The organism is Paenibacillus apis (genome assembly GCF_018333295.1).
In the GTDB taxonomy this organism is placed as follows: domain Bacteria; phylum Bacillota; class Bacilli; order Paenibacillales; family Paenibacillaceae; genus Fontibacillus; species Fontibacillus antibioticophila.
Window position 1 is genome coordinate 230,687 of sequence record NZ_BORS01000004.1, and the last position, 57,671, is coordinate 288,357.

The 57,671-nt window shown below is 48.5% G+C and carries 59 protein-coding genes (1 of these 59 cut by a window edge); all 59 read left to right on the top strand.

All coding sequences use genetic code 11. The features are described from left to right. The first annotated feature begins 246 nt into the window (after nucleotides 1-246). Nucleotides 247-654 (top strand): flagellar basal body rod protein FlgB, encoded by a 408-nt coding sequence (gene flgB, locus KI362_RS07880; RefSeq protein ID WP_044478345.1) that lies wholly within the window; start codon nucleotides 247-249, stop codon nucleotides 652-654. Nucleotides 655-660: 6 nt separating this feature from the next. Further along, on the top strand, nucleotides 661-1,116 hold the full coding sequence (flgC, locus tag KI362_RS07885) for a flagellar basal body rod protein FlgC (protein ID WP_044478346.1): 456 nt from the start codon (nucleotides 661-663) through the stop codon (nucleotides 1,114-1,116). Nucleotides 1,117-1,154: 38 nt separating this feature from the next. Then, nucleotides 1,155-1,466: a flagellar hook-basal body complex protein FliE gene (fliE, locus tag KI362_RS07890; protein WP_374705633.1), complete on the top strand. Its 312-nt coding sequence runs from the start codon at nucleotides 1,155-1,157 to the stop codon at nucleotides 1,464-1,466. 34 nt (nucleotides 1,467-1,500) lie between these two features. Then, nucleotides 1,501-3,096: a flagellar basal-body MS-ring/collar protein FliF gene (gene fliF / locus KI362_RS07895; protein ID WP_301626205.1), complete on the top strand. Its 1,596-nt coding sequence runs from the start codon at nucleotides 1,501-1,503 to the stop codon at nucleotides 3,094-3,096. Nucleotides 3,097-3,128: 32 nt separating this feature from the next. Then, a complete protein-coding gene (fliG, locus tag KI362_RS07900) occupies nucleotides 3,129-4,124 on the top strand; it encodes a flagellar motor switch protein FliG (protein WP_101781124.1) in 996 nt (331 codons plus the stop codon). Then, complete coding sequence (locus KI362_RS07905) at nucleotides 4,117-4,983, top strand: FliH/SctL family protein (protein ID WP_301626206.1); 867 nt, start codon at nucleotides 4,117-4,119, stop codon at nucleotides 4,981-4,983. Before fliG ends, KI362_RS07905 begins: the two co-directional genes overlap by 8 nt. Next, complete coding sequence (fliI, locus tag KI362_RS07910; RefSeq protein ID WP_301626207.1) at nucleotides 4,961-6,283, top strand: flagellar protein export ATPase FliI; 1,323 nt, start codon at nucleotides 4,961-4,963, stop codon at nucleotides 6,281-6,283. Before KI362_RS07905 ends, fliI begins: the two co-directional genes overlap by 23 nt. Before the next feature lie 10 nt (nucleotides 6,284-6,293). Next, on the top strand, nucleotides 6,294-6,737 hold the full coding sequence (gene fliJ, locus KI362_RS07915; protein WP_044478352.1) for a flagellar export protein FliJ: 444 nt from the start codon (nucleotides 6,294-6,296) through the stop codon (nucleotides 6,735-6,737). Nucleotides 6,738-6,782: 45 nt separating this feature from the next. Continuing rightward, nucleotides 6,783-7,739, top strand: a complete 957-nt coding sequence (locus tag KI362_RS07920) for a MotE family protein (RefSeq protein ID WP_301626208.1) — start codon at nucleotides 6,783-6,785, stop codon at nucleotides 7,737-7,739. 33 nt (nucleotides 7,740-7,772) lie between these two features. Beyond that, nucleotides 7,773-9,188 carry a flagellar hook-length control protein FliK gene (locus KI362_RS07925; protein ID WP_301626209.1) on the top strand — a complete coding sequence of 472 codons (1,416 nt, stop codon included), beginning with the start codon at nucleotides 7,773-7,775 and terminating at the stop codon, nucleotides 9,186-9,188. A gap of 16 nt (nucleotides 9,189-9,204) precedes the next feature. Further along, nucleotides 9,205-9,714 carry a flagellar hook assembly protein FlgD gene (locus KI362_RS07930; protein ID WP_301626210.1) on the top strand — a complete coding sequence of 170 codons (510 nt, stop codon included), beginning with the start codon at nucleotides 9,205-9,207 and terminating at the stop codon, nucleotides 9,712-9,714. Between the two features lie 5 nt (nucleotides 9,715-9,719). Continuing rightward, nucleotides 9,720-10,115, top strand: coding sequence for a TIGR02530 family flagellar biosynthesis protein (locus KI362_RS07935; protein ID WP_301626211.1), 396 nt, complete (start codon nucleotides 9,720-9,722; stop codon nucleotides 10,113-10,115). Between the two features lie 90 nt (nucleotides 10,116-10,205). After that, nucleotides 10,206-11,027, top strand: a complete 822-nt coding sequence (flgG, locus tag KI362_RS07940) for a flagellar basal body rod protein FlgG (protein ID WP_044478356.1) — start codon at nucleotides 10,206-10,208, stop codon at nucleotides 11,025-11,027. A gap of 58 nt (nucleotides 11,028-11,085) precedes the next feature. Continuing rightward, entirely contained in the window at nucleotides 11,086-11,310 is a 225-nt protein-coding gene (locus KI362_RS07945) for a flagellar FlbD family protein (protein WP_044478357.1), read from the top strand. Then, a complete protein-coding gene (locus KI362_RS07950; protein ID WP_044478358.1) occupies nucleotides 11,307-11,780 on the top strand; it encodes a flagellar basal body-associated FliL family protein in 474 nt (157 codons plus the stop codon). Before KI362_RS07945 ends, KI362_RS07950 begins: the two co-directional genes overlap by 4 nt. 41 nt (nucleotides 11,781-11,821) lie before the next feature. Next, nucleotides 11,822-12,820, top strand: a complete 999-nt coding sequence (fliM, locus tag KI362_RS07955) for a flagellar motor switch protein FliM (protein WP_044478359.1) — start codon at nucleotides 11,822-11,824, stop codon at nucleotides 12,818-12,820. Beyond that, complete coding sequence (gene fliY / locus KI362_RS07960; RefSeq protein ID WP_301626213.1) at nucleotides 12,810-14,042, top strand: flagellar motor switch phosphatase FliY; 1,233 nt, start codon at nucleotides 12,810-12,812, stop codon at nucleotides 14,040-14,042. The genes fliM and fliY overlap by 11 nt, the downstream gene beginning before the upstream one ends. A gap of 26 nt (nucleotides 14,043-14,068) precedes the next feature. Next, entirely contained in the window at nucleotides 14,069-14,434 is a 366-nt protein-coding gene (locus tag KI362_RS07965) for a response regulator (protein ID WP_044478361.1), read from the top strand. Between the two features lie 8 nt (nucleotides 14,435-14,442). After that, entirely contained in the window at nucleotides 14,443-14,985 is a 543-nt protein-coding gene (locus KI362_RS07970) for a flagellar biosynthetic protein FliO (protein WP_049894849.1), read from the top strand. After that, nucleotides 14,982-15,746 (top strand): flagellar type III secretion system pore protein FliP, encoded by a 765-nt coding sequence (gene fliP / locus KI362_RS07975; protein ID WP_044478362.1) that lies wholly within the window; start codon nucleotides 14,982-14,984, stop codon nucleotides 15,744-15,746. The genes KI362_RS07970 and fliP overlap by 4 nt, the downstream gene beginning before the upstream one ends. A 36-nt stretch (nucleotides 15,747-15,782) precedes the next feature. Then, a complete protein-coding gene (gene fliQ, locus KI362_RS07980; protein WP_044478363.1) occupies nucleotides 15,783-16,052 on the top strand; it encodes a flagellar biosynthesis protein FliQ in 270 nt (89 codons plus the stop codon). Nucleotides 16,053-16,061: 9 nt separating this feature from the next. Continuing rightward, nucleotides 16,062-16,856, top strand: coding sequence for a flagellar biosynthetic protein FliR (gene fliR, locus KI362_RS07985; RefSeq protein ID WP_301626215.1), 795 nt, complete (start codon nucleotides 16,062-16,064; stop codon nucleotides 16,854-16,856). Between the two features lie 46 nt (nucleotides 16,857-16,902). Continuing rightward, complete coding sequence (flhB, locus tag KI362_RS07990) at nucleotides 16,903-17,961, top strand: flagellar biosynthesis protein FlhB (RefSeq protein WP_044479878.1); 1,059 nt, start codon at nucleotides 16,903-16,905, stop codon at nucleotides 17,959-17,961. A gap of 22 nt (nucleotides 17,962-17,983) precedes the next feature. Continuing rightward, a complete protein-coding gene (flhA, locus tag KI362_RS07995; protein WP_301626218.1) occupies nucleotides 17,984-20,020 on the top strand; it encodes a flagellar biosynthesis protein FlhA in 2,037 nt (678 codons plus the stop codon). Then, nucleotides 20,017-21,384, top strand: a complete 1,368-nt coding sequence (gene flhF, locus KI362_RS08000) for a flagellar biosynthesis protein FlhF (protein WP_301626220.1) — start codon at nucleotides 20,017-20,019, stop codon at nucleotides 21,382-21,384. The genes flhA and flhF overlap by 4 nt, the downstream gene beginning before the upstream one ends. Beyond that, nucleotides 21,381-22,271 carry a MinD/ParA family protein gene (locus KI362_RS08005; protein WP_301626222.1) on the top strand — a complete coding sequence of 297 codons (891 nt, stop codon included), beginning with the start codon at nucleotides 21,381-21,383 and terminating at the stop codon, nucleotides 22,269-22,271. The genes flhF and KI362_RS08005 overlap by 4 nt, the downstream gene beginning before the upstream one ends. A gap of 27 nt (nucleotides 22,272-22,298) precedes the next feature. After that, complete coding sequence (locus tag KI362_RS08010) at nucleotides 22,299-23,702, top strand: protein-glutamate methylesterase/protein-glutamine glutaminase (RefSeq protein ID WP_301626224.1); 1,404 nt, start codon at nucleotides 22,299-22,301, stop codon at nucleotides 23,700-23,702. A gap of 29 nt (nucleotides 23,703-23,731) precedes the next feature. After that, on the top strand, nucleotides 23,732-25,798 hold the full coding sequence (locus KI362_RS08015) for a chemotaxis protein CheA (protein WP_301626226.1): 2,067 nt from the start codon (nucleotides 23,732-23,734) through the stop codon (nucleotides 25,796-25,798). Between the two features lie 46 nt (nucleotides 25,799-25,844). After that, nucleotides 25,845-26,306, top strand: coding sequence for a chemotaxis protein CheW (locus tag KI362_RS08020; protein ID WP_044478370.1), 462 nt, complete (start codon nucleotides 25,845-25,847; stop codon nucleotides 26,304-26,306). 3 nt (nucleotides 26,307-26,309) lie between these two features. Further along, nucleotides 26,310-26,936: a chemotaxis protein CheC gene (locus tag KI362_RS08025; protein ID WP_301626228.1), complete on the top strand. Its 627-nt coding sequence runs from the start codon at nucleotides 26,310-26,312 to the stop codon at nucleotides 26,934-26,936. Further along, nucleotides 26,929-27,426, top strand: coding sequence for a chemotaxis protein CheD (locus KI362_RS08030; protein WP_044478373.1), 498 nt, complete (start codon nucleotides 26,929-26,931; stop codon nucleotides 27,424-27,426). Before KI362_RS08025 ends, KI362_RS08030 begins: the two co-directional genes overlap by 8 nt. A 2-nt stretch (nucleotides 27,427-27,428) precedes the next feature. After that, entirely contained in the window at nucleotides 27,429-27,848 is a 420-nt protein-coding gene (locus tag KI362_RS08035; protein WP_301626230.1) for a hypothetical protein, read from the top strand. Between the two features lie 15 nt (nucleotides 27,849-27,863). Next, the gene (locus KI362_RS08040) at nucleotides 27,864-28,652 is read left to right on the top strand and encodes a FliA/WhiG family RNA polymerase sigma factor (RefSeq protein WP_301626232.1); all 789 of its coding nucleotides are present in this window, start codon (nucleotides 27,864-27,866) and stop codon (nucleotides 28,650-28,652) included. 43 nt (nucleotides 28,653-28,695) lie between these two features. Further along, a complete protein-coding gene (locus tag KI362_RS08045; protein WP_044478378.1) occupies nucleotides 28,696-30,105 on the top strand; it encodes a DUF342 domain-containing protein in 1,410 nt (469 codons plus the stop codon). Between the two features lie 32 nt (nucleotides 30,106-30,137). After that, entirely contained in the window at nucleotides 30,138-30,461 is a 324-nt protein-coding gene (locus tag KI362_RS08050) for a hypothetical protein (protein WP_301626234.1), read from the top strand. Between the two features lie 45 nt (nucleotides 30,462-30,506). Next, nucleotides 30,507-31,151, top strand: a complete 645-nt coding sequence (locus KI362_RS08055) for a hypothetical protein (RefSeq protein ID WP_301626235.1) — start codon at nucleotides 30,507-30,509, stop codon at nucleotides 31,149-31,151. Then, nucleotides 31,148-31,744, top strand: a complete 597-nt coding sequence (locus KI362_RS08060) for a hypothetical protein (protein WP_301626236.1) — start codon at nucleotides 31,148-31,150, stop codon at nucleotides 31,742-31,744. Before KI362_RS08055 ends, KI362_RS08060 begins: the two co-directional genes overlap by 4 nt. Nucleotides 31,745-31,965: 221 nt before the next feature. After that, a complete protein-coding gene (gene rpsB, locus KI362_RS08065; protein ID WP_044478382.1) occupies nucleotides 31,966-32,664 on the top strand; it encodes a 30S ribosomal protein S2 in 699 nt (232 codons plus the stop codon). A 119-nt stretch (nucleotides 32,665-32,783) separates the two neighbouring features. Continuing rightward, complete coding sequence (tsf, locus tag KI362_RS08070; RefSeq protein WP_044478384.1) at nucleotides 32,784-33,434, top strand: translation elongation factor Ts; 651 nt, start codon at nucleotides 32,784-32,786, stop codon at nucleotides 33,432-33,434. Nucleotides 33,435-33,558: 124 nt separating this feature from the next. Further along, nucleotides 33,559-34,287 carry a UMP kinase gene (gene pyrH / locus KI362_RS08075; RefSeq protein WP_044478385.1) on the top strand — a complete coding sequence of 243 codons (729 nt, stop codon included), beginning with the start codon at nucleotides 33,559-33,561 and terminating at the stop codon, nucleotides 34,285-34,287. Further along, nucleotides 34,288-34,842, top strand: a complete 555-nt coding sequence (gene frr / locus KI362_RS08080) for a ribosome recycling factor (RefSeq protein ID WP_044478386.1) — start codon at nucleotides 34,288-34,290, stop codon at nucleotides 34,840-34,842. A 72-nt stretch (nucleotides 34,843-34,914) separates the two neighbouring features. Continuing rightward, entirely contained in the window at nucleotides 34,915-35,682 is a 768-nt protein-coding gene (locus KI362_RS08085; protein WP_301626237.1) for an isoprenyl transferase, read from the top strand. 20 nt (nucleotides 35,683-35,702) lie between these two features. Next, nucleotides 35,703-36,506, top strand: coding sequence for a phosphatidate cytidylyltransferase (locus KI362_RS08090; RefSeq protein WP_301626239.1), 804 nt, complete (start codon nucleotides 35,703-35,705; stop codon nucleotides 36,504-36,506). A 21-nt stretch (nucleotides 36,507-36,527) separates the two neighbouring features. Next, nucleotides 36,528-37,667: a 1-deoxy-D-xylulose-5-phosphate reductoisomerase gene (locus KI362_RS08095; RefSeq protein ID WP_216479601.1), complete on the top strand. Its 1,140-nt coding sequence runs from the start codon at nucleotides 36,528-36,530 to the stop codon at nucleotides 37,665-37,667. A 168-nt stretch (nucleotides 37,668-37,835) separates the two neighbouring features. Next, entirely contained in the window at nucleotides 37,836-39,110 is a 1,275-nt protein-coding gene (gene rseP, locus KI362_RS08100) for an RIP metalloprotease RseP (RefSeq protein ID WP_301626241.1), read from the top strand. Nucleotides 39,111-39,155: 45 nt separating this feature from the next. Continuing rightward, the gene (gene proS / locus KI362_RS08105) at nucleotides 39,156-40,607 is read left to right on the top strand and encodes a proline--tRNA ligase (protein WP_044478392.1); all 1,452 of its coding nucleotides are present in this window, start codon (nucleotides 39,156-39,158) and stop codon (nucleotides 40,605-40,607) included. 129 nt (nucleotides 40,608-40,736) lie between these two features. Then, nucleotides 40,737-45,062: a PolC-type DNA polymerase III gene (locus KI362_RS08110; RefSeq protein WP_301626242.1), complete on the top strand. Its 4,326-nt coding sequence runs from the start codon at nucleotides 40,737-40,739 to the stop codon at nucleotides 45,060-45,062. A gap of 152 nt (nucleotides 45,063-45,214) precedes the next feature. Then, the gene (gene rimP / locus KI362_RS08115) at nucleotides 45,215-45,676 is read left to right on the top strand and encodes a ribosome maturation factor RimP (protein WP_044478395.1); all 462 of its coding nucleotides are present in this window, start codon (nucleotides 45,215-45,217) and stop codon (nucleotides 45,674-45,676) included. Nucleotides 45,677-45,770: 94 nt separating this feature from the next. After that, nucleotides 45,771-46,868 (top strand): transcription termination factor NusA, encoded by a 1,098-nt coding sequence (gene nusA / locus KI362_RS08120; RefSeq protein ID WP_301626245.1) that lies wholly within the window; start codon nucleotides 45,771-45,773, stop codon nucleotides 46,866-46,868. Between the two features lie 54 nt (nucleotides 46,869-46,922). After that, nucleotides 46,923-47,240, top strand: a complete 318-nt coding sequence (rnpM, locus tag KI362_RS08125; RefSeq protein WP_301626246.1) for an RNase P modulator RnpM — start codon at nucleotides 46,923-46,925, stop codon at nucleotides 47,238-47,240. After that, the gene (locus tag KI362_RS08130) at nucleotides 47,233-47,556 is read left to right on the top strand and encodes a L7Ae/L30e/S12e/Gadd45 family ribosomal protein (RefSeq protein WP_301626248.1); all 324 of its coding nucleotides are present in this window, start codon (nucleotides 47,233-47,235) and stop codon (nucleotides 47,554-47,556) included. Before rnpM ends, KI362_RS08130 begins: the two co-directional genes overlap by 8 nt. Further along, nucleotides 47,549-50,203 (top strand): translation initiation factor IF-2, encoded by a 2,655-nt coding sequence (gene infB / locus KI362_RS08135; protein WP_301626249.1) that lies wholly within the window; start codon nucleotides 47,549-47,551, stop codon nucleotides 50,201-50,203. The genes KI362_RS08130 and infB overlap by 8 nt, the downstream gene beginning before the upstream one ends. Before the next feature lie 15 nt (nucleotides 50,204-50,218). Beyond that, complete coding sequence (gene rbfA, locus KI362_RS08140; protein ID WP_212938483.1) at nucleotides 50,219-50,572, top strand: 30S ribosome-binding factor RbfA; 354 nt, start codon at nucleotides 50,219-50,221, stop codon at nucleotides 50,570-50,572. 18 nt (nucleotides 50,573-50,590) lie between these two features. Continuing rightward, nucleotides 50,591-51,568: a DHH family phosphoesterase gene (locus KI362_RS08145; RefSeq protein WP_301626252.1), complete on the top strand. Its 978-nt coding sequence runs from the start codon at nucleotides 50,591-50,593 to the stop codon at nucleotides 51,566-51,568. Beyond that, nucleotides 51,565-52,485, top strand: coding sequence for a tRNA pseudouridine(55) synthase TruB (truB, locus tag KI362_RS08150; RefSeq protein WP_301626254.1), 921 nt, complete (start codon nucleotides 51,565-51,567; stop codon nucleotides 52,483-52,485). Before KI362_RS08145 ends, truB begins: the two co-directional genes overlap by 4 nt. Before the next feature lie 364 nt (nucleotides 52,486-52,849). Continuing rightward, nucleotides 52,850-53,800: a bifunctional riboflavin kinase/FAD synthetase gene (locus KI362_RS08155; protein ID WP_301626255.1), complete on the top strand. Its 951-nt coding sequence runs from the start codon at nucleotides 52,850-52,852 to the stop codon at nucleotides 53,798-53,800. A gap of 155 nt (nucleotides 53,801-53,955) precedes the next feature. Continuing rightward, entirely contained in the window at nucleotides 53,956-54,225 is a 270-nt protein-coding gene (rpsO, locus tag KI362_RS08160) for a 30S ribosomal protein S15 (RefSeq protein WP_044478403.1), read from the top strand. A gap of 269 nt (nucleotides 54,226-54,494) precedes the next feature. Beyond that, the gene (gene pnp / locus KI362_RS08165; RefSeq protein WP_044478404.1) at nucleotides 54,495-56,600 is read left to right on the top strand and encodes a polyribonucleotide nucleotidyltransferase; all 2,106 of its coding nucleotides are present in this window, start codon (nucleotides 54,495-54,497) and stop codon (nucleotides 56,598-56,600) included. A gap of 147 nt (nucleotides 56,601-56,747) precedes the next feature. Further along, nucleotides 56,748-57,671, top strand: partial view of a polysaccharide deacetylase family protein gene (locus KI362_RS08170; protein ID WP_301626259.1) — the 5' portion only. Its footprint extends 66 nt past the window's final position; the window shows 924 of its 990 coding nt (coding positions 1-924); its start codon is at nucleotides 56,748-56,750; the stop codon falls past the right edge of the window.

A 57,671-nucleotide genomic window follows, 5' to 3' on the forward strand; every position in this document is an offset into this window, starting at 1 on the left:
TTGTGCCTATTTTATCATCAAAATCATGAAAGATAGGGCTTTTTTCATATTGTAAATATGTCGATTCTACACGAAACTTAGGATATATGACATTCTCCTAGTTTTTTCAAAAGTAGGACATTCGAAAGACGAAGTTGTTGTAATTATTTGTCGAAAAAAAGAGGGATTTGTGAAGCTTTGTGGAAGTTAGAGCAAGGAAGATTTTCAGAAAAAAGTGGAAGTTAGTAGTTTCGAGGAGGCAGCAGCATGCAACTGTTAAACGGCATCGGGTTCCAAAAGCTTGAAACCGCGCTGCAGGCGGCTAATCTCAGACAAGAGGTGCTCGTCGGCAACATAGCGAATGGGGATACGCCATATTACAAACGGTCAAGCGTATCATTTGAAAATTTACTGAAATCGGAAATGGACAGCATGACTCCCTCATTAGTCGGGCGCCGTACAAACGAAAAACACATGGAAATAGGAAAATCGACCCAAAATGTTAGACCGACAGTCACAATCGACCAATCAACTTCGATGAATAATAACTTAAATAATGTGGACATCGACAGTGAAATGACCCAACTCGCGGAAAACCAGTTGCGTTATAACGCGTATGTGGAACAGGTCAATTACCAGATTAAAATGAAACGAGTCGCAGTGGAAGGGAGATAGTGAGACATGAATATCAGCAACAGTTTTAGTATAAGTGCCTCAGCGCTTACTGCCCAAAGGCTCCGCATGGACGTAGTATCCTCCAATATTGCCAATGCCGAGACAACCAGAGCAGCAGTGGTGGACGGCAAAGCAGTACCCTACCGACGGAAGGTAGTAGTGATGTCCCCATTGAACACCGGCAGCTTTAGTGAAACCCTGAATCAAGCGATTGGAAGCAGCCAGACATCAAGCCGCGGAGTCAAGGTCACTGCCATTAAAGAGGACGCATCTGACTTCAAACCGGTTTATAACCCTACGCATCCGGATGCGGACAGTGAAGGGTATGTATACATGCCTAATGTTGATATTTTGAAGGAAATGGTAGATGTCATTTCAGCTTCCAGGTCTTATGAAGCTAACGTCACAGCGCTAAATGCCAGTAAGGCTATGATCACCAAAGCATTACAGATTGGCAAGTAATGGTTAATCGAAACCTATAGAGACGGGAGTGGTGTAAGTTGATTCAAGGGATTGACTTAAATGCTTTAAATAGTGTGAGTCCGGTTGGAAGCACCTCAGGAAAGACGGTATCTCAGACTCCAGCAGAAAGCATGAGAAACTTCGGAGCTTATCTGTCAGATGCATTGGATAGTGTCGCAGCACAGGAAAAAAATGTACAGGTAATGAACAATAAGTTCTTACTTGGACAGGTCAGTGCTGATGAAGTCATGATTGCTTCAGAACAAGCAATGTTAAGTTTGCAGTTGACTACGCAAGTGAGAAATAAGGTCATAGAGGCTTATCAAGAAATAATGCGTACGCAAATTTAACGAATTTTCAGGACGCTTGTGATGGGGTGACATTGTGAATGAAAGAATAGCCCAGTATCGGACGAAAGTTACCGAATTCTGGAACCGATTCAGTAATAAACAGAAAATTATGCTGTTTTCCACAGTTGGAATCATTTTGCTGGCGATCATACTGCTTACCATCCAATTCTCGAAGACGGAGTATGAGGTAGCCTTTACCAATCTCGATTCAACGGATGCTGCCGGGATTATTGAATATCTTGAAAGCGGCGGGATCCCATTTCAACTGGGCACTGACGGAACTAGCATATCAGTACCTAGTAAAGATGCTTCCAGGGTGAAGATTGGGGTAGGCTCTCAAGGGATTGTTCAGAACGGCTCGATTGGTTGGGAAGCCTTTAATGAAGGATCTTCGCTGATTGGCATGACGGATAATGAGTTTAACGTCAAATATAAAAGTGCTTTAAACGGTGAAATTGAGCAATTGCTTAAACGAATGCAAGGCATCCAGGACGCCAAAGTATTAATTAATCTTCCGGCAGAAAATGTATTTGCCAGTCTTAATGAAAAGGAAAAGGCTACAGCATCAGTAGTAGTAACCTTCAAATCCGGCTATCGTCCGGATCAGGAAGCGGTGGACGGATACTTCAACTTAGTTAAGACCTCTGTACCCAATCTGCCGATTGAAAATATTTCGCTTTCCTCTAGTGATGACTCTATCTTGTTGCCGACAGGAGAGGGTAAGGGGCAAATTGGCTCATTGACCTCGGCAGTGCAAGAAAACCTGACGCTGCAGAAGAAGTTCGAGAGCGATGTGAGGCAGAGCGTCAAACAGTTTCTGTCCCGGTTGATGGGTCAGGAAAAAGTCGAGGTTCTCGTTAATTCCAAGCTGAATTTTGATCAAATTAGTCAAAGGGAAAACCTAGTAACCCCGGTGGACACGGAAAACATGAGGGGGATCGAAATCAGCGCTGAACGAATTCAAAAGAGCTATACCGGTCAAGGCACACCAAACAGCGGCGTAGCCGGAACGGGCGAAACGGATGTAGCTAATTATCCGGCCGCTGACAATAACGGTGCCACAACTTCATCAGAGGAATCCTCCTCCATAATTAACTACGATGTCAATAGAATCACCAAGGATATCGTCGCAAGTCCATACGTCATTAAAGATTTAACCATAAATGTTGCTGTTGAACCACCAAACGGACAAGAAACTTTAGATCCTACTACAAAAGCGGATATCGAAAATGTGCTGGCTAATATTGTTGGTTCCTACTTAGCGGATTCTGGTAGTACTTATACAGACGATGAACTGCTTAAAAAAGTTTCGGTGTTGTCCCAAGCTTTTTATAAGGATGAGGCGGGATCTTCCGGACTTAGTCTTTCAAGCCCGCTTGTATGGGGAGCTCTTGCGGCGGCTTTGCTTGCCATTGCCGGAGTTGTGTTCGTACTGGTACGCCGCGGACGCAAACAGCAGCCCGAAGAGATTGAAGAGGAAATTCCTGTGCCGCTTACTCCGGAATTCCCGTCGATTAATCTGGATACTGTTACAAACGAAAATCAGGTGCGCAAACAGCTAGAGACGCTGGCCAAGAAAAAGCCGGACGAATTCGTCAATTTGCTTCGTACCTGGCTGGCTGACGAATAGAGGTGAACGCATTGTCAAAACCAACGACTCCCATGTTATCAGGCAAGCAAAAAGCGGCGATTTTACTTATTACGCTTGGTCCTGAAGTATCGGCACAGATATTTAAGCATTTGCGTGAGGATGAGATTGAGCAGCTAACTTTAGAAATCGCCAATGTACGTAAGGTGGATAACGCAGAAAAAGACATGATCATGTCGGAATTCCATCAGATTTGTCTGGCTCAGGAATTTATTACCCAAGGGGGGATCAATTATGCCAAGGAGATTCTGGAGAAGGCGCTTGGTCAATCCAAAGCAATTGATATCATTAACCGCCTTACTGCGACGCTTCAAGTTCGACCATTTGACTTTGCCCGCAAGGCAGATCCAAACCAGATTCTGAATTTTATTCAGAATGAGAATGAACAGACGATTGCTTTAGTCTTGTCCTATCTGCAATTCGAGCAAGCAGCTGCGATTCTGTCTTCGCTCCCTCAGGAAAAACAAGCTGAGGTAGCAAGAAGGATCGCCATGATGGACAGCACATCTCCGGAAGTGATTTCTCAGGTCGAGCGTGTGCTGGAGCAAAAGCTCTCGGCAACGGTTACTCAGGATTACACCACTGCTGGCGGGCTCGAGGCGATTGTTCAAATCCTCAACGGCGTCGACCGGGGAACAGAGCGTACTATTCTCGATTCACTGGAGATTCAGGATCCGGAATTGGCCGAAGAGATCAAGAAGCGGATGTTCGTTTTCGAAGATATTGTCAATATCGACAACCGCTCGATCCAGCGCATTATTCGCGACGTGGAGAATGCCGATTTGCAGCTTGCGCTTAAAGTGGCAAGCGACGAGGTCCGAGATGCCGTATTCCGCAATATGTCCAAGCGGATGTCGGATACCTTCAAGGAAGAAATGGAATTTATGGGGCCTGTGCGGCTGCGTGATGTGGAGGAAGCTCAGACCCGGATTGTGGCTACGATCCGCAGACTGGAAGATTCCGGTGAGATAATCATTGCCCGTGGCGGAGGAGATGACATCATTGTCTAATTTGATCAAAGTATCCCAGTATGTGCCGGTTGAGGTTCTCAAGCAACTGAATTTGGCAAGGACATATGATGTCCCTGAGGAGCAGCGATCAGATGAGGAAGAGCACCAAGCTGTAGAAGTTGAAGACCAGCCTTCGGCCCAGGACTTAGCCGCTGAGGAAGCAAGAAATCAAATGTTGTCTGATGCCAAGGATTTTGCCGAAACCCAGATTAGAGTCGCGTCGGAGCAGGCAGAGCGTATGCTGGAAGAGGCGAAGGCAGAGATAGAGCGTTGGTGGAATGAACGCCGGGAGCAGGATGAGCATTTAATTGAAGCCGTTAAATCCGAAGCCTTCAATGAAGGCTATGAAGAAGGAAAACAGCGTGCGCTGGAGGATCTGCAGGATGAGATCTCCGGAAAAATGGCTGAAGCTTCTGCAGTACTCCAGCAGGCCTATGTGGAGAAGGATCAGATTATTCAAGAAGCTGAGCCGTTCCTGGTCGAACTTAGCTGTGCGATTGCCGAAAAGGTAATCGACAAGCAACTGGAGATGAATCCGGATTACACCATTGATTTGATCAAAAAAAGCTTGTCCCGTAAAAAAGAACAAGGCATATTGACGCTTTGTGTATCTCCAGCTCAGTTTTCATTCGTGCAGGCAGCCAGAGAAGAATTAAGCCTGGTGATCGATTCACAGGCAGAACTGCAAATTCTTCCCGATCCTGCCGTGCACGATAAGGGCTGTGTAATCCGTTCTTCATTCGGCAGCGTAGATGCTAAAGTTGATACCCAGCTTAAGGAAATCAAGAAGGAGCTTCTGCGAATATCCAGACAAAGTGATGAATGGAGCAGCGGAGATGGCGAATATGAAGGCAGATAGATACATTGAGCATCTAAGACAAGTGGACCCGGTGCGAATTAACGGAAAAGTAACCCAGGTAATTGGGCTCATGGTTGAATCTGAAGGGCCGGATGCAAGTATCGGTGACGTCTGTTATATCTATCCGGGAAAATCCACCCAACCGCTGCAGGCGGAGGTCGTGGGCTTTCGTGATAATAAGGTGCTGCTGATGCCCTTAGGCGAGCTAACCTCTATCGGTCCAGGCTGTGATGTGGTTGGAACCGGGAAGCCTTTAACTGTGCAGGTTGGTTCTGAATTGCTCGGCAAGGTGCTCGATGGATTGGGACAACCCTTGGACGGTTCCTTGCTGCCTTCACGAATGGGGCACTACTCGACTTCAAATAAACCAATGAATCCTTTGACACGACCGCGAGTAGCGGAGCCGATCAGTATCGGGGTTCGGGCTATTGACGGATTGCTTACGATCGGCAAAGGTCAACGCGTGGGGATATTTGCCGGTTCGGGTGTCGGGAAGAGTACCCTGATGGGAATGATCGCCCGGAATACCGCAGCTGATGTCAACGTCATTGCTTTGGTCGGTGAACGGGGGAGAGAGGTGCTCGACTTTATCGAGCGGGATTTGGGACCGGAGGGTCTTGAACGTTCTGTCGTAATCGTAGCAACCTCTGATCAGCCAGCGCTTATTCGAATGAAGGGGGCGCTCATCGCTACTTCAATTGCTGAGTATTTCCGCGATCGCGGGCTGGATGTCATGCTGATGATGGATTCGGTCACTCGCTATGCGATGGCGCTTCGCGAAGTTGGGCTTGCCGTTGGCGAACCGCCTGCGATGAGAGGGTATACGCCTTCTGTATTTGCGGCTTTGCCTAAATTGATGGAACGAGCGGGCACGGGCCCGACGGGCTCAATTACGGCCTTCTATACCGTACTCGTCGACGGGGACGACATGAACGAGCCGATCGCCGATGCAGTGCGTGGCATTCTGGACGGGCACATCGTGCTGAACCGGAATATAGCGAACAAGGGACACTTTCCGGCGATTGATATCTTGGCCAGCATCAGCCGGGTGATGAAGGATATCGTAGCTGACGATCAGAATGCTGCGGCGGAGAATTATAAGCGTCTGCTTGCCGTCTATAAGGAATCAGAGGATTTGATCAACATCGGAGCCTATCAGCATGGCTCGAATGCGGCTATTGATGAGGCCATCGATGCAATTCAGAGCATTAATAGCTTTTCCAAACAGAAAGTGAATGAGAAGGTTACTCTTGAGGAATCTCGAGTACGCTTGATATCAGAATTTTCGGGTGGGAGCTGAGCAGTAGAGCATGAAATTCCGTTACGTCTATCAAAAGGTCGTCGATTTAAAAACCAATGAAAAGACGCAGGCTGAGTGGATGTTGTCTGCGGCAGTTGGAGAACTGCAAATGGAACAGTACTCACTGGAGCAGCTGAACGAGGAGCGGAAGCGCATCTATTTTACTCTTCAGGACGAAATGGAAAACAGCGCTTCGATGATCAAGCTGCAAGAGCTTCAACGCTATCTCGAGCATCTGAACGATTGTATTCTCCGTAAAGCCGGAGATGTACAGCGTGCAGAACAAAAGGTAGAGCAAAAAAAGACAGTATTGACCGGGAAAATGCTGGACGAAAAGGTATGGCTCAAGGCGAAAGAAAAGGCCAAGGATAAATTTCAGCATGAGAGCCTTCTTCGGGAACAGAACGAACTGGATGAAATGGCTACGGTCCGCTTTGCCATGAGAGGCCGGTAATCGGAGACAGTGCCAATGCATTAGGTTTGCGAAGGAGGAATCAAGATGGCTCAAAATGATTTTGAAGAAGAAATTGAGGAATCGGTAGGCGGATTTTCGCGATTCTTGTTTTTTATGACACCGATTCTCTTTACTGTAGTGCTGCTTGGCGTACTGCTGGCTTTATTCAATATGAATTTTCGTGCAACGCTGATGGATATCGGGGAGAGAATTCCGATCATAAGAAATTGGATTCCTGATTCTGCTTCTAAGGATGCTTCAGCCGAAAGTGATGATACTGAAGTCAATGCGGAAGAGGAAGAGCGAAAGCAGCGGGAAAGCACTGAAGCAACATTGAAGCAGCTGAAAGAACAGGTGGCAGAGCAGGAAGCTCAGCTTGCGGAAGCCAACAAGCAGGCTGCCGAGCAGGCCACTAAAGCTCAAGAGCTGGAACAACAGCTGGAAGCTGAAAAGGAACAGCAGACGGCTGCTGAACAGAGCGAAGCTCAAGCGGCTTATCAAAAGGAAGTAAAAAAATTGGCTCAGCTCTATGCGGGAATGAGTCCAAGCAAAGCTGCGGCGATCTTTGACAAGCTGACCACCGAGGAAGCCATTCAAATGCTGAGCGTGATGAACAATGAGAGCAAGGCAGCTATTCTTGAGAAAATGGATGCCCAGAAAGCTGCTGATATTTCAATCATGCTTAAGGATGCAAATATTTCTGAGGATTTGGCGATTGCAGCATTGCAGTCCAGACTCAAAAAAGAGGCCGCTGAAGAAGCAGGAGCTTCACAGGCAGCATCAGCTGGCCTAACGGATACTCAGTTGAGTCAAACCTTCTCATCACTACCGGCTGAATCAGCTGCCAAACTGATTGTCCAGACTTACAAAATCAGCCCTGACAAAGCATTAAGAATTCTTAAGGCAGTTGGGGATTCAACAAGATCAAGTATTTTAGAAGAGATGATGAAGGCGGATGAACAGCTGTCCGTGAAGATTATGAATCAACTGGTAACTAAATAAGGCATTGAAGACCTATGAAAGGAGGTGAAAAAAATGAGTCAATCTGTATCGAATGTATCTTCTAATTCCGCGCTAGGAGGCTTGTGGACCGGCTCGGCAACCAAAAGCTCGGGCGCACAAGGAAGTGATTCTGCCTTCGGTTTGGCGTTATTAACGATGATTGGCGGAGAAGCGGCAACTCAAGATGGCGGCTTGGCAGCACAGCTGACCTTGTTGTCCCTGGCTAATTCAGCCGAGAATGCTGAGGGGAATGCCGAGGCCGATGTGGCGGGATTGCTTGATGGACTGGTTGCACAGCTGGAACAAGCTGACAAGGAGTCTTCCTATAATCAGGAGCTATTGGACATGCTTCAAGGCTGGTTGCAAAGTGCGATTTCTTTCCTTAATAATGCATCCAATCAAAAGGCAGAACAGAATGCTTCTAATGAAGCATGGCTGACTTTGGCGGAACAGCCGCAAACCATCCGTTTTGCGCTACAAGACGTAATGATGCAACTTGCGCAAAAAAGCAGCGCAAATCAGTCAGAGCTTACAAATGTGACCTCAGGACAAGCAACATCGATTCTGGAGTCCCTTCAAGCGATTTTGACGAATGCGGGATTGTCTGCGGAGAAAGCCTCAGCAAATCGCAGCAGCCAAACTACTGGCAGTGAATTTGCAGGAAAGCTGGCCGGCCAGCTGGGATTAGCGAATCAGGATGCAAAGCAGCCTCAAACCACCGGAGCAGCCAACCAGCGATTTGATGCGGAGCCTCTGAAGAATGTCACGGACACGGCACCGCTCCAGGTAGTGCAGCAGCAAGCTAAAGAATCGGATCCGACGGCCGGCAGCAAACAGGTTGCAGCCGATAGTTCCCTGGCTGAAACCGATGGTTGGATTCAGTCTGGAACGATCGTAACCGCTGGTCAGCTTGCACTTCGTGATCATCCAGTGGCAGCATTGAAGATTCCTGCAAACCAGGTTCCTGTGGAAAAGTTCAGTGACGAGGTCGGCAAGTTCATCGTGAACAAGCTGGAGATTATAAAGGCTGGCGGTGTTTCCGAAGCAAGAATCTCCCTCTATCCTGAGCACCTTGGTCAAGTGGACGTAAAGATCACAATGCAAAATGGCCATATGGTTGCCCAGTTTGTGACCGAGCATCTATTTGCGAAGGAATCTCTCGAAGGCCAAATGGCCCAACTGCGCTCTGCGCTTCAGACTCAGGGGCTGCAGGTGAACAAGCTGGAAGTAACACAAAATGCCGGCCTCTCCTCCCATTTGTATCAGGATGGCCGTCAACAAGGAAGTTCGTCCAACTTGAATCAACAGCATAGCGACAGACACCGCAACGAAGTTCGAGAAGAAGATTTTCTAGCCGTACAGGATTTGAATGAAGAATGGACGGAGTGGATGACTGAGGTTCGGACACGTGAAGCCGGATTGGGCAGTTCCTTTGTCGCACGAGTCTAATGAAAGGAGGTAAAATATGGCTTCTTATATTAATGGAGTCCCTCTGTGGTCGAACTATTCAAGTACAAATGCTTCTACGAAGACTGATAATGAACTGGGGAAGGATTCGTTTCTCAAGCTGATGCTCACGCAGATGCAGAATCAGGATCCTTTATCGCCGATGGATAACAAGGATATGATCGCACAAATGGCGCAATTCACATCGGTGGAGCAGCTAGTTAACATTTCTTCTCAATTATCAGCAATGAGTCAATCGCTTGGTAATAACTCGGGATTGATCGGTAAAGTTGTGAGCTGGCAAGGAGAGACAAAAACAGGGAATTACGATATATCTACCGGGAAATCTGAAGTTATTACAAACTATGAGAGCGGCCTGGTGGATTCAATTATTGTTCGTGACGGCGTGCATTATGTAAAGGTTGGAAGCAAGGAAATCGAAATCTCGGACATTCAGCGAGTTGAAGACGCACCTGACCAGGAAGAAGGCGCAGTCGACGATCTCTCCGGCAGCGATCAAGGGGAGTGATACAGATGAACGAACCGATTCGTATCGGTGCCCTGTATCCGGGCAGGATACAACCTGGCATTGGCATATCTACAGCAGCCAAGCGATCGGGTAACCAGGCAGCATCCCCCTCAGTAGAATTTAAGGATGTACTTCAGAGCCAACTGCTTCATTTCAGTAATCATGCTGTCAAGCGCTTAGAGCAGAGAGGGATTGAACTGAAGCCTGAACAGATCCAGAAAATTGAATCTGCGATTGAGCAAGCTGCTGCCAAGGGGGCTAAGGACTCACTTATTTTACTTCAAGATATGGCGCTAATTGTGAATGTAAGTAATCGAACCGTAGTGACTGCGATGGATGGGAGCAGCATGAAAGACAATGTATTCACGCAAATCGATAGCGCCGTCATCATCTCATCATGATTATGGCTGGCCCGGTATCGGAAGCCAATGAGGACGCGGATCGACTGATGCGGCCTCAACTTCAAATTTAATTTTGGGAGGAATTACAAGATGCTTAGATCCATGTATTCGGGCGTTTCAGGGATGCGCGGTTTTCAGACCAAGCTGGATGTAATCGGGAATAACATCGCGAACGTGAACACTGTTGGCTTTAAGGCTGGACGCGTTATGTTTAAAGATATTATGAGCCAGACAGTATCCGGTGTAACTGCACCTGAAGATGGCGAGAGCGGCGGTATTAACGCTAGACAAATCGGCCTTGGCGTATCTATCGGATCCATTGATACACTCCATACTGCGGGTAGCGCAATGACAACAAATAACCCGCTTGATTTGCGGATTGACGGAGACGGATTCTTCCTGGTCAAGCTGTCTCCCGATCAGGAAGATCCTTTTCTAACCCGTGCGGGTGACTTTCACTTGGATGCCGCCAGACAGCTGGTTACTTCGGATGGATTTCTTGTTTGCGACATTGACGGGGAGCCTCTTGAGCCGCTTGATGAAGAGGTGACTGCTTTCTCAATCTCCGCCAACGGTACCATTGTCCAAAAGATGAGTGACGGTACAACTGAAGAAGGAGCTCAAATCGGTGTGGGCAAGGTCTCCAATCCAGAGGGCTTGGAGAAAATCGGAGGCAATCTATATCGAATGACTCTTAACGCCCATGCGGATGGTGAGCTTATTACTACAGCAGCGAACAGCATCGAAGATGGCACAGGAGCAATCGTGCCAGGTCAGCTTGAAATGTCCAACGTAGACCTGACAGGTGAATTTACAGAGATGATCGTTGCTCAACGTGGTTTCCAGGCAAATTCGCGTATTATCACTACTTCAGATGAAGTTCTTCAGGAAGTCGTTAACCTGAAGCGATAGGATGAACGGGGACAGGGAGGGATAAGCTTCCTTCCCTGGCCCGATTGGAGGGAGAGCATTGATTTCTGTAACAAGGTTGAACGGTTCGCCGATGTGGCTTAATGCACTTATGATCGAAACAGTCGAAGAGACTCCGGATACATACGTAACGCTGATCACCGGCAAGCGTATCATCGTTCTGGAAAAAGCAGCTGAGGTTATAGCGATGGTCAAGGAGTACTATAGCGAGATCGGTATCCACGCTGCAACCATTAAAGTGCAACAAACGGAGGAATTGTCATGAAAAAAATGGTGCCATGGCTAATTACGATTTTACTTGCCATCACGCTGATTGTACTCGCCGCTTTTCTATTAATGAACCAAATGACACGTCCCGAAGCGGGAACAGAAGTAAGTGCTTCGGTTGCCGAGGTAGGTTCGCCTCCAAGGCTGCCAGCTGAAGAATTGGTGAAGGTAACGGCAACGATGGATCAGATCAAAACAAATTTGTCAGATCCGAATTATGTTGTAGTTATCAATTTTGCCTTCCAGCTGGACAAGGAGAGCTCCAAGGCTTCCTTTGATCAGATCAAGGATTTCAAAGTAAAGTCAATTATAATTAAGACTCTTGCGGACACAAAGCCGGAAGAATTGACCGGATCTGTAGGCAAAGACAATCTAAGCTCAAAGCTGCTGAACCTGATCAACCAATCACTTCCGGAAGGAAGAGTGGTGCAGATCGATATTAATGACTTCATCATGACAACAATTTAAAGCTATCGGTCTATTCCATTTCTGCTAAGGAGGTGAGTTGTTTGGTAGATGTATTATCACAAAATGAGATTGACGCGCTTTTGGCCGCACTTTCCTCCGGTGAAATGGATGCCGAGGAATTAAAGAAGGAAGAGACGCAGAAAAAAATCAGATCTTATGATTTCAAGAGAGCGGTCCGCTTCTCAAAGGACCATATTCGAAGCCTGACGCGAATCCATGAAAACTTTGCCAGGTTTCTCACCACTTATTTCTCGGCACAGCTTCGGACATTCGTGCAGATCAATGTAGTGCAAGTCGAACAGCTTCCATATGATGAGTTTATCCGCTCTATCCCGAAAATGACCATTCTTAATATCTTTGAAGCTGAGCCTCTTGAAGGCAGAATGGTACTGGAGGTACATCCCAATGTCGCGTTTGCCATGTTGGACAGACTTCTTGGGGGAGTGGGGGCTGCCCCTTCCAAAATCGGCTCTTTAACGGAAATCGAGACCATTATTATGGAACGGATATTCAGCAGAGCATTTGAAAGCCTGCAGGAAGCCTGGAAAACGATTATCGATATTAATCCGCGGATGGAAGGCTTGGAGACAAATCCTCAGTTTATGCAGATTGTCTCGCCGAATGAGACGATTGCGCTGATTTCGCTGAGCACAAAGATCGGGGACACCTCAGGGATGATCAATCTTTGTATCCCTCATGTCGTCATCGAGCCGATTATGCCTAAACTGTCAGTGCACCACTGGTTTGTATCCCAGAAAAAAAATCGCGCTCCCGAAGAAATCGACGCCTTGCAGCATCGTGTCAATCGAGCTAAATTGCCGATTGTTGCGGAGCTTGGCGAGTCTCAGATCTCTGTGAAGGAATTTCTGGGACTGCAAATTGGCGATGTGATTTCACTGAACAAGCAGGTTGAAGATGGTCTTGCCATCAGGGTAGGGAACCGGCTTAAATATATCGGAAGTCCAGGGATGACAAGAGACAGGGTTGCCGTTCAAATTGATGAAATTGTCAGCGAAGGAGTTGAGGAACTTGACGAGTAAAGATTATTTATCACAGGAAGAGATCGACGCGTTGCTCAAGCAGTCCATGTCCGATCCTGCACCTGCTGAAAAGACGGTATCAGATTATCTTACGCCGCTTGAACAAGATGCTTTGGGGGAGATTGGCAACATCACCTTCGGAAGCGCGGCCACAGCGTTGTCCACGCTGTTGAATAAAAAGGTAGACATTACTACTCCTAAAGTTTCTATTATTACCCGTGGTCAATTCGAGACGGAGTTTCCTAAACCGCATGTAGCCATTCATGTTCAGTATGTAGACGGGTTTGAAGGAGTCAACTCCTTGGTCATCAAGACACGTGATGCTCAGGTGATTGCGGATTTGATGCTCGGCGGGGAAGGAAATCCTGCAGAGGAAGAGCTTAACGAGATTCATATCAGTGCGGTTCAAGAAGCGATGAACCAAATGATGGGATCGTCGGCAACCTCCATGTCTACAATTTTCAATCGGTTTGTAAACATTTCTCCACCCGGAATCGATATTCTTGACATGTCCGATGGCTCGGGCGCGAACAGTCTCCCGCCTGATGAGACGTTGATTAAAATATCATTCCGCTTGACGATTGGGGAACTCATCGATTCCACGATTATGCAGCTATTAACGGTGAAATTCGCAAAAGAAATGGTGGACAGTTTGATCGGCGGTTCAGCGGACAGCCAGCCACAGAGTGCGGCGGAAGAGGCAGCTGCGGCAGCTTCGGTCTACGAGGCGCCTGCGCCGACCTTCCAGTCACCTAATGAGTCCACGCAGCAGCAGGCTTATCAGCAACCGCCGCATCAGCAGCCTTATCAGCCGCAAATGCAGCAGCCGGGATACTATTATCCCCCGCAGGAACGGCCATATAATGAGCCTCAGCATTATGGAAATGGCGGTGGGCGCGGGATTAATGTACAGCCTGTTCAGTTTGCGAATTTGGGGAATCCGGCTTTCGGTCAAACTGACGCAAATAATTTAAACTTATTGATGGACATTCCCCTCAAAGTCACCGTAGAATTAGGAAGGACCCAAAAGCAGATCAAAGATATTCTGGAATTGTCCCAAGGTTCGATTATCGAATTGGACAAGCTGGCCGGGGAGCCGGTTGACATATTGGTAAACAATAAGTTGATCGCTAAGGGTGAGGTTGTCGTTATCGATGAGAACTTTGGTGTTCGAGTTACAGATATAGTGAGCCAATGGGACCGCATTCAAAAATTACAATAGAGATTCTTAGGGAGGATTTTTAATCAATGGCTAACCGAATTCTTATCGTGGACGATGCAGCATTTATGAGAATGATGATCCGTGATATTTTGACAAAAAACGGATTTGAAGTTGTTGGTGAAGCACAAGATGGTGCGCAAGCAGTGGAGAAGTTTAAAGAATTGCGTCCGGATCTAGTTACAATGGATATTACGATGCCAGAGATGGATGGAATTGCAGCATTGAAGGAAATTAAGAACATGGACGCAAATGCCAGAGTCATTATGTGCTCTGCGATGGGCCAACAAGCTATGGTTATTGATGCGATTCAAGCAGGTGCGAAAGATTTCATTGTGAAGCCGTTCCAGGCTGACCGGGTTATTGAAGCGATTAACAAAACCTTGGGAATGTAGGGAACGCTATGCTTCTTCTACAGCAGGATGAACCAGTATATCCAAGCGGTGATGTGAATATTTGGGGCAACCTGATTTCTGTCATTTTCGCACTTGTTATAATCATCGCTTTGATAGTTCTACTAATCAAATTCTTGGGCAAGAGAAACCGGATGCTGACGCAAGGCGGGGCCATCCGTACCCTTGGTGCGGTTGGAGTAGGGCAGAACAAGTCACTTCAGGTCGTAGAGATCGGTGACAGAATCTATTTGGTAGGCGTGGGTGAAAATATCACCTTGCTTGATAAAATCACCGATTCAGATGAGATATTGGCTGTTCAGCAGGCTTTTGAGAGGGAAGGGAGCGAGTTTGCGGGACTATCCACGTTTTTCAGTAGTCTCGTATCCCGTATCCGCAAGGAGCCTGCTTCAGAGTCGGAAGAGCTTGATGAAACGGCCTTTCACGAGGTATTTCACTCTCAGTTGCAAAAAATGCCTAACCGCAAGTCTCAGATGGAGGCGCTGCTGAAGGATGAGGAACAACAATCTACAGATCGGTTGAGGGATTCATGAAGAAAAAGAGCCTTGCTATTACTCTGCTTTTTGCATTATGGAGTGTTTTCGTTGCAGCTACTGCATCGGCTGCCCCAGTAGACCCTATTCCGGGGATAGATATCTCAATTGGCGGCGGATCGGGCTCCGAGGCGGGAACGAGCTCCCTGTCCTTGATCCTGATCATTACAGTATTGAGTGTAGCGCCGGCTATTCTGGTGCTTATGACAAGCTTTACCCGGATTGTGATCGTACTGGGTTTTGTGCGGAGTTCGCTTGGAACGCAATCCATGCCTCCGAACCAAGTATTAATTGGTCTGGCTTTGTTCTTAACGTTATTTGTCATGAGTCCTACATTATCAACTGTTAATGAAGTTGCTCTGCAACCTTATATTAAGGGCGAAATTTCGCAGACAGAGGCTTTGGACAAAGCGGCGGTTCCGATGAAGAAGTTTATGTATTCCCATACGCGCCCTAAAGACCTGCAGTTGTTTATGAGCTATACCAAGACGGAAAAGCCTGAGAGCTACGAAGATATTCCGTTAACGGTTATGGTTCCCGCTTATGCAATCAGTGAGCTTAAAACGGCTTTTCAAATGGGGTTTATGATTTTTATTCCCTTTTTGATCATCGATATTGTAGTTGCGAGTGTGCTTATGTCCATGGGGATGATGATGCTGCCGCCGGTAATGATCTCATTACCGTTTAAGATTCTACTGTTTGTTCTGGTGGACGGCTGGTATCTGGTTGTGAAGTCATTGTTGGCAAGCTTTATCACGTAAATATTTGAGATCATATTATTAAAGGGGATGACGGTGATGAGTTCGGAATTTGTTATTGCATTGGCCGGACAAGCCGTTTATACCGTATTGAAGGCGAGTGCCCCGATGCTGGTAATCGCATTGGTTGTGGGCTTGATCATCAGTATCTTTCAGGCTACAACGCAGATTCAGGAGCAGACGCTTGCCTTTGTCCCAAAGATTATTGCTGTACTGATTGCTTTGCTGATGTTCGGACCTTGGATTTTATCCACGCTGGTTGATTTTACTTATGGCATTTTAAATAACCTGGCCAACTATATCGGATAGGCTGATTATATGATAACAGAGCTGATTGTTCAGGGAATCTCAGTCTTTATGCTTATCTTTTGTCGAATGACAGCATTTTTTGTTGTTGCTCCTGTCTTTTCATCGCGAAGCGTGCCGGCATCCTTTAAGATCGGTATTTCCGGGATCATTTCTTTATTCATCTTATTGATCCAGGGGGTAAATCAGCCTGTGCCAGCGGATTTGGAGTATATTCTCTTGATCCTGCGCGAGGTCTTGATCGGATTGTTAATAGGCTTTGCAGCCTTCCTGATATTTGCGGTTATACAAACGGCAGGTTCTTTCATCGATATTCAAATCGGCTTCGGGATCGCTAATGTGATTGATCCGATGACAGGGACCTCAGCGCCGGTAATCGGTAATTTCAAGTATATTTTTGCTACTTTGATTTTTTTTAGTATCAATGGTCATCACTATTTGCTTGATGCGGTTATCCGCAGCTATAACTGGATCCCATTAAACAATGATGTGTTTCTGAGGATGGCCTCCGGAAATGTGACGGAGTTCCTGGTTAGCGCATTTGGACAGTCCTTTGTTCTTGCTTTCCAGATGGCTGCTCCGCTTGTTGCAGCTCTTTTTCTGACGGATGTTGCTCTAGGATTTCTGGCCCGTACAGCTCCTCAATTCAATGTATTTGTTATCGGCATCCCTTTGAAGATTATTGTGGGCCTTGCCATGCTGATGTTGTTGGTTTCCGGTTTTATTTATGCTTTTGAGCATTTATTCGAAGTGATGTTCCGTGCGCTTCATAATTTGTTCGGCATCCTTGGATATCAACCGTCATAGGTCGGGAGGATTGTTCGTGACGTATCGGTATAAGCTTGATTTGCAAATGTTCGCCGGAGAGAAAACCGAGAAAGCGACCCCGAAGAAACGACAGGATGCTAGAAAAAAGGGACAAATCGCCAAAAGCCAGGAGATTCCGGGAGCTGTCGTATTGATTAGCGGATTTTTAAGTCTCCTCATGTTCGGCAGCTACCTCAAGGAAAGACTGATCTCTCTATACAGTGATATTTTCTTGAATCGCCTTACGATGGATGTAACTTCAGAAAATGTCATGATGATGTTCGGTGAATATGGAATTCAAATCTTATTGCTGCTTGCCCCGTTATTTTTGACTATATTTGTAATGGCGATTGTTGCCAACTATGTCCAGGCAGGCTTTTTGTTTACGGGGGAGTTGCTGAAACCCAAATTCAGCAAGCTTGATCCCATTAAAGGCATGAAGCGGATTTTTTCAATGCGCTCTCTGATGGAATTTTTCAAATCTATTATGAAGCTTATCATCATTGGATACCTCGTTTATTCAACGTTATGGGGAGAGAAGGACCAGCTAGCTGGCTTAAGCCGCATTTCCGTAGAGGAGGCTTTTTATTTCACCGCTGATATTACTATGAACCTTGGTATTAAAATTGCTGCGGCACTTTTGGTGCTGGCGGTGTTGGACTTCTTATACCAGAGGTACGAGCATGAGAAAAATCTGAAGATGTCGAAGCAGGATATTAAGGATGAGTATAAAAAAATTGAAGGTGACCCGCTCATCAAAGGGAAAATTCGTGAAAGACAGCGCAGAATGGCGCTGCAAAGAATGATGCAGGAAGTTCCCAAAGCGGATGTCATTATTACGAACCCGACCCACTTTGCCATTGCACTGAAATATGACGGTTCTGAAATGGACGCTCCTCAAGTCGTGGCAAAAGGGCAGGACTTTGTTGCTCTCCGGATTAAGGAGATTGCGAAGGAGCATGGCGTTATTACTATTGAAAACAAGCCGCTGGCCAGGGCGTTATTCCAGAGAACGGAGATTGGGGATAGTATTCCCGGAGATTTGTTCCAGGCAGTCGCCGAAGTGCTGGCCTATGTATATAAGCTTCAAGGAAAAGTGAGATAGTTAAGGGATCGGAGGAGAAACGGTGAAGAGATTTAAAGATGTGTTCATCCTGGTTGGCATAATCGGCATCGTTCTGATTATGATTGTTCCGATCCCGACCTGGCTGCTGGATGTCCTGTTAATACTTAACATTTCTATTGCACTTATGATTTTGCTCGTCGCAATGAATACGAAAGAAGCGCTCCAGTTTTCGATTTTCCCTGCATTGCTCCTGATTACAACATTATTTCGGGTGGCACTGAACCTGTCGACAACAAAACTGATTTTGGGCCAGGCCAATGCCGGTGATGTTGTTGCAACTTTCGGCTCATGGATTTCAGGAGGCCAACCGGTCATTGGCTTTGTTGTCTTTCTTATTCTGATTGTCGTACAGTTCATTGTCATTACGAAGGGTTCAGAGCGCGTGGCAGAGGTTGCAGCACGCTTTACGCTCGATGCGATGCCAGGCAAGCAAATGAGTATTGATGCGGACCTGAATGCAGGCTTAATCAATGAACAACAGGCAAAAGAGCGCCGTAGCAAAATTGAGCGCGAGGCTGATTTCTACGGCGCGATGGACGGTGCGAGCAAGTTCGTAAAAGGGGATGCTATTGCAAGTATTGTTATCCTGTTGATCAATTTGATTGGCGGCTTCATCATCGGGATGACGATTCACGGGATGACCTTTCCGGATGCGCTCTCTACATACTCCATCCTGACGATTGGTGACGGGTTGGTAAGCCAGATTCCGGCGCTGTTGATTTCAACGGCTGCAGGCCTGATCGTAACGCGGGCCTCATCGGAAGGTAATTTGGCAGACGATATTACAGGTCAGTTATTTTCATATCCTAAACTGCTTTACATAGTAGCTGGAACCATTACTGTACTTGGATTGTTCACTCCGATTGGTCCATGGACGACACTGCCATTCGCAGGTCTGTTGGTCTTTGCGGCAATTCGTATGAAAAAGAATTTGGATAAAAAGCAGATAGAGCAAGAGGTTCAAGAGGAGGAACAACAAATCGAGGAGGTACGCAGTCCGGAAAGTGTAATCAATTTACTGCATATTGATCCGATTGAATTTGAATTCGGCTATGGTTTGATTCCGCTTGCGGACACTGGCCAAGGCGGGGACTTGCTTGACCGGATTATTATGATCCGGAGGCAGTGTGCTCTTGAATTGGGACTTGTTGTTCCGGTTATCCGTATCCGCGACAATATTCAACTAAAACCGAACGAATACGTCATAAAAATTAAAGGAAATATCGTTGGCGGCGGTGAATTATTACTTAATCACTATTTGGCGATGAGTCCTGGGTTTGATGACGATTCCATTTCGGGTATTGAGACTCAAGAACCGGCGTTTGGCTTGCCGGCGTTATGGGTAGATGAGGCTACGAAGGATCGTGCAGAACTGTCAGGATACACCGTTGTGGATCCCCCATCTGTTGTGGCAACGCATTTGACGGAATTAATTAAGAAGCACGCCCATGAACTGCTTGGACGTCAAGAGACTAAGACATTAATTGACAATCTCAAAGAGAACTATGCTGTGCTAGTTGATGAGCTGATACCGTCGGTGCTTACAGTGGGCGATGTTCAGAAGGTGCTTGCCAAGCTGCTTCGGGAAAAAATCTCGATTCGAGATATGGTTACAATTTTCGAGACATTGGCTGATTACGGATCCTATACCAAAGATCCTGACGTATTAACGGAATACGTGAGACAAGCACTGTCGAGACAAATCACCCAGCAGTTTACGCAACAAGGAGAGACAATGCGGGTAATTACCGTAGGGCCTTCTCTGGAAAAGAAAATTTCCGAAAGTGTGCAGCAGACCGAGCAAGGCAGCTATTTGGCTCTGGATCCTGTATCTACACAGACTCTATTCCAAAAGCTGTCGGAGCAAATTAACCGTCTGCTTCAATCGGGGCAGCAGCCAATCGTGCTGACCTCTCCAACGATCCGAATGTATTTGCGTCAGGTCATCGAGCGCAGCATGCAGGATATTCCGGTTCTATCCTACAGCGAGCTTGAGCCAACAGTTGAAATTCAAAGTGTCGGAGTGGTGAATCTATGAGAGTAAAACGCTATATCGTCGACACGATGCCGGACGCCATGGAAAAAATTCGCAGCGAGCTGGGTGCAGATGCTGTCATTCTTAGCACTAAGGATTTAAAGGTCGGCGGTTTTTTAGGAATGTTCAGCAAGCGAAAGATCGAAGTCATTGCAGCCTCGGAGGAAAATGAGAAGAATGCTTCTAAAGCCAGCTTGGGCAGCAGGGCTTCGGGAATGAAGCCCCCGTCATCTGCACCTGTTATCCGGCCCGCTGTTCCGGATGCCTACCGCAAATCAGCGCAAATGTTTGCTGCCGCTGCTTCTGAAGCGTTGAAGAACCCGGCTCCAGCTTCATCCTCTCTGGATGCGGATAGAGAAGAGGTTCTTGCTGCCGCTGCTTCGGTTAAGAGCCAAGATCTGGAGAGACAGCCGACGAAGATTGTCACTCAGCATACGCCTGCGGCGCCTCTCGTAGGAGGCAGAGCGGAAGATGGCAAGCGTGCTGCAGCAGAGGAACGGTTACTGGATGAATTCCGAGAAATGAAGCTATGGATCGGGCAATTAGCCAAGCAACAGAATCGAAGCCGCGAGATGCCTGAGTTGTTGCATCGGACTCGTAATCTACTGATCGAGCAGGACCTGGATGAGGAGTTGATTGATAATTGGATTGAGTCCGCCTATCAGGATTGGCTTGATTCCGGGAAGACGGCCAATGATGAGCAATTAAGGACTGTACTTCGTAAAACGGTGAGTTCCTTCTTGGGGGATAGAATCGGGGATGGGATTCGAAGCGATACAAAAATAGTATACATTGCAGGTCCGACTGGAGTAGGAAAGACAACGACGATTGCTAAGCTTGCCGCCGATCAAATTTTTCGGGCTCGTAAGAAAGTTGGCTTTATTACAGCTGACACCTACCGGATATCAGCGATTGAGCAGCTTCGCACTTACTCTTCCATATTGAATGTTCCGCTTGAGGTGGTCCAATCACCGGGAGATGTGCAGCGGGCGTTGCAGCGCTTATCGGATTGCGATCTGATTCTGATGGATACAGCAGGAAGAAATTACTTGAACGAGCTGCATGTCGCCGAGCTTCACAGCCTTCTTAATTATGAGAAGCAGAGCGAAACCTATCTCGTACTCAGCCTGACATCCAAGTCGCAGGATATGATTAAAATTACGGAGCACTTCAGCAAATACGGGCTGGATAAAGTGATCTTTACAAAATTGGATGAAACGGCAAGTGTCGGGCCGATGTACAATTTACTTCAACGGTATCCGCTCAAGGCATCTTATATCGCCAACGGACAAAACGTACCGGATGATCTTCTTCCAGTAACTCATGAGCTGATGCTTGATATGATTCTTGGGGCTGAATCATCATGAACGATCAGGCACAGGCGCTTAGACAACTAGTATCAAGGCGAACCGGCACAGAGGGAGCGCCCCCTGGCAAGCCAGCTTCAGCTCGAATCATTACGGTTACCAGCGGGAAAGGAGGCGTGGGAAAATCCAACTTTACCTTGAATTTTGCACTGGCATTGAAGTCATTGGGTTGTAAGGTGCTCGTCTTTGATGCTGATATCGGAATGGCCAATATCGATGTTCTAATGGGGGTCAGACCAAGGTACAGCTTGTACCATTTGTTAAAAGGTGAACGTAATATTCAGGAAATTGTAGAGTTAGGAACCAACGGACTTCCCTTTATTGCCGGTGGTTCCGGGATGGCGGATTTATTTACTTTATCCGAATCTGATTTGAATTTTTTCACAGCTCAAATAGAGCGCATCGCTGGAGAGATGGACTTTATTATTTTTGATACAGGTGCTGGTCTATCTAAGGAAACCCTCAAGTTTATCACTGCTGCGGACGAGTGTCTGGTTGTCACCACTCCAGAGCCAACTTCCATTACGGATGCTTATGCATTAATCAAAGTGGTTCGTGGCCAGGAAGAAGACGTATCCTTCCGGCTGGTCATTAATCGCGTGACAGATGAAGCGGAAGCGCGGCAGGTTGCTGAGAAAATTTCGCTTGTTGCACAACAATTTTTGAAGATGGAGATACCCACTCTTGGGCATATGAGTGATGACTCGCATGTCATGCAAGCAGTCAAGAGGCAGATTCCCTTTTCTGCTGCGTATCCCGGATGCGTTGCCGCCAAAGATATTCAGAGCCTGGCTATGAAATTCTTGAACGTTCCACCAAAACACTCAAAGGATACTTTGTCAGGAATCAGAGGATTTATGCACAAATGGCTAAGACTTGCGAAATGATTCTGAATAAAGAAATGGAGTGGAACAATGATGCCTTATAAGGTGATTGTTGTTGACGATTCGGCCTTTATGAGGAGGATTATCTCTGATCTGATCGAGCATGAGCCGGGTTTTAAAGTGATTGGAACCGCGAAAAACGGACGGGAAGCCATCGATCTGATTGGAGCTCAAAAGCCGGATTTGGTAACGATGGATGTTGAAATGCCTGAAATGAACGGACTTGAAGCTTTGGGCCTGATCATGCAGCAGCATCCATTGCCTGTCATTATGCTCTCGGGAATTAATGAGCAGGGGATGCGGGAGACGATTATGGCGCTTGAGCTTGGCGCATTTGATTTTATCCGCAAGCCGTCTGCATCTACCAGTTCACATGATATAAAGCAGGTAGGGCAGCAGTTGAGAGAGCAACTGCAGGCTGCTATGAATGCTGTTGAGAGAAGAGCGGCAAGACAAGCTGCACTTGCAGACAAGACAACAGAGCGTCTTGCGCCGCCCCCGAAAAAACCGGATGCAAGTAGTCTGGATAAGGCCCGTTTCGACCCGGCTAAGGCTGTCCCTGATTCTTTGAAGAAAACAGACGATTTACGGAGTATGCCTGCCAAGGCCGCTGCGCCTGTCAAAAGCAAGGAGCTTCCTGATCGGCGTGCTTCCGGTCTTCCCCGGAAGAAGGCGGATAACCTGCCTACAGCAGGGCCTGTTAAAAAATCCCGTGAAAGTCAGGCAGGATCTGATTTGGCATCTGCAGCTGGCAAGCAGCCAGGGACTCGAGCAAAACTTCCGGAACGGACAGTGTCGGTAGAAAAACCTGCTGTTTCGCACAGGGTTGCTCCGGTTGAGCCGAAAATTCGTACAGGCTATACGGATCTGGTCGCTATCGGTACTTCTACCGGCGGACCTAAAGCTTTGAGGGCTGTTCTTGAACAATTGCCGGAAGCATTTCCAGCGCCGGTGATCATCGTTCAGCATATGCCCCCGAATTTTACAAAATCACTTGCTCAGCGATTAAACACCTTAACGAAGTTGAATGTGGTTGAAGCGGAGGATGGAATGGTTCTACAGGCAGGAGAAGTGTACATTGCTCCCGGGGGTTATCACATGAATGTGACTGCTGCTGGTGACGGAAGTCTGAAGCTCACTCTTTCGAATGAGGCACCGCGCAATGGCCATAGACCTTCGGTTGATGTGATGTACGAATCCTTGCTGCCTCTTCGAATGCTAAAACGCCATATTGTACTTCTAACGGGGATGGGCAGTGATGGAGCAAAAGTGATGAAGCAATTGTATGACACCGGGGTAACCTCAACCATTGCGGAAAGTGAAGAGACCTGCGTTGTCTACGGAATGCCAAGATCGGCGGTGGAGTTGGGCTGCGTTACTGAAGTGCTTCCGCTGCATGAAATTGGAAAAAGACTTATACAAGTTGTGAAATAAACGGAATCTCTTGAAGGAGGTGCCTCACCATGGACATGAACCAATATTTATCCATGTTTATCGATGAGTCAAATGATCATTTGCAATCATTAAATGAAAATATGCTAGAGCTGGAGAATCGTCCTGATGATCTAGGAATTGTACAGGTGATCTTCAGATCAGCCCATACGTTGAAGGGTATGGCGGCAACCATGGGATTCGAGGATTTGTCCTCGTTGACGCATCAAATGGAAAATGTGCTTGATCTGGTTCGCAATGAGAAGCTGAAAATGCAGGAGTTTATCTTTGATACCCTGTTTCAAAGTCTGGACGCGCTTCAATTAATGGTACAGGATATTACTCAGGGCGGAGAAGGTAAAGCGGATGTCAGCTCGATCGTGTCTTCGCTTCAGGCGATTGTCCGTGGTGAACAGCCGGGGGGCAAGCAACCAAAGCCCGAAGAGAAAGAAGCGTCCTCGTTTAACGGTTCGGCAATTCAATTGGATGAATTCCAATTTTCCGTATTAGATCAATCTATTACAGAAGGCCATAAAGTTCTTTACATTGAAGTGGCTATTCGCAAGGACTGCCAGCTTAAAGCTGCTCGGGCTTATCTCGTATTCGATTTGCTGGAACGTTATGGTGAAGTCGTAAAGTCATATCCTAGTGTGCAGGAAATCGAGCAAGAAAAATTCGATCGCAGCTTCTCCTTGTATTACATAACTCAGAAGGAAGCGGCCGAGCTGAAGAGCCTGATCTTGAACCTGTCTGAGATTGAGTCAGCAGAAGTCGTCTTGCTCGACCACGAATCACTCACAGAGCTTAACAGCGGAGTGAGTGAGGCGGCAGCAACTAGTGCGCCGGCTCTGGCTGAGAAAAAGACAGAATCGGCTGTGACATCTTCAGCAAATCAAAAAGAGCAAAAGCAGACAAAGGAAACCGCTCGCCCTGCAGCAAGCAGCACTCCTTCGCGTACGATTCGAGTGGACATTGACCGCTTGGATGTACTGATGAACTTGTTTAGTGAACTGCTTATTGACCGTTCGAGATTGGAGCAGCTGGCGTATGAAGTAAAGCGAAGCGATCTGACCGAGACGGTTGAGCATATGAGCCGGGTCAGCAGCGATTTGCAGAATATTGTACTGAAGCTGCGAATGGTTCAGGTTGATTCCGTATTCAACAGATTCCCGCGGATGGTACGCGATCTTGCGAAATCTCTGGATAAGAAAATCGATCTTATCATTACAGGCGCTGAAACCGAGCTTGACCGGACGGTCATTGATGAAATCGGCGATCCGCTGGTACATTTGCTTCGCAATGCCGTCGATCACGGGGTTGAGCATATCGATGAGCGGGTTGCTGCGGGCAAGCCGGAGACCGGCACCATTAAGCTGAGAGCTTTCCATAGCGGCAATCATGTATTCATTGAAATTGAAGATGATGGAAAGGGAATTGACCGCGACAAGATATTGCAGAAAGCGTTGAAAAATGGTGTGGTCAAAGAAAGTGAAGCGGCCGGCATGACTGATGAGCAAGTATACATGCTGCTCTTTGCACCAGGCTTCAGTACTGCAGAGATCATTTCCGATATTTCGGGCCGAGGTGTGGGCCTGGATGTCGTTAAGTCGAAGATTGAATCGCTTAGCGGTGTCGTATCCGTAGAATCAAAGCTTGGTCAAGGTACCAAGTTCTCCGTTCAGCTGCCGCTGACCTTATCGATCATCTCGGCGATGCTGATTAAGGTGGGGATCGAGAAATATGCAATTCCATTGTCCTCTATTGTGGAGACTGGTCTGATTCAACGCAACCAGATTCGTAAGGTTCATGGATATACCATGATTCCGTACAGAGATACACATATTCCTCTGATGTCACTCAGCGAGTTGTTCAGTGTGCCTGGATTTGATGAACGTGCTGAGGAAGAAACAGAGATCGTGGTCGTCCATAAAGGCGATCGGCTGGCTGCACTTACTGTTGAGGATTTTATCGGTCAGAGCGAGATTGTCATCAAGAATCTGGGCAAGTACCTCCCTTCCATTCAAGGGGTGGCAGGGGCAACGATTTTAGGAGATGGGCAGGTCGCGTTAATTATCGATCCGAACGCGTTTATTAAGTAGGGGAATTTGATTCACATAGCCATGCAAAATGAAGGAGGTTTTTCTCATGGGAGAAGAAATGAAAGTAATCGTATTCAAGCTTGGAACAGAAGAGTACGGAATTGAAGTGGACAGGGTCCAAACCATTGAACGAATGATGCCGATTACCCGGGTTCCCAAGACATTTTCCTTCGTGAAGGGCGTTATCAATCTGCGAGGCGTCGTCATTCCAGTGATCGACCTGCGGGGGAGATTTGGCCTTCCGGAGGCTGAATACACAGATCAGACCCGAATTATTATTGTTGTAGCCAATGAAATGGAAGTCGGCTTTATTGTGGATTCAGCGAATGATGTAATTGATCTTGATAGTGATTCAATCGATTCTCCGCCGGATGTTGTAGGTGGAGTCAAGGCTAAATATCTTCATGGTGTCGCGCGAATTTCGGAGGAACGCCTCCTCGTCATGCTTAATCTTTCGGAAGTGCTGAACCGGAATGAGATTATTCAACTGGAAAGCTTAGAGGGCTAACCTGTGGATTTATTTAAGAACTTTGAAGAGTTTAAAATGGATGTGCTGAAGGAAGTCGGCAATATCGGTGCAGGCAATGCGGCAACCGCCCTTTCAAGACTTCTGGATAAACCGATTGATATGGCTGTTCCCAAGGTCCAGATGCTTCCCTTCGAAGCCATTGCGGAACGAGTTGGGGGAGCGGAGAAGGTCGTTTTGGCGGTCTTCTTTCGAGTGGAAGGGGACACGCCGGGAAATCTGTTTTTTATTCTTAGCCCGGAGGCAGCCAAGAAGCTGCTGCACCGTCTGGCTGGAATACAAGTCGAGGATGAAGATCAGTTTTCGGAAATGGAATGGTCCGCACTTTCAGAGATTGGCAATATACTGGCCGGATCTTATATTTCTTCACTGGCCGATTTCACATCGCTCGCTATGACGCCAACCGTTCCTGCGCTAGCGCTTGATATGGCGGGAGCTATTCTTGGTTATGGACTGCTGCAGTTTGGAGAAATGGGCGATTCAGCGTTATTGATTGACACGACTTTTATTGAAGGTCAACACGAGGTAGAAGGACAGTTTTTCTTGATTCCAGACCCCGAGTCCTTTGCTAAGATCTTTGCCGCCTTAGGAGTACCTTTGCAGGATGATTGACGAACATCTGATTGTTAAGGTTGGGATGGCCGATCTTAACGTCGCTCATACGGAAGGCTTGATCCGTACCACTGGGCTGGGATCGTGTGTCGGGGTAACATTGTTCGACCCTAAGCTTAAAGTGGCAGGATTAGCCCATGTAATGCTTCCATCCTCAGAGATTGCGAGAGAAGGGGCGCTGAATATTGCCAAATATGCAGATACTGCCGTTCCTGAATTGGTTCGGAGAATGAATGAGTTGGGAGTAGTGACCAGTCGCCTTGTCGCAAAGATGGCGGGCGGCTCTCAAATGTTTGCCTTTTCGGGATCCGGAGATTCGATGCGAATCGGTCCTAGGAATGTGGAGTCTTGCAAGCTGGCGCTGTCTGAACTAGGAATTCCTCTGATTGCGGAGGACACCGGGGGCAACTACGGTCGTACGATTGAGCTCGATTGTGTGACCGGCATATTGTTCATACGCAGTGTACAAATGGGGATAAAGGAATTGTAGCTATGACAGGTAAACTAAAGATTTATTTGCTGTTCGGCTTTATCGGTTTTCTAATCACATACGCCGTGTCCGCGGGAAACAACATGTTTACGACCAGCCTTGTCCGGGGACTGACTGCATTTGCAGTCTGGTTTTTGCTCTGCTTTATCGGAGGATGGGTGTTTGAGTTTCTGAAAGAGCAGGAAGCAAAAGAAGATGATGAAGTTATCTCCGCAATTTTGCAGGCACAGGGGAAAGGCGGCAATCTGGACCTGACTACACCTGATCAGAGCGATGAACTAAATGATCTGCTGAAGCAGCCTGTGGGTTCTCCATCCCAGAGTACGGAATTCGCCCCATTGAACCCGCCGAAATTAACAAAAATTGACGACAAAGATCCTGAAGAGCTGGCTAAGGTCGTTCGTCACCTGACAGAAGAATAAGGAGGGTGAAGGCAATTGAACGAGCGGAAGACATCCACTCTGAATTACGCCGATGTCTGGGAGCAATGGAAGGAGCACGGTGAATTAGAGGCGAAGAAACAACTGATCGAGAAGTACTTGCATATTGTTGACTATGTTTCAGGACGTCTGGCCGTAGGTCTGCCCAAAAACGTATCCAAGGATGATCTTGCAAGTAATGGAGTTATGGGGCTTATTGATGCCGTGGAGAAGTTTGACTACAAACGCGGACTTCAATTTGAAACCTATGCTTCCTGGAGAGTTCGCGGGGCGATTTTGGACGGGCTGCGCCAAGGGGATTGGGTTCCCCGTTCCGTAAGAGAGAAAGCCAAGAAGATCGAAGAGGGTTATCAGCAATTGGAGCAGCAATATCTTCGATCTGTCACCGATGCGGAAATAAGTGATTATCTAAATATAAGTGAAAAAGAGTTCCAATCCATGCTTCAAGAAGTAGCGGTCATGACCATCTGTTCCCTGGAGGATCCGATTCGTGAGGAGGAATCAGAGACCCGTTTAACTTTACTTGTTGACGAAAAAGCGAAAAACCCTGATTATAAGGTTCAGGAGTTCTTTTTAAAGGAATCGCTCGCCAAAGGAATTGAAAAGCTGACAGAAAAGGAACGTACAGTGATATCTTTATTGTACTATGAGGACCTGTCACTTAGTGAAATTGCAGAAGTGATGGCCTTATCCCCTTCGCGTATTTCCCAGCTGCATTCCAAAGCGATTCTAAGACTTAGAGGCAATTTGGATAAGCAGAGGGACCTGCTGATGAGGGAAGATTAAAAGCTTCTATATTTGACCATTCTGGCGGAGGGAGGAATACTTCATGGATATGTTGGAGGACCTTGCTCAAATTATTAGTATTACAGTGAACGATGACCGGACTATCGCTTATCTGCAGTTTATTGTGAAGGATGAACATTTCACCTGCACAGCTGAAGCCTTTCGTAGCTTTTTACAGTCACAGGGTGTTAAATACGGGATTCAGGAAGATATCTTGAGACGTTTTGTTCAGAATCCGAGGGAGTACTTTTACAGCAAGACACCTATTGCAATCGGCGAAGAGCCGCAAGATGGAGAGAACGGTCGAATCCGTTATTCCGTTTCGCTTGAGGATGAGCAGCAACATCGACCTACTGAGAATGACGATGGGATTGTTGATTTTAAAGAGGTCAACCGATTGAACAATGTCCGACGCGGGCAATTGATTGCAGAATTGCTGCCTCCTTCTCCAGGCAGACCGGGGCAAGCGGTTACAGGAGAACCCATTGCTCACAAGCCTGGCAAAGCAGCACTTTTGAAGCTTGGCAAAAATGTGGTGCTCAATCCGGAACAGACCGCAGTATATGCAGCAATAGACGGTCTGGTGACTTTGACCGATAAAGGTAAGCTCAACGTTTTTCCGGTATATGAAGTAAATGGCAATGTGGATTATAGTACAGGAAACATTGACTTTGTAGGTACGGTTGTCATCCGCGGAAATGTCTTGACGGGGTTTAAAGTCAACGCTTCCGGGGATATTCGTGTTGTAGGCGGCGTGGAGGGAGCAGAGCTTTATTCCGAGGGATCAATTGAAATTACAGGGGGCATAATCGGCTATAACAAAGGGCTGGTCAAGGCGGGTAAGACCGTTAAGAGTTCCTTTATCCAGGACGGAAATGTTATTGCTGGTGAAGATGTGATCGTTACACAAAGTATTATGCATTCCACCATCAGAGCTTCCCGAGATGTTATTTGCAGCGGAACAAAGGGACTGATCGTCGGAGGGAACATTCAAGCGGGTGAAAAAGTCACGGCACGAATTATCGGTAATCCGATGTCTACAACGACAGCGATTGAAGTTGGCGTACTGCCTGAGCTTCGAAATGAGTTGAATGACCTGCGCAACCAGTTAAAAGATACTATGCTGAATTTAGACAAAAGTGAGAAGGCGCTTGCAATGCTGGACCAGCTTGCCTCAATGGGACGTCTGACTCCGGATAAGGTAGAAATGCGTTCTAAGCTTGGATTAACCAAGAAGTCGCAAATATTGGAAATAGGTGAAATTAAGGAACGGATTCTGGCGATAGAAAAAGCTCTTGAAGATACAGGACGGGCTCGGGTTGAGGTCCTCAAAATGATCTACGGCGGCTCGAAAATTGTTATCGGAAGATATACCAAATATATTAAAGAGCCAATTTCAAGAATGTCCTTTTACTTTAGCGAAGGGGACATTGAGATGTCGTCCTATGTCTGATTGCTGAATAGCTTAATCGATGAGGTGATTTAATGAACCTGAAAGCTGTTGAGATGCAAATAGCAGTTCCGAGAACCGGTGAAGCAGGCCGGATTCAACAGGATGCACAGCATCGTCCGGCCGTCGAGCAGAATATGTTATCGGTTGAACAATTAAAACTGCAGGAACATCAGCGGCAACGCAGCGCTGGAGTTGATGAGAGTGCACAGAATACGACAGTCAAGAGAGAGGGCCAGCAGTCAGGGCAACATCAAGGTCAAGCCCATGCCCATGCCGAAGAACAAGAGGAAGAACAGAATAAGGATCGTCCAGCTGTTCATCCGTTTAAGGGAAAGCACATTGACTTCTCGTTGTAACGTCGTTTTACTACATATACTAATACATCAAAGGTGAGGATCGTATTGTCATTTGGAGAACCCTGGTTCTATATCGTTCTGTTGGGCGCAGCAGCACTCCTGTATGCGTTCATGCTTCCTGCACGAATTGATTCGGCCAAGCCTGGACGAAGCGGATACGAAGAAGTCGAAGCTACCCTGGAACAGTATATGGCGGAAATTGAAAAGGAAAATAATGAATTGATTGATCTCGTATCCCAAATGAAGCAGGACTTTGCGGCGAAGCAACTGTCACAGCAGGAACAGCTTGTAGAGCTTCGCCAACGTCTCAGCGAGGTTGAACTGGCTTCCCGGGAAAATGGAGTAAAGCTCGGAGAACTGGAGCTAAGCGTTAATTCAGTACCAATGAAGAACGTAGAGGGAAATCCCTCTTTCCAGTCCGAATCGGCTGGCAGCGCTCTAACTGATCCTTCTACGGCTATTGGCGCCGTGTTTTCCGAAGCTGCTCCTGTGCTAGAAATCATTGAAGAGACTGTTATTGAGGAAGAGCCGCAAGAGAGCAATAATCCAACTGTGCGTGAGCGATATGCAGAATTGTTCGAGCTGTATGCTCAAGGAAAGTCATTGGATATGATCGCAAAGGCTGTCGGAATTCAGCGGGGCGAAGTGCAGCTCATTCTTCAGCTTGCCAAGAAGGAGGACTCGCAATGATCCGTAACCGCAGCTTTATGCTTGGCTTGGGTGTAGGGCTTATTGCCGGTGCGCTTCTTCTTCAGCTTATGCTGCTGGGTCAAGGCAGTTTCAGCAAGGCTCAGACTCGTGAAGAGGTTGAGCGCGCGGCAGCGCTTTTAGATCTGAAGGTAGTCGGGGAGCATGAAGAGCTGATGACCAAAGAAGAATGGAACGCTCAAGAGCGGCTAGGCTCGGAGCTTGAACCGGAGGGAGACACACCATCCGTCGGAGCTCCAGACTCGCCGGACTCTCCGGAGTCTCCGAAGTCTCCGTTGCCGCCGTCGGCAGACGATGAGAACGATGGGACGAGCAGTGAGGAATCCGGTTTCATGGAGGATTTGGCTAATCAAGGCTCTTATATTGAATACAAAATTGCTGGCGGCATGACACTTTCCGGGGTTGCTGACGGACTGCTACAGGCTGGGGTCATCAGTGATAAGGAGGAGTTTCTAAAGCAGGCAACTGCCCGGAAGATTAATTATACGGTGCGGGCAGGGACCTATCAGTTCCTTGCCGGCGAGGATTATGCCTCTATTATCAAGAAACTGTCGCCTTCTAAAGCATCCAATTGAAGCACGAATTAATAGAGAAGCCCCTGATTCCAGGGGCTTCTCTGTCTGCTAAGCAACATGATTTCAATTGTTGCATCGCTATTTCAGTTATGGTATATTAATTGACGGTGTTATAACGCACGCTGGCTGATTTCGGGAAGGGTGCTCCGGTAGGAGTCTTCACGGAAGGTGAATCCGGCGGAGGAAGCATCAAATAAAACCAAACTAGGAGGTGCGTGAAGATGGCAGTAATCTCCATGAAACAACTGCTTGAAGCAGGCGTTCACTTCGGACACCAAACACGTCGTTGGAATCCGAAAATGGATCGTTATATCTTCACAGAAAGAAACGGTATTTACATTATTGACCTGCAAAAGACGGTCAAGAAAGTAGAAGAAGCTTACAACTTCGTTAAGAGTGTAGCGGAAGACAACGGAACGATCTTGTTCGTTGGCACGAAGAAGCAAGCTCAAGATTCCGTGAAGGAAGAAGCAGAGCGCGCTGGTCAATTCTACATCAACCAACGTTGGCTCGGCGGTACGCTGACTAACTTCCAAACTATTCAAAAGCGGATCGACCGCCTCAAGCAACTGGAAACTTGGGAAGAAGACGGTACTTTCGCCGTTCTGCCTAAGAAAGAAGTTATCATTCTCCGTAAAGAGAAAGATCGTCTTGAGAAATTCCTCGGCGGGATTAAGAACATGAAGGGCCTTCCTAGCGCTCTGTTCGTAATCGATCCTCGCAAGGAACGTATTGCGGTTGCAGAAGCCCGCAAATTGGGCATCCCTATCGTAGGTATCGTTGATACGAACTGCGATCCGGATGAAATCGACTATGTAATTCCAGGCAACGATGATGCGATCCGTGCTGTTAAGCTGTTGACCGGCAAAATGGCTGACGCTGTAATCGAAGCTAACCAAGGTGAGCAAACTACAGCTTAATGCTGTGACTCGACATAGGTTATGAATTAAATGAAAAAGGGTGGTTGGTAGGTGTCAAACCTCTCACTGCCCTTTTTTTAAGATGAATAGAATATACTTATTATGGAGGTAAATACAATATGGCAGTAGATGCAAAAGCGGTAAAAGAGCTACGTGAAAAAACAGGTGCAGGGATGCTTGACTGTAAAAAAGCGTTGGAAGAAGCAAACGGCGACCTGACAAAGGCTTCTGAGATCCTTCGCGAGAAAGGTTTGGCAGCTGCAGCGAACAAGGCTGGCCGCGTTGCAACGGAAGGCGTTGTCGAGTCTTACATTCATGCCGGAGGCCGTATCGGCGTATTGGTTGAAATCAACTGCGAGACAGACTTCGTGGCAAAGACAGATCAATTCAAGGATTTTGCTCGTGACGTAGCTATGCATATCGCTGCGATGAGCCCTCGCTATGTTCGTCGTGAGGAAGTTCCTCAGGATGAAATCGAGAAGGAAAAGGAAATCCTTAAGGCGCAAGCACTGAATGAAGGCAAGCCTGAGAAAATCGTCGAAAAAATGGTTGAAGGCCGCATCGGTAAATACTATGAAGAGTTCTGCTTGCTGGAGCAATCCTTCGTTAAGGATCCAGACAAGACCATCTCTGCTCTGGTAAACGAGAAAATCAGTGCGATTGGCGAAAATATCTCCATCCGTCGTTTTGTTCGTTATGAGCTGGGCGAAGGCCTTGAGAAGAAAGTGGACAACTTCGTAGAGGAAGTTATGTCCCAAGTGAAGCAATAATTTAGAAGCTAACTGCAAACGAACAAACTAAACGTTTGAATAGATGGAACACGCCGTGTTCCTTCTTTTTTAAACTGAGACCCCTTTTTGGAGTCAAGAGAGGTCTAAAGTGGAGGTATACAATTTGGAACAACCAGTCTTTAAACGCGTTGTCTTGAAGGTCAGCGGAGAGTCGCTTTCCGGACAAAATGGATATGGCATTGATGCCGATACGATTTCATCAATTGCCCAGCAGGTGAAGGAAGTTACCCGTCTCGGGGTTGAAGTGGCCATCGTATGCGGGGGCGGCAACATCTGGCGCGGTATTGCCGGCAGTGCGAAAGGGATCGATCGTGCAACGGCCGATTATATGGGGATGCTCGCGACGGTGATGAACTCGTTGGCATTGCAGGATGCGCTGGAGCAAATTGAGGTTCCGACTCGTGTCCAAACCTCGATTGCGATGCAGCAAATCGCTGAGCCCTATATTCGCCGCCGGGCCATTCGGCATCTGGAAAAAGGCCGTGTCGTCATTTTTGCGGCAGGCACGGGCAATCCGTTCTTCTCGACAGATACCACCGCTGCTCTCCGCGCTGCAGAGATCGAAGCCGAAGTGATTCTGATGGCGAAGAACAAGGTTGACGGCGTATACTCGGCAGATCCGTTCCTGGATCCTAACGCTGAGAAATACGAGGTATTGACCTACCTTGAAGTACTTAACAAAAACCTGGGCGTAATGGATTCCACAGCTTCCTCGCTGTGCATGGACAATAACATTCCGCTCATTGTGTTTAATATAACCGAGCAGGGCAACATCAAGCGTGTCGTACTCGGTGAGAAAATCGGGACGATTGTCAAAGGGAGTGTAGATTAAATGCCACAAACGATCAAACAACATGCTGAAGAGCGCATGGATAAAGCGATCCAGGCACTTAAACGAGATCTTGCGACGCTTCGTGCAGGAAGAGCAACGCCTGCGCTGCTTGACCGGATCCAGGTAGATTATTACGGTTCACCTACCCCGGTGAATCAGCTTGCCAACATTAACACGCCGGATTCACGCACCTTGATGATTCAGCCTTGGGATAAATCCTCGCTGTCCGAAATCGAACGTGCGATTCAGAAATCGGATCTGGGACTTACTCCGGCTAATGATGGCTCGATGATTCGGCTGTCGATCCCTCCTTTAACAGAGGAGCGTAGGGTGGAACTGGTGAAGATGACGAAGAAATTCGGAGAAGAAGCCAAGGTGGCTATCCGGAACATTCGTCGGGATGCCAATGACGATATCAAGAAGTTGGAGAAAACCGACATCTCTGAAGATGAATCACGCAGACACCAGGAAGATATCCAGAAGACGACCGATAAATATGTTGCGGAAGTCGAAAAAGTGCTGGCGGGAAAAGAAAAAGAGATCATGGAAGTTTAAGAGATCATACGCGGCCCCTCCTTTTACGGTGGGGTTTTGTCTCTTTTTCATCACCGGCTTGGAGGAACTATAATGATCAAGTTATTTAAGTCCTGGCGGAAAAAAGCGAATGCTCCGGAGGCCATGGCAACCGACCTTGATAATATACCGAAGCATGTTGCCATCATTATGGACGGAAATGGAAGATGGGCTCGTAAGCTTGGTCTTCCGCGTATCGTTGGCCACAGAAACGGAATGAAGGCAGTCAAGCGGGCAACAATGGCGGCTGATGAACTCGGAATTTCCGTGTTGACCCTTTACGCCTTCTCCACGGAGAACTGGAAGCGTCCCAAGGAAGAAGTAGATTATTTGATGTCACTTCCCCAGGAGTTTCTTGCGCTTGAACTTGAAGAATTGATTGAGAAGAATGTCCAGGTTCGGATGATGGGACATACAGATGAACTGCCATCCCATACCTTTGCTGCCATGGAAGAAGCGATGGAACGGACAAAGCAGAATACCGGACTTATTTTGAATTTTGCATTGAATTATGGAAGTCACCGTGAAATTACGGAAACCGTGCGGGGGATTGCGGAGAAGGTGAAAACAGGCGATTTATCGCCGGAGGACATTACCGAGCAACTGCTGGGTTCATCCCTGCTTAGCGGAGACCTGCCTGATCCGGATTTGTTGATCCGTACAGGAGGAGAACTGAGGCTGAGCAATTTTATGTTATGGCAGACGGCTTACAGCGAATTGTGGTTCACCGACCTCTACTGGCCGGAATTCGGACGCGCGCAGCTTGTGGAGGCAGTCTCAGAATATCAAAGACGCACCCGGAGATATGGCGGATTATCCTAGCGGATGGAAGGAGTGGCGAGTTGAGACAAAGGATGATTACTGGAATCGTTGCTGGAGCCGGCTTCCTTGGGCTCTGTATGCTGGGCGGACTCTGGTACCATGTATTGGTCCTGCTGATGAGTCTGATTGGTTATTATGAATTCGTTCGTATGACCGGCATCCGCCCCTTCCAGGGAACAGCTTGGATCGGCTACCTTGGTGTTCTCTACACTGTGTTCCCTTGGGATCTCCTCGGGCTCGCGATGCCTCTGGATCTCCTGCGCAGCTATTGGCTGCTCATGTTCCTGTTCCTTGTAATTACCGTAATCAGTAAAAATCAGATCCCGATCGGTCAAATGGCCATGCTGTTTTTGGGAATGGTCTATATCGGAATCGGTTTTCATTACCTTGCGGTTACACGGAGCACGGCAGACGGACATGGGCTGTTCTGGACATTCCTGATGCTGGCGGCCATCTGGAGCAGTGATGCGGGGGCTTATTTTACCGGGCGGCGGATAGGCAAGCATAAGCTATGGCCTGCAATTAGCCCGAATAAGACGATTGAAGGAGCGATTGGAGGCATTGTCGCTGCGGTAATTGCGGCCATTCTGTTTGCCGTGTTCTCTGGAGGTATTCTCGGAATCGGGCAAGCCCTATTGTTAGGATTATGTGCTGCTGCAGTCGGACAAATGGGCGACCTGATTCAATCCGGATATAAAAGAGTGTATGGAATTAAGGATTCGGGCACTTTGCTGCCCGGCCACGGCGGAATACTCGATCGCTGCGACAGCTGGATTATCGTATTTCCGTTCGTACATATTTTGCAGTTGCTACCTATTTTCTGATAACAAGATGAGGTGAGCTTGATGAAAAGGATATCGGTAATCGGCTCCACAGGCTCAATTGGTACCCAGACGCTGGACGTGCTGGAGCAGCATCCTGGACAATTTTCTGTTGAAGGATTGGCTGCCGGTAGAAATATTGAGTTGTTTCTGGAGCAAGTCCGTCTGTTCAAGCCGAAAAAAGCTTCTGTAGCGGACAAGGGTGCCGCAGATTCGCTGCGTCCTTTTCTTCCGGCTGGAGTGGAGCTGTTTTACGGCGAGGAAGGCTTGACCGAGGTGGCAGCGGGGACCGATGCGGATACGGTGGTTACAGCGATTGTAGGCAGTGCAGGACTTCCGTCTACACTGGCAGCGATTGATGCGGGAAAGCATATTGCCTTGGCCAACAAAGAAACATTGGTGACAGCAGGTCATCTGGTTACCGAGCTGGCCCGTAAAAAGGGTGTTTCATTGCTGCCGGTAGACAGCGAACATGCTGCGATCTTTCAGTGCTTGAATGGAGAGCGTCTTGGCGATGTGGAGCGGATTGTGCTCACTGCCTCCGGCGGATCCTTCCGTCATTTGAACCGCGAGCAATTGCAGCAAGTGACGGTGGAGGATGCGCTCAAGCATCCGAATTGGTCGATGGGGGCGAAGATTACGATTGATTCCGCGACGATGGTCAACAAAGGACTGGAAGTTATGGAAGCCCATTGGCTGTTTGGAATGGACTTTGAACAGATCGGCGTGCTGCTTCATCCGGAGAGTATTGTCCACTCCTTCGTTGAATATCGTGACGGCAGCGTGATTGCCCAACTTGGCAATCCGGACATGCGCGTTCCGATTCAATATGCCTTGACCTATCCAGAGCGCTGGCCTTCGGAGACTAAGCGCCTTTCCTTGTCAGAGGCAGGACAGCTTCATTTCCGCGAGATGGATTTGGAGCGTTATCCTTGTTTAAGAATGGCCTATGAATGTGGTAAACTAGGTGGGACAGCACCAAGCGTGTATAATGCGGCAAATGAAGTCGCGGTTGCACGGTTTTTGAACGGTGAAATCCCGTTTTTGCGTATTGAATCCTTGATTGAGGAGACATTGTCCAGACATACGAATCATTCGGCGGATGATCTGGATACGATATTTGCCGCCGACCGCTGGGCTAGAGAGATTGCTTCATCGATTTAACCCCTTGAATCACTTCGTGACCAAGAGATGACTCTTTGAACAACCTCTTTAAGAGCAGTCTTTTTTCAGCCGGAAAGTTCCATCCCTGTATTCTCTTGTGAACATTCGGAGAATAATGATAATCTAAAACCATGTGGACGATCCGCGGCCCAAAGGAGGATGCCTAGATTGGAATTGCTTAGAATCATATTTCTGACGGTTTTTATGTTCTTCATTATTGTGACGGTACATGAATGGGGACATTATTACTTCGCCAAGCGTGCGGGTATTCTGGTGCGTGAATTTGCCATTGGATTCGGTCCGAAGCTGTTTTCCTATAAAAAAGGGGAGACGCAATTTACGCTTCGCCTGCTTCCGTTCGGCGGATATGCGCGGATGGCTGGTGAGGATCCAGAGCTTGTGGACCTAAGTGTCGGACAGACGGTAGCTCTCCGCCTGGAGGGGAATGAGGTTCGCAAGATCTACCTTGACCGGCTGGACAGCCGTAAAAATGTGATTCGCGGCGAGGTTGTAGAAGAGGATCTGATCGACCGCCTGCAGGTGACGCTTAATGTGGACGGCGAGACGCTCCGTTATCCGGTTCATCCGCAAGCAATGCTAGTTGCAAAAGGCAAGGAGACGCAGATCGCACCAAGAGACCGCCAATATGGAAGCAAGACGGTTCCTCAGCGGGCTTTGTCTATTTTTGCCGGCCCCTTGATGAATTTTATCCTTGCGTTTGTACTATTTGCTTTGCATATCCAAATGGCTGGAATTCCTGAACCCGACCCAAGTCATCTTGAGGTGGGCGAGGTCATTCAGAATATGCCTGCCGAGGATGCTGGAGTCCGTCAAGGCGATATTATTGATACCGTTAATGGAATCAAGGTTGGAACAGATGCCAACGGTCTGATCGAGATGATTAAGGCTTCTAAAGATAAAACCATGATTTGGACCGTTAAACGGGGAACACAGACCATCGATATTACGTTGACCCCTAAAGCGGTCGATGAGCAGGGGGATGCAAAGGTCGGAACCTCGATCATTACCTTTTATCCGACACGCAGCGCATCCTTTGGCGAGACCTTTACGGTAGCTGGGGATAACATGGTCTACACGACCAAGGCGATATTCCTCGGCTTCAAGCAACTGATCAATCAGTTCTCGATGGATGATCTGGGCGGCCCGGTTCGTACCTTTGAAGTGACAGGACAGATTGCGAAGCAAGGTATTGCACAGCTGACGTATTGGGCAGCGATTCTGAGTCTCTATCTTGGTATATTCAACTTATTGCCGATTCCGGCATTGGACGGCAGCCGGCTGATCTTCCTGGCAGTGGAGGCCTTGCGCGGCAAACCGATAGATCCGAATCGGGAAGGACTGGTACACTTTATAGGGTTTGCCATGCTGTTCTTGCTAATGATTGCAGTTACCTATAACGATATTTTACGCTTGATCGGATAAACGAAATATTTCAGTTGTTGAACTAACGGGAGGACATGAAAGGTTATGGCTAATGAGGAGAAGCAGTTTGTAACGGAAATTACGCCGCAGGGAGAGGACTTTTCCCGGTGGTATATCGATGTCATTAAAAAAGCGGATTTGATGGACTACTCGCCTGTACGGGGATGTATCGTATTCAAGCCGGACGGCTATGAAATCTGGGAGCATATTCAAGCTGAGCTGGACCGCCGCTTCAAAGAGACCGGACACCGCAATGCGTACTTTCCTCTATTTATTCCCGAGAGCTTCTTCCAGAAGGAGAAGGAGCATGTGGAGGGCTTCAATCCTGAGCTGCCATGGGTGACGGAGGCTGCTGGGGAGAAGCTGGAGGAACGCCTGGCGATCCGTCCTACCTCGGAGACCATGATTGGGCATATGTATGAAAAATGGATTCAATCGTACCGGGACTTGCCGGTACTGATTAACCAATGGGCCAACGTAGTTCGCTGGGAGAAGCGGACATTGCCGTTCCTGCGTACAAGCGAGTTCCTGTGGCAGGAAGGCCATACCGCCCACGAGAATGAACAGGATGCCCGTGAAGAGACCATGCGGATGCTGGAAATTTACCGTGATTTTGTGGAAAATTATTTGGCGATTCCGGTCATTGTCGGACAGAAAACACCATCGGAGAAATTTGCCGGCGCTGTAGATACTTATTCGATTGAAGCCATGATGAAGGACGGACGAGCTGTCCAAGCAGGAACCTCTCATTATCTGGGTACTAATTTTGCCTCTGCGTTTGATATACAGTATTTGAACCGGGACAATGTTCAGGAGTATGTGCACACCACTTCATGGGGAGTAAGCACCCGGCTGATCGGATCGCTGATTATGGTTCATGGCGATGACCGCGGTCTTGCGCTTCCGCCAAAAGTTGCTCCGAAGCAGGTTATGATTATTCCTATCGGGCCTCCTAAGACGCGGGATGCTGTGGTCGGCAGAGCGGACGAGCTGTTTGCTGAGCTTAAGAAGAACGGCATTCGGGTGGGCATCGATGATCGTGCTGATGTGCGTCCTGGCTGGAAGTTCAACGAATATGAAATGCGTGGCGTTCCGGTTCGCCTGGAGATCGGCCCTCGTGATATGGATAACGGAGTTTGCGTATTGGTGTCGCGAATTTCCGGTGAGAAGAAGGTTATTGAGCAAGAGCGGTTAGTGGAAGAGGTTCAGGCGATGCTGGAGCAGGTGCATCAGGAAATGTACGAGCGTGCCAAAGCCTTCCGAGAAGAGCATTTCTATTCCGTGGATACGCTGGATGAAATGAAGGCAAGCATCGAGGAGAAGCGCGGCTTTACATTAGCCGGATGGTGCGGATCTGAGGCCTGCGAGCGCCATGTGAAGGACGAGACGGGTGCTACAAGCCGTAATATTCCGTTCCAGCCAGAGGTAACCAAGACAACCTGTCTTGTCTGCGGCGAAGAGGCGAAGCATACAGTTGTTTTTGCCAGAGCCTACTAAGGTTAGCTTTTGATCACGAAGAATATAGCTTCCGGCAGAGGAAGTGCGGCAGGATGATTCCTGTCTTTCGCTGCCGGAAGTTTTGCTATTATAAAATTCTATTTCCACTACGGCGATGGGGGGAGAAGCATGTCTGACGCTAAGGGGAAGAGAACAAGGCTTGAACTGTTGATGAAGCAGGCAGAGGTTCCGGCCCAGGTGATTGATCCGTATTTTCTCGATGGGGTTATTGAAGCGGTTGAGGTCAGCCGAAGCAATAAAGCATGGTTGATTACGCTCAGCAAGTCCACCCTGGTTCCAGCTCAAGTGTACCGAACATTTTATACGCGAATAAAGGATAGGATGGAGCATATTGCCCAGATATCATTCTTGTTCCGATATGAAGACCCGGTTTCGCCTGGGGAGATTGTTGGGGAGTATTGGAAGCAATTCCTGGAGTGGGTTCAGCGTGAGGTTCCATCGGTCAATGGCTGGATGGCTAGAGCGACGCATGAAGTGGACGGGGACTTGGTGTCGGTAACATTTACCGATGAGACTTCACTGGAGCTGGCCAGGAAAAAAAATATAGATAAGGCGATTACGGCATATTACGATACTTTTTTCGGTTTGCAGCTGCGTGTAAAGCTGCTGACCGGTGAGGATGCAGCAACTGCATTTGAAGAATTCCAACAGCGGATTGAGGAAGAGAATCGGGAAGCAATCAGTCGGATGATGATGGATAGCTTGAGCGCGGAAGCCCCGCCGGAAGAAGTTGTTGACAATGAAGAGGTCATCAAGCTGCAGATCGGCTATGATGTCAGGGAACAGGCGGTGCCTATTCAGGATATCCAGGATGAAGAGAAGAAAATAACGGTTCAGGGTACCATTTTTGGGCTGGACCGTAAAGAACTGCGGAATGGCAATACGCTGTTCATGTTCAATTTGACGGATTTCACGGATTCTCTGCAAATGAAGCTGTTCGCTAAAAACAAGGAAGATTTGAAGGTAATGGGTCAACTCGCCAACGGCAAGTGGATCAAAGCAAGAGGCAAGGTGGAAATGGACCGCTTTATGCAAGTCCCTGAGCTCGTGATGATTCCTTCCGATTTGACCGAGATTCAGGCTCCGCCTTCCCGGAAGGATCAAGCTGAGGAGAAGCGCGTTGAATTCCATCTCCATACAACGATGAGTACGATGGATGCTGTAACTCCGATCGGAGATTATGTCAAACAAGCCGCTAAATGGGGGCACAAGGCGATTGCGGTAACCGACCATGGCGGGATCCAGTGCTATCCGGATGCAGCCAAGGCTGCAAAAAAGAACGGAATCAAAATGATCTATGGCGTGGAAGCGAATATTGTGAATGACAATGTAGCTGTTGTACTGAATCCTCGACCTGAGGTATTGAAGACAGCGACATTTATCGTATTCGACATCGAGACCACCGGCTTATCGGTGACCCAGAACAAAATCATCGAAATTGCCGCCGTTAAAATGGTGGATGGCAAAGAAATAGACCGCTATGCCACCTTTGTGAATCCTCATGAACGCATTCCCTATAATATTCAGCAATTGACGAATATTAATGATGATATGGTCAAGGATGCGCCAGATGTGGAGCCGGTATTGGACGAGTTCATCACCTTTATCGGCGATGCGATATTGGTGGCGCATAATGCGAGATTTGACTTTGACTTTGTTAACGCCAAGCTCAAAGAGCTGGGACGGCCCGCCATGACTAATCCGGTATTGGATACGCTGGAAATGGCCCGTCTGCTGCATCCGAGCATGAAAAATCATCGGCTCAATACGTTGGCTGCCAAATACAAGGTGTCGCTGGAGAATCACCACCGGGCGATCGACGATACGCTTGCCCTCGGCCAGATCCTGATTGGATTAATTGAGGATGCGGACAAGCAGGAAGGGATCGTCTCCCTGGAGCGGCTCAATGACCGGGTCGGGAAGGACTTATCCAATGCCCGTCCGTTTCATAGCGGAATTTATGCACTGAACATGACAGGCAAGAAGAACCTGTTCAAGCTGGTGTCCATGTCTCATACCCAATACTTCAAGCGGGTAGCCTGCATTCCTAAATCAAAGCTTGCAGATATGCGTGAAGGGCTACTGATTATGTCAGGCTGCGAAAAGGGCGAGTTTTTCGAGGCCGTGCTTAACAAATCCATGGAAGAAGCAGAGGGTATCGCTGACTTCTATGATGTGCTGGAGATCCAGCCGCTGACGATGTACATGCATCTCGTGGACAAAGGGCTTGTGGGCAGTGTGGAAGAGCTGAAGACAGCGGTGCGCAAAATCGTTGAGATTGGCTTTAAGCTGAACAAGCCGGTAGTCGCTACGGGCAATGTGCATTATCTGGATCCGCGGGACAAGCTGTATAGGGATATTACGATCCATGGCATCACCGGATTTAGTCCGCTGAAGGATATCCGCAAGCCGGATGCTCATTTCCGGACGACAGACGAGATGCTGGAAGAATTCGAATTTTTGGGCAAGGACAAGGCATTTGAAGTAGTCGTGACCAACACGGCTGAGCTTGCTGACCGCTTTGAAGAGTTAGAGCTGTTCCCGGATAAGCTGTTCACACCGATCTTGGAAGGCGCGGATGAGGAAATCCGGAATACTTGCTATGCGACCGCTAGATCCATCTACGGGGAGGAGCTTCCCGACGTTGTCGTGAAGCGGCTTGAGAAGGAGCTGGAGCCGATTATCAAATACGGCTTCTCTGCGAACTATCTCATTTCCGAGCGGCTGGTGAAAAAGTCGAACCAGGACGGATATTTGGTCGGCTCACGGGGCTCTGTAGGCTCCTCGGTCGTTGCGACCTTCCTGGGCATTTCCGAAGTAAATCCGCTGCCGGCGCATTACATCTGTACGAATCCGGAATGCAAGCATAGCGAATGGTTTCTGGATGGCAGCGTGCCAAGCGGGTTCGACTTGCCGGATAAGCCCTGTCCGAAGTGCGGACAGAAGCTGAAGGGGGAAGGACAGGATATTCCGTTCGAGACCTTCCTTGGCTTTAAAGGAGACAAGGTTCCCGATATCGACTTGAACTTTTCCGGTGAGTATCAGCCCCAGGCCCATAACTTTACCAAGGTCATGTTCGGTGAGAAGAATGTGTTCCGGGCGGGAACCATCGGTACAGTTGCAGAGAAAACGGCATTCGGCTTTGCCAAGAAATACGAAGAAGAGCATCACAAGCATTGGCGGGGCGCGGAGCTTAACCGGCTGGCCGCTGGCTGTACGGGCGTCAAGCGGAGCACGGGCCAGCATCCGGGCGGGATTGTAGTCGTGCCGGATTATATTGAAGTAGAAGATATAACGCCGGTGCAGTACCCGGCCGATGATACGGAAGCGGAATGGATGACCACGCATTTCGATTATCACGCCTTTGATGCGAACCTGCTCAAGCTTGATATTCTCGGACACGATGATCCGACCATGATGCGGATGCTGCAGGATTTAACCGGTGTTGATCCGACGACCATTCCGATGAATGATCCCAAGGTCATGTCGATGTTCAATTCTACGGAATCGCTCGGGGTCTCGCCCGGGCAGATCCGTACTCCGGTAGCAACCTACGGGATACCCGAAATGGGTACCAAGTTCGTAAGACAGATGCTGGTTGAATCCCAGCCATCCTCCTTTGCGGACTTGCTGCAAATCTCCGGACTGTCGCATGGAACCGGCGTATGGCTCGGCAATGCCCAGGAGCTGATCAAGAACGGAACCTGTAACATCAAGACCGTTATCGGCTGCCGGGACGATATTATGCTGTTCCTGATCTATAAGGCCGGAATGGATGCAGGTCTTGCCTTTAAAATTACGGAGAGTGTGCGTAAGGGGAAGGGATTGTCTCAGGAATGGATCGATGAAATGAAGAAGTGCAAGGTTCCGCAATGGTACATTGATTCTTGCCTGAAGATCCAGTATATGTTTCCGAAGGCGCATGCGGCGGCCTATGTTATTTCAGCCGTGCGTACCGCCTACTTCAAGCTCTATTATCCGATTGAATATTATGCGACTTACTTCTCGGTCCGGGGCGAGGATTTCGATCTGGAGCTGCTCTGTCAGGGCTACGATGCGATCAACCGCAAGATTGACGAGATCGAGCAGAAGGGATTCCAGGCGCTTCCGAAGGAAAAGAACATGCTTCCGATTCTGGAGATGGCACTGGAGATGACCGCGCGCGGCTTCCGGTTCAAGAGCATCGATCTGTATCGTTCCGATGCCACCAGATTTATCGTTGACGGCGACGCCCTGATCCCGCCGTTCTCGGCCTTGGGCGGAATTGGCGTCAATGCGGCCCGCAACATTGCAGCGGCGAAGGAGCAGGGCGAGTTCCTGTCTGTCGAAGACTTCCAGCAGAAGTCAAAAGCGAGTAAGACTATTGTTGAATTGCTCGGCTCGATGGGCTGCTTCCGCGGCTTGCCGGAGAGCAATCAGCTATCGCTGTTTTAAACGGACGTAAAGGGGATTTACTTGTCAGTCTTAACGGACTATGTTATAATTTTTTTGGTAATCATGAAGATAGAACCGTTGCTAAAAGAGTGGGGAAACCCACTCTTTACTGTTTGGTATACAGGAAACAACCATATGGAGGTAATGTAAGCTTGAGCACACCGAAGATCAAAGCGGCCGTCGAGGATATGGTCAACCCTTATTTGGAGGAAAACGGCTTTGAGCTGGTAGACATTGAATATGTAAAGGAAGGCAGCAATTGGTTTCTGCGTGTTTTCGTCGATAAGGACGGGGGCATCGATATCGATGACTGCGGCCGGATCAGTGAGTTTTTGAGCGAGAAGCTTGATGCGAACGATCCGATTCCTACAGCTTATTTTCTGGAAGTATCCTCGCCCGGTGCGGAACGTCCGCTCAAGAAAGCGGAGGACGTTGCGAAGGCGGTCGGCAAGGATGTATTCGTAACTACATATGAACCGGTCAATGGCTTGAAGGAGTTCGAGGGTCGGCTGCTCTCCTTTGCGGGGGAAGAGCTCGTGATCGAGATCGGCAAGAAGACCTATACGGTTCCTTACGGTAAAGTCGCCAGCGCCCGGTTGGCCATTATATTTTAGGGCTGTTCAGTCTCGTTGCTGAGCAGGCTCTTTAAGCTGAAGAACACGGTTTATATGAATGGGTTGGCACTATGAAAGGGGGAACTCGAGGCAAATGAGTATGGATTTTATCGAAGCCATGAATGAGTTGGAAAGAGAAAAAGGAATCAGTAAGGATATTTTGTTTGAAGCCATTGAAGCTGCATTGATCTCCAGCTACAAACGGAATTTTAATGCGGCACAGAATGTGCGGGTTGACATGAACCGCCATACCGGCGCGATTAAAGTTTTTGCACGGAAGATGGTTGTCGAGGATGTATTGGATCCCCGTACCGAGATTTCCCTGCCGGCAGCGCGGGAATTGAACCCGAGCTTCCTGATTGACGATGTGGCTGAGATCGAGGTGACGCCTCGCGACTTCGGGCGTATTGCAGCCCAGACGGCAAAGCAGGTTGTGACCCAGCGTATCCGTGAAGCGGAGCGCGGCTTGATCTATAATGCCTTCGTTGAAAAAGAAGAAGACATTGTAACGGGTATTGTGCAGCGTCAGGATCTGCGCAATATTTTTGTCGATTTGGGCAAAGTGGAAGCGCATCTTCCGCTGAATGAGCTCATGCCGAACGAAAAATTCAAGCACGGAGACCGGATCAAGGCCTATATTACCAAAGTGGAGAACACGACAAAGGGACCTCAGATTCTTCTCTCGCGTACACATCCCGGGCTGCTTAAACGTCTGTTCGAGCTGGAAGTGCCTGAAATTTTCGAAGGTGTGGTCGAAATTCGCTCCGTAGCTCGTGAAGCAGGCTTCCGCTCCAAAATTGCGGTATATTCCCGCAATCCTGAAGTCGACCCGGTCGGATCCTGCGTTGGACCAAAAGGAACCCGTGTACAGACCATTGTGAATGAATTGCGTGGAGAGAAGATTGATATCGTTCGCTATTCGGATAGCATTGAGGAATATGTGGCTAATGCATTGAGCCCTTCCAAAGTGCTGGAGGTTCAAGTGTTTGAGGCTGAGAAAATGGCTCGCGTCATCGTTCCGGATTATCAACTTTCTCTTGCCATCGGGATCAAAGGACAGAATGCCCGTCTGGCAGCCAAACTGACCGGCTGGAAGATTGATATCAAGAGCGAGACACAGGCAGAAGAGGAATTCGGCAGAGAGAAGACCGACCAAGAAGAATTGCCTCAAGACTCTGTTTCAATTGATTAAGCGATAATTCGCTTTATTGAGATAGCCCGTAAGGGAATGGACGGGGGTTATGAAATGAAGCCTAGAAAAGTGCCGCTGCGTAAATGCGTAGCATGTCAGCAAATGATGCCGAAGAAATCCCTAATACGCATAGTGCGTTCACCGGAAGGCCAGGTATCGATTGATCTCACCGGCAAAAAGTCGGGGCGGGGGGCCTATTTATGCGGACAGGTGGCTTGCTTCAAGCTTGCCCACAAGAATCGGGCTCTCGACCGGGCCTTGAACTCAACGGTAGGTCCCGAGGTTTATGAGCAGCTTGCCAGAGACTTCCTGGCCGTGGAGGAAGAGTACCTTCTCACCCGGGACCGGGAAGGAGAGGACGATCATGAGTAAAATGCTATCCCATCTCGGCCTTGCTGTTAGAGCGGGAAAGCTGGTGACAGGAGATGAACTTGTTCTGAAAGGAATCCGTTCATCGGAAGCAAGACTTGTCGTTATAGCGGCTGACGCTGCACCGAATACAGTAAAGAAATTCCGTGATAAATGCAGAACCTACAAAATCCCATTGATCATCGGATTCGACCGTGACCGGCTCGGATCCAGCGTAGGTAAGCCGGAGCGGGTCGTACTCGCACTGACGGATCAAGGGTTTGCCGATATGATTGCCAAAGAAATCGAGAATACGTCGGAGGTGGAGTATATTGAGTAAACAAGATAACAAAGATAAGCTCAGGGTGTATGAATACGCCAAATCCCTAAATATGAGCAGCAAGGAAATTATTACGATTCTTAAGCGTCTTAATATCCCGGTTAATAATCACATGAGTGTTATGGAGAATGACTCCGTTACTCGTGTAGAACAATTTTTCAAGGATATTAAGAGCAATGCAGCTGCCAAACGGACCGAGGCTCCCGCTAAATCGCCGGCTCCGGCTTCCGCAGGAGGAGGCCAGTCGCCTAGAGCAACATCAGGAGAGCGGAATCAGACTCGTCCAGAACCTACTCGAGGCCCTGAAGGGCAGCAGAGATCGCAACACAAAAATCAACAAGAAAAGCAGGTAAGCATGAATAAAACAACTCAAAACACCCATTCGTCTGCCACAGGCAGCACTCAAGCTACACAGGAAAGATCAAACAACCGCCCTGGCGGCGGACAACAGCAATCCCAAGGCTCCAGACCGAGACCCAATCAATCATCGAATCCTAACCGTGGGCCTCAGCAAGGAAGAACTCAGGGCCAAGGCCAGTCCCAAGGTCAAGGGCAAGGATCGCGTAATGATTCCTCTAACCGTTCTGGCGGAGGCAACAATCGTCCTGCGCAGCCGAACCGTAATTCATCTGCCGGCGGCAATTCAGGCCAAGGCGGAGGCTTCTCCAATAATAACAACTCCAGAGGCGGGCAAGGCGGCGCTGGCAACCAGTCCGGCTCCAATTTTGGACAGCAGGGTAACCGTAAAGGCTCCAACAACAACAATTACAATAGATCGAATCGTTCGTTTGACGATAACCGTCAAGGCGGCTACAAGAATAACCGTGGCGGCAAAGGGAATCGCGGCAGAGGCGGATACAATCAACAGCCGCCTCGCGAGAAGATCGACAATACACCGAAGAAGATTATTGTTCGCGGCACGATGACTGTTGGTGAGACGGCTAAATTGCTTCACAAGGATGCGAGCGAGGTAATCAAGAAGCTGATTTCCCTCGGTGTTATGGCTACGATTAACCAGGAGCTGGACATCGACACGATCCTCCTGCTGGCCGGTGATTTCGGCGTAGAGGTTGAAGTGAAGATTCCGGTCGAGGACGATCGTTTTGAGACGATTGAAGAAGTGGACGATGCAGCTGATCTGCGTGAGCGTCCTCCGGTTGTGACGATTATGGGTCACGTCGACCACGGGAAAACCACATTGCTTGATGCCATTCGTTCCACCAATGTTACCGGCGGAGAAGCCGGCGGCATTACTCAGCATATCGGCGCTTATCAGGTTGAGATCAACAGCAAGAAGATTACCTTCCTGGATACGCCGGGCCACGAAGCCTTTACAGCCATGCGTGCCCGCGGAGCACAGCTGACCGACATTACGATTATCGTGGTTGCTGCCGATGACGGCGTAATGCCGCAGACGGTAGAAGCTGTTAACCACGCTAAAGCAGCCGAATTGCCTATCATCGTTGCGGTGAACAAGATTGATAAGCCGGAAGCAAACCCTGATCGTGTGAAGCAGGAGCTGACAGAATATGGTCTTGTTCCGGAAGAATGGGGCGGGGACACGATCTTCGTCAACGTTTCAGCGAAGCAGAGAATGGGACTTGAGGGCCTTCTGGAAATGATTCTGCTGGTAGCAGAAGTGAACGAATATAAAGCCAATCCGAATAAGCGCGCGCGCGGTGCTGTGATTGAGGCCGAGTTGGACAAGAGCAGAGGTCCTGTGGCCCGTATTCTGGTACAGCACGGAACCTTGAAGGTCGGTGACGCATTCGTAGCGGGTAATTCGTTCGGACGGGTTCGGGCGATGGTCAATGATAAGGGCCGCCGTCTGAAGGAGGCAGGACCATCGACACCTGTTGAGATTACCGGCTTAACAGAGGTTCCGCAAGCCGGAGATCCGTTCATGGTGTTTGAGGATGAGCGTAAAGCTCGTTCCATTGCGGAGAAGCGTGCGATTACACAGCGCCAGTCCGATCTTGGAGCTAACACTCGCGTAACGCTGGATGATCTGTTCCGTCATATTAAGGAAGGCGAGATCAAGGATCTGAATGTCATTATCAAGGCTGACGTACAGGGCTCTGTTGAAGCATTGAAGAGCTCCTTGGAGAAAATCGAAGTGGAGGGCGTGCGCGTCAAGATTATCCACAGCGGTGCCGGTGCAATTACCGAATCCGATGTTATTCTCGCCGCGGCATCCAATGCGATTATTATCGGATTTAACGTTCGTCCGGATACCCAGACGAAGACGACAGCTGAGCAGGAGAAAGTCGATATCCGTCTGCACCGCATCATTTACAATGCGATTGAGGAGATCGAGCAGGCCATGAAGGGAATGCTGGATCCGGTATATAAAGAAGCCGTAATCGGTCATGCGGAAGTGCGTAATACCTTCAAGATCAGCAAGGTGGGCACGATTGCCGGATGTATGGTTACACAAGGCAAGATTTCCCGGAATGCCGAAGCTCGTCTGATCCGTGACGGCATCGTTATTTATGAAGGCAAAATAGATTCGCTGAAGCGGTTTAAGGATGACGCGAAGGAAGTTGCGCAAGGTTATGAGTGCGGGATTACCCTGGATAACTATAATGACCTTAAAGAAGGCGACATTGTCGAAGCGTTCGTGATGGAAACCGTGGAACGCAAATAAGATGGGGTGACTCTCATGGCAAAAAATCGTACCGGCCGCGTAAGCGAGCAGATCAAGAAGGAACTCAGTGTATTGATCCAAACGGAGCTGAAGGATCCGCGAATTGGCTTTGTCACCATAACAGGCGTCGAAGTAACAAGCGACTTGTCCCAGGCAAAGGTATACTTGAGCGTTTTCGGTGATGAGGATGCCAAGCAAGCTTCGCTGAAGGGGCTGGATAAAGCAAACGGGTTTTTGCGGACAGAGCTCGGCAAACGGATTCGGCTTCGTCATACACCCGAGCTGATCTTCAAGATTGATGAATCGATCGCCTATGGAAGCAAAATCGAGAAGCTTCTGGGAGAAATCTCCCATGAAGAGGAAAATTAGAATTTAAAGGAGACGGCAATGCAGACTCATGAACAGGAGTTTCGTCAGGCGCAGCAATTCCTGAAGGAGCATGATCAATTCCTCGTCGTGTCGCATGTACAGCCGGACGGAGATGCAGTCAGTTCTACCCTTGTGGTGGGCTGGCTTCTCTCATGTCTGGGCAAGAAATACGTTATGGTTAATGAAGGACCGATCCCTAAGCGTATGGACATCCTGGAGAACTCAGAAGACATCGTTGATCTGTCCCGGCAGCCGCTTGATGAAACCTTCGATCACATTATTTGTGTCGATTGCGCCGACTTCAAGCGGACCGGGAAGACCAGCCTGTTATTTTCAGAGCGTGCCTGCATTTTGAATATTGACCATCATCCTACCAATAATGGATTCGGCACCTTCAATCTCATTGTAGAAAAGGCAGCTGCGACCGCTGAAATTCTCTTTGATCTGATTACCTTTATGGGGATTAAATTGAACCTTGCCGCGGCAACAGCTCTGTATACGGGTTTGTTGACGGATACCGGCGGCTTTCGCTACTCCAATACCTCGCCGAAAGTCATGGAGACCGCATCCAAGCTTCTGGAATATGGCGTGGACGGTCCGGGCCTCAGCGAACTGTTTCTGGAGCAGATGACATTTCCTCAGCTCAAGCTGTTGACCCGGGCATTGAACGGTCTGCAAATGAGCGGGGATGGCAAGATCAGCTGGGTGACTGTCGATGATGAAGATTTGAGCGCGACAGGAGCGATTCATGAGGATATGGAGGGAATTGTGAATTACCCTCGTAATATCCAGGGCGTAGAAGTCGGCCTCTTGTTTAAAGTCATTGACGAGACTGCGGTCAAGGTTAGCATGCGTTCTGCCGGGAAGGTCGATGTTGCCCGAGTGGCTCAGCACTTTGGCGGCGGCGGACATGTTCGCGCCGCAGGAGCGCGGCTGGAAGGAAAGCTGGACGATGTCATTCGCCGTGTGATTGAGCAGGTGAAGGCAGAGCTATGAACAAGACAAGCTATGAAGGTATTTTACCGATTCATAAGCCGGCGGACTTCACCTCTCATGATGTCGTGGCTAAGACCCGGGGCATTTTACGGATGAAGCGCATAGGCCATACGGGGACCCTCGATCCGGCGGTGACTGGTGTACTGCCGCTTTGCTTGGGGCGTGCTACCAGAATGGTAGAGTATTTGCAGGAGCTTCCCAAGGAATATGAAGCCACGCTCGTTCTGGGTGTTGCAACGGATACCGAGGACTTGACCGGCTCGGTTACCGAGAAGCTGGAACGAGTTCAAGTAACAGAAGCACAGCTCAAGGAAGTGCTGAACCGTTTTCTGGGGACGATATCTCAGATTCCGCCGATGTATTCGGCGCTGAAGCAGAACGGAAAGCGGCTTTACGAGCTGGCAAGAGAAGGAGTCACGGTTGAAAGAGCTCCGAGAGAGGTAACGATTTACGAGCTGGAGCTCCTGCATTTTGATAATTCGAAGGATCACCCTGAGCTTACGTTCCGTGCATTATGCTCAAAGGGGACATATATTCGAACGTTATGTGTAGATATCGGACGCGCCTTGGGAGTTCCGGCAGCGATGAAGCAATTGAAGCGTACGATGTCGGCCGGAATTACCGAATCCCATTGTCTGACACTGGAAGAAGTGGCTGTCCGCGTACAAAATGGCACCCTTCAAGAGGCGCTGCTGCCTGTGGACGAAGCCGTTCGTCATCTTCCCGCTCATACCGTTCATGAAAGCAGGCTTAAGGGAGCGCTTCAGGGGCAGCGTTTGCCGCGCAGCGCAGTTGAACCGCCGGCAGCTCCAGGATCGCTATTTAGACTTTATAGTCCTGAGCAAGTATTCTTGGGAATCTACAGAAGTGATGACGAGACCGGCACCGTGAGCCCGGTCAAGGTGTTTTTGCCATAAAAGCAATTATATAAGTTGAAATAATTTTGCTGCGTAGTTACTATGTATGTTGAACTAAAAGAGCTGCGTGGAAAGGGCATAAGTGTGAAGTGTTACAAGCTTTCTGTAAGAAAGCTGCTTCGGAAGCATAAAGCGGGAGCGTTCGCCTTTGTGAGTGGATTTCTACCTTAAGATGGCTTAGTTTAGTCAGAGAAATCCGCGAACAACAGCGATCGGAAGAACACTTCACACGTTGCCCGTTGCCCCAGCATGCATAATCTTTAGTTCAACCTATATATATACGTTGCCCGCGAACGTACGAAGTATATCAGCTTAACTTATATAGCAACGAGAAATCAGACTGGAATTGCAGGTGAGAAATGTAATGGAGACGATAACCCTAACTTATCCTTTGACAGATTCAGCTGTAACGGCGGCTGCCAGACCGCAGATCCTGGCCATCGGTCAATTTGATGGTTTACATCTGGGACATGCGAGCGTCATTAAGACAGCGGTTCAGTTAGCCAGAGAACTGGACTTGCCTGCAGCGGTTATGTCCTTTCACCCCCATCCGAAAGAGGTTATGAAAAAAGGGGATTACGAGGGCTACCTGACTCCCCCTCAAGAGAAAGAGCGGGTTCTTCAGGGAATGGGCGTTGATTACCTATATGTCGTGGAGTTCAATGATGCCTTCTCCAGAGTCAGCCCGCAAAATTTTGTGTGCGGTATGCTTGTACCCCTGGATGTACATACGGCCGTAGTCGGCTTTGATTTCCGCTTCGGGTATCGTGGGGAAGGTCATGCGGGTTTGCTTCAGGAGCTTAGCGAAAACAAGCTTCAAGTGAATACAGTACCGCCTTTCTTGATTCATGAAGAGAAGGTCAGCAGTTCGGGCATTCGGAGAGCGCTGCAGGATGGAAATATGGAGCTGACCAAGCAGTGGCTTGGCCGTGCCTATGCGGTTAAGGGAACAGTAATGCATGGAGAGAAGCGCGGCCGCCTGCTTGGATTTCCCACGGCGAATGTGCAGCCGGACGAGCATTATGTTCTTCCGGCCAGAGGCGTATACGCAGTTCTTGCGGAGTACCAGGGCAAAAAGTGGCCGGGAGTCATGAATGTCGGTGTTAAGCCAACCTTCCATGATAACGGGGTTCGCCCTTCGCTGGAGGTTCATCTGCTTGACTTTGAAGGTCAACTGTATGGAGAAGAGTTGCGGATCGAGCTGATTCAGTATATCCGGGAGGAACGGAAGTTCTCCGGTATGGATGAACTGATTGGCCAGATCACCAAGGATGCCGCGACAGCCAAGCAAATATTGACCGCTTCGGACTTTTGAACTGACATTTACTTTATATAGACATCTGTGATATACTGATATACGTTGCATAAGCGGAGTATTCCGTGTGCTTGCAACGCAACCTTGGCTTGGTTACCGGTCTCACCGTCCGGCTACTAGGCTAACGGCGATTTGAATAAGAGGAGGTGAACAGGATGGCATTAACTCAAGAACGTAAACAACAACTGATCGAAGAGCACAAAACTCATGAATCCGATACCGGATCACCAGAGGTGCAAATTGCTATCCTTACGGAGAACATCGTGAATTTGACGGACCACTTGCGTACGCACAAGAAGGACCATCATTCCCGTCGCGGTCTTCTGAAGATGGTTGGTCAACGCCGCAAGCTGTTGGCTTACTTGAAGAACAAAGACGTTAGACGTTACTCCGCTTTGATTGAAAAGCTCGGATTGCGTCGTTAATTTGCATGTGTTTGACCGAAGCAGCCTGGTTGCCGCCGATTCGCTCCTATGCGGACGGCGACATACCGGGTTGTTTTTGAAAGAAGACAAATAGGTATAAGCTATAAAATTGCCTGTAAGCGCGGCAGGGCCTCCTTGATCGTACGTCGCCAGACGTTTTTTTTTGTGAATGCACGGACAAGCCCATTGTTTCCGCAGGTTATGAATTCATGCAGGCAGGAAATAATGGAAGTTGTACCGAACTTGTACTTGTGATAAGGAGGGATTTCATGGAAAACCATGTGAAAATGCAATTGGGGGGAAGAACCCTCATTCTCGAAACCGGACGCTTGGCGAAGCAAGCCAATGCTGCGGTAATGGTTCGCTACGGAGATACGGCGGTGCTCTGTACGGTAACCGCATCTTCCGAACCGAAAGATTTGGATTTCTTTCCGCTGACTGTGAACTATGAAGAAAAGCTCTATGCAGTAGGGAAAATTCCCGGCGGATTTATAAAACGTGAGGGACGTCCCAGTGAAAAAGCGATTCTCGCCAGCCGTTTGACAGACCGGCCGATTCGTCCGTTGTTCCCGGAGGGTTTCCGGAACGATGTGCAGATCGTTAATCTTGTTATGAGTGTGGATCAGGATTGCGAGCCTGAGATTGCCGCTATGATCGGTACCTCGGCAGCGCTGAGCATTTCGGATGTACCGTTTAATGGTCCGATTGGCGGTGTGGCGGTAGGGCGGATCAATGGCGAATTTGTCATTAATCCTACGCTGAGCCAGCAGGAAGAAAGCGACATTTATGTGGTTGTATCCGGTACAAAGGATGCCATTATGATGGTAGAAGCCGAAGCGAACGAGGTTCCGGAAGAGGTTATGCTGGAAGCGATCATGTTCGGGCATGATGAGATCAAGAACATTGTAAGTGTCATTGAAGAACTTGTAGCGGTTGCAGGCAAGGAAAAAATGGCGGTCAAGCTTCATGCAGTTGACGAAAATGTGAACCGTGAGGTTCGTGATTATGCTGCCGGGCGTCTGGTCGAAGCCGTTCGTATTGCTGAGAAGCATGCGCGTCAGGATGCAATTGATGCTATCAACGATGAGACAGTAGCCTATTTCGAGGAGAAGTACATAGAGTCTCCGGAGTTCATGGGCGATGTGAAGGAAATATTGCATGATATCGTGAAGGAAGAGGTTCGCCGCCTGATCACGCATGATAAGGTTCGTCCGGATGGACGCAAGCTGAGCGAGATCCGTCCGATTGAGTGCGATATCAACCTGCTGCCGCGTACTCATGGCTCCGGTCTGTTTACGCGTGGTCAGACTCAAGCGCTTAGTATCTGTACGCTCGGCGCGCTTGGCGATGTCCAGATTCTTGACGGGATTGACCCGGAGGAATCGAAGCGCTTCATGCACCACTATAATTTCCCTCCGTTCAGTGTAGGGGAAGCACGGCCGCTGCGGGCTCCGGGCCGCCGCGAAATCGGTCATGGCGCTCTTGGTGAGCGTGCGCTGTCTAAGGTCATTCCTTCGGAAGCTGAATTCCCATATACGATTCGCCTCGTATCCGAGGTATTGGAATCGAACGGTTCGACTTCCCAGGCAAGTATTTGTGCGAGCACGCTTGCCATGATGGATGCGGGTGTACCGATCAAGGCTCCGGTTGCTGGTGTGGCTATGGGTCTGATTAAGGATGGCGAGCATGTCTCAATCCTTACCGACATTCAAGGGATGGAAGATCATCTGGGCGATATGGACTTCAAGGTGGCAGGTACCTCTGAAGGCGTAACCGCGATCCAGATGGATATTAAAATTGACGGTATTGATCGTCAAATTTTGACTGATGCTTTATCTCAAGCAAAGGAAGGACGCATGCACATTTTGTCCAAGATGCTTGAAGTGATTCAGAAGCCGAAGGAGCAGCTGTCCCAGTATGCGCCTAAGATTATGATCATGAACATCAATCCGGACAAAATCCGCGACGTTATCGGCGCCGGGGGCAAAATCATCAACAAAATCATCGAAGAAACCGGCGTAAAGATCGACATCGAACAAGACGGCCGCGTATTCATTGCTTCTGCTAACGAAGAAATGAACCAAAAAGCCCGTTCGATTATCGAAGGCATCGTTCGCGAGGTGGTTGTTGGCGAGATCTATATCGGTACGGTAAAACGGATCGAGAAGTTTGGCGCGTTTGTGGAAATTTTGCCGGGTAAGGATGGCTTGGTGCATATTTCCCAGCTGTCAACGGAACGGGTAGGCAAAGTGGAAGATGTAGTCGCCATTGGAGATACCGTGACGGTTAAAGTCACAGAAATTGACCAGCAGGGCCGTGTGAATTTGTCCCGCAAGGCGGTATTGACAGCGGAAACGGAACAATCCCCATCTTAATTTGATCCACAAAAGTTCATACCGAAAGAGACAGAATGAATAGTTCTGGCTCTTTTATTTTTTTACAGGAAATAAGGAAGCTTTTGTATAATTCAGGACGGGCTTTCATATGATGAGGACAAAACCCGCTGAAGGGATGAGTCTGTCATGGATCGGAAAAAGTTCGGCATTATCTTGGCAAGCATTGGTATTATTTTGCTGGTGGGGCATTTAACCGGGGTTCGCAGCTATGTGACTGGAGACCGTCTGGGGCCGGGGAGAGATGCCTTCAGCCGCTTTGCCGATACACAGGGCGAGGAGCAACTACGGATCCGGATCACGGAGGAGGCCGCCAAGCGCCGGATCGAACCGATTAACGCAGTCGTTGATCGGGTCTGGAAGGCGATCCCGGGTTATAACGGACGCGAGGTGGATATCGAGCGCACCTACCAGCAGGCAAGGGTGCAGCCTCCGGGTACTCCGATTACCTACATATATAAGGATATTGAGCCAAAAGTCAGCCTCGATGATCTTGGCGCACAGCCGATTTACAGGGGAAACAGCTCGAAGCCGATGGCAGCATTGATGATTAATGTTGCATGGGGGAACGAGTACATTACTCCGATGCTGGACGTGCTGGAGGCAGAAGGAGTAAAGGCGACTTTCTTTTTTGATGGCAGTTGGCTAAAGAAAAATACGGAGCTTGCAAAAGAGATTCAGAAGCGTGGTCATCAGTTGGAGAACCATGCCTACTCCCATCCGAATATGAGCCAGCTTGGAGATGATCAGGCCAGACTGGAAATCTCCAAGACTAAGGAATTGCTGAAGGAGACGCTGGGCGTTCAAAATCGATGGTTTGCGCCTCCTTCAGGCGATTTCAATGATCGAACGGTGAAGCTGGCAGCAGAACAAGGACTCAAGACAGTGCTGTGGACGGTGGATACGATCGATTGGAGAAAGCCGCCGGCCGATACGATTATCAGCAGAGTTGAGGCCAAGGTTGGCCCAGGCAGCTTGATTCTGATGCACCCGACGGCCTCCACACGCGATGCCTTGCAGGGCATCATCAAGACCATTCGCAGCAAAGGGCTG

Bases quoted from the DNA above. Each gene is read 5' to 3' on its own strand.
- flgB (WP_044478345.1), top strand. From the start codon at position 247: ATGCAACTGTTAAACGGCATCGGGTTCCAAAAGCTTGAAACCGCGCTG.
- flgC (WP_044478346.1), top strand. From the start codon at position 661: ATGAATATCAGCAACAGTTTTAGTATAAGTGCCTCAGCGCTTACTGCC.
- fliG (WP_101781124.1), top strand. From the start codon at position 3,129: ATGTTATCAGGCAAGCAAAAAGCGGCGATTTTACTTATTACGCTTGGT.
- fliI (WP_301626207.1), top strand. From the start codon at position 4,961: ATGGCGAATATGAAGGCAGATAGATACATTGAGCATCTAAGACAAGTG.
- fliJ (WP_044478352.1), top strand. From the start codon at position 6,294: ATGAAATTCCGTTACGTCTATCAAAAGGTCGTCGATTTAAAAACCAAT.
- KI362_RS07920 (WP_301626208.1), top strand. From the start codon at position 6,783: ATGGCTCAAAATGATTTTGAAGAAGAAATTGAGGAATCGGTAGGCGGA.
- KI362_RS07925 (WP_301626209.1), top strand. From the start codon at position 7,773: ATGAGTCAATCTGTATCGAATGTATCTTCTAATTCCGCGCTAGGAGGC.
- KI362_RS07930 (WP_301626210.1), top strand. From the start codon at position 9,205: ATGGCTTCTTATATTAATGGAGTCCCTCTGTGGTCGAACTATTCAAGT.
- KI362_RS07935 (WP_301626211.1), top strand. From the start codon at position 9,720: ATGAACGAACCGATTCGTATCGGTGCCCTGTATCCGGGCAGGATACAA.
- flgG (WP_044478356.1), top strand. From the start codon at position 10,206: ATGCTTAGATCCATGTATTCGGGCGTTTCAGGGATGCGCGGTTTTCAG.
- KI362_RS07950 (WP_044478358.1), top strand. From the start codon at position 11,307: ATGAAAAAAATGGTGCCATGGCTAATTACGATTTTACTTGCCATCACG.
- KI362_RS07965 (WP_044478361.1), top strand. From the start codon at position 14,069: ATGGCTAACCGAATTCTTATCGTGGACGATGCAGCATTTATGAGAATG.
- KI362_RS07970 (WP_049894849.1), top strand. From the start codon at position 14,443: ATGCTTCTTCTACAGCAGGATGAACCAGTATATCCAAGCGGTGATGTG.
- fliP (WP_044478362.1), top strand. From the start codon at position 14,982: ATGAAGAAAAAGAGCCTTGCTATTACTCTGCTTTTTGCATTATGGAGT.
- fliQ (WP_044478363.1), top strand. From the start codon at position 15,783: ATGAGTTCGGAATTTGTTATTGCATTGGCCGGACAAGCCGTTTATACC.
- fliR (WP_301626215.1), top strand. From the start codon at position 16,062: ATGATAACAGAGCTGATTGTTCAGGGAATCTCAGTCTTTATGCTTATC.
- flhB (WP_044479878.1), top strand. From the start codon at position 16,903: ATGTTCGCCGGAGAGAAAACCGAGAAAGCGACCCCGAAGAAACGACAG.
- flhF (WP_301626220.1), top strand. From the start codon at position 20,017: ATGAGAGTAAAACGCTATATCGTCGACACGATGCCGGACGCCATGGAA.
- KI362_RS08005 (WP_301626222.1), top strand. From the start codon at position 21,381: ATGAACGATCAGGCACAGGCGCTTAGACAACTAGTATCAAGGCGAACC.
- KI362_RS08010 (WP_301626224.1), top strand. From the start codon at position 22,299: ATGATGCCTTATAAGGTGATTGTTGTTGACGATTCGGCCTTTATGAGG.
- KI362_RS08015 (WP_301626226.1), top strand. From the start codon at position 23,732: ATGGACATGAACCAATATTTATCCATGTTTATCGATGAGTCAAATGAT.
- KI362_RS08020 (WP_044478370.1), top strand. From the start codon at position 25,845: ATGGGAGAAGAAATGAAAGTAATCGTATTCAAGCTTGGAACAGAAGAG.
- KI362_RS08030 (WP_044478373.1), top strand. From the start codon at position 26,929: ATGATTGACGAACATCTGATTGTTAAGGTTGGGATGGCCGATCTTAAC.
- KI362_RS08035 (WP_301626230.1), top strand. From the start codon at position 27,429: ATGACAGGTAAACTAAAGATTTATTTGCTGTTCGGCTTTATCGGTTTT.
- KI362_RS08045 (WP_044478378.1), top strand. From the start codon at position 28,696: ATGGATATGTTGGAGGACCTTGCTCAAATTATTAGTATTACAGTGAAC.
- KI362_RS08050 (WP_301626234.1), top strand. From the start codon at position 30,138: ATGAACCTGAAAGCTGTTGAGATGCAAATAGCAGTTCCGAGAACCGGT.
- KI362_RS08060 (WP_301626236.1), top strand. From the start codon at position 31,148: ATGATCCGTAACCGCAGCTTTATGCTTGGCTTGGGTGTAGGGCTTATT.
- rpsB (WP_044478382.1), top strand. From the start codon at position 31,966: ATGGCAGTAATCTCCATGAAACAACTGCTTGAAGCAGGCGTTCACTTC.
- tsf (WP_044478384.1), top strand. From the start codon at position 32,784: ATGGCAGTAGATGCAAAAGCGGTAAAAGAGCTACGTGAAAAAACAGGT.
- frr (WP_044478386.1), top strand. From the start codon at position 34,288: ATGCCACAAACGATCAAACAACATGCTGAAGAGCGCATGGATAAAGCG.
- KI362_RS08085 (WP_301626237.1), top strand. From the start codon at position 34,915: ATGATCAAGTTATTTAAGTCCTGGCGGAAAAAAGCGAATGCTCCGGAG.
- KI362_RS08095 (WP_216479601.1), top strand. From the start codon at position 36,528: ATGAAAAGGATATCGGTAATCGGCTCCACAGGCTCAATTGGTACCCAG.
- proS (WP_044478392.1), top strand. From the start codon at position 39,156: ATGGCTAATGAGGAGAAGCAGTTTGTAACGGAAATTACGCCGCAGGGA.
- KI362_RS08110 (WP_301626242.1), top strand. From the start codon at position 40,737: ATGTCTGACGCTAAGGGGAAGAGAACAAGGCTTGAACTGTTGATGAAG.
- nusA (WP_301626245.1), top strand. From the start codon at position 45,771: ATGAGTATGGATTTTATCGAAGCCATGAATGAGTTGGAAAGAGAAAAA.
- rnpM (WP_301626246.1), top strand. From the start codon at position 46,923: ATGAAGCCTAGAAAAGTGCCGCTGCGTAAATGCGTAGCATGTCAGCAA.
- KI362_RS08130 (WP_301626248.1), top strand. From the start codon at position 47,233: ATGAGTAAAATGCTATCCCATCTCGGCCTTGCTGTTAGAGCGGGAAAG.
- rbfA (WP_212938483.1), top strand. From the start codon at position 50,219: ATGGCAAAAAATCGTACCGGCCGCGTAAGCGAGCAGATCAAGAAGGAA.
- KI362_RS08145 (WP_301626252.1), top strand. From the start codon at position 50,591: ATGCAGACTCATGAACAGGAGTTTCGTCAGGCGCAGCAATTCCTGAAG.
- truB (WP_301626254.1), top strand. From the start codon at position 51,565: ATGAACAAGACAAGCTATGAAGGTATTTTACCGATTCATAAGCCGGCG.
- KI362_RS08155 (WP_301626255.1), top strand. From the start codon at position 52,850: ATGGAGACGATAACCCTAACTTATCCTTTGACAGATTCAGCTGTAACG.
- rpsO (WP_044478403.1), top strand. From the start codon at position 53,956: ATGGCATTAACTCAAGAACGTAAACAACAACTGATCGAAGAGCACAAA.
- pnp (WP_044478404.1), top strand. From the start codon at position 54,495: ATGGAAAACCATGTGAAAATGCAATTGGGGGGAAGAACCCTCATTCTC.